General features: G+C 67.0%; 48 protein-coding genes (2 of these 48 only partly in view). 24 read left to right on the top strand and 24 right to left on the bottom strand.

The annotated features are described in order from the left end of the window. From KVT32_RS11185 to KVT32_RS11215, 7 genes are all read right to left on the bottom strand, one after another. On the bottom strand, positions 1-311 hold the start of the coding sequence (locus KVT32_RS11185) for an ABC transporter ATP-binding protein (RefSeq protein ID WP_217618201.1). It extends 1399 nt beyond the left edge of the window; only the first 311 of its 1710 coding nucleotides appear in the window; it begins with the start codon at positions 309-311; its stop codon lies off the left edge, out of view. Positions 312-316: 5 nt separating this feature from the next. Continuing rightward, positions 317-1222: an ABC transporter permease gene (locus KVT32_RS11190; protein WP_056325963.1), complete on the bottom strand. Its 906-nt coding sequence runs from the start codon at positions 1220-1222 to the stop codon at positions 317-319. 10 nt (positions 1223-1232) lie between these two features. Beyond that, positions 1233-2174 carry an ABC transporter permease gene (locus KVT32_RS11195; protein ID WP_056325255.1) on the bottom strand — a complete coding sequence of 314 codons (942 nt, stop codon included), beginning with the start codon at positions 2172-2174 and terminating at the stop codon, positions 1233-1235. Between the two features lie 66 nt (positions 2175-2240). Then, complete coding sequence (locus KVT32_RS11200; protein ID WP_217618202.1) at positions 2241-3806, bottom strand: ABC transporter substrate-binding protein; 1566 nt, start codon at positions 3804-3806, stop codon at positions 2241-2243. A 79-nt stretch (positions 3807-3885) separates the two neighbouring features. Next, positions 3886-5400 carry a M81 family metallopeptidase gene (locus tag KVT32_RS11205; protein ID WP_056325261.1) on the bottom strand — a complete coding sequence of 505 codons (1515 nt, stop codon included), beginning with the start codon at positions 5398-5400 and terminating at the stop codon, positions 3886-3888. A gap of 227 nt (positions 5401-5627) precedes the next feature. Next, positions 5628-7121 carry a CoA-acylating methylmalonate-semialdehyde dehydrogenase gene (locus KVT32_RS11210; protein ID WP_152382606.1) on the bottom strand — a complete coding sequence of 498 codons (1494 nt, stop codon included), beginning with the start codon at positions 7119-7121 and terminating at the stop codon, positions 5628-5630. A 106-nt stretch (positions 7122-7227) separates the two neighbouring features. After that, entirely contained in the window at positions 7228-8553 is a 1326-nt protein-coding gene (locus tag KVT32_RS11215) for an aspartate aminotransferase family protein (RefSeq protein ID WP_217618203.1), read from the bottom strand. 158 nt (positions 8554-8711) lie between these two features. Here KVT32_RS11215 and KVT32_RS11220 point away from each other — a divergent pair, with 158 nt between their 5' ends. After that, positions 8712-10130 (top strand): PLP-dependent aminotransferase family protein, encoded by a 1419-nt coding sequence (locus KVT32_RS11220; RefSeq protein WP_056325966.1) that lies wholly within the window; start codon positions 8712-8714, stop codon positions 10128-10130. 8 nt (positions 10131-10138) lie between these two features. Here the strand turns inward: KVT32_RS11220 and KVT32_RS11225 are convergent, their stop codons facing one another. From KVT32_RS11225 to KVT32_RS11240, 4 genes are all read right to left on the bottom strand, one after another. Beyond that, positions 10139-10624: a dihydrofolate reductase gene (locus KVT32_RS11225; protein WP_062839986.1), complete on the bottom strand. Its 486-nt coding sequence runs from the start codon at positions 10622-10624 to the stop codon at positions 10139-10141. Between the two features lie 71 nt (positions 10625-10695). Then, positions 10696-12759, bottom strand: a complete 2064-nt coding sequence (locus KVT32_RS11230; RefSeq protein WP_056325274.1) for a bifunctional diguanylate cyclase/phosphodiesterase — start codon at positions 12757-12759, stop codon at positions 10696-10698. Positions 12760-13167: 408 nt separating this feature from the next. After that, positions 13168-14139 (bottom strand): thymidylate synthase, encoded by a 972-nt coding sequence (locus KVT32_RS11235; protein ID WP_056325276.1) that lies wholly within the window; start codon positions 14137-14139, stop codon positions 13168-13170. Between the two features lie 115 nt (positions 14140-14254). Next, entirely contained in the window at positions 14255-14698 is a 444-nt protein-coding gene (locus KVT32_RS11240; protein ID WP_152382604.1) for an OsmC family protein, read from the bottom strand. Positions 14699-14820: 122 nt separating this feature from the next. On the opposite strand from KVT32_RS11240, the gene coq7 reads away from it, so the two are divergent. The 10 genes from coq7 to KVT32_RS11290 all read left to right on the top strand — a co-directional run bounded on the left by coq7 (position 14821) and on the right by KVT32_RS11290 (position 27648). Beyond that, on the top strand, positions 14821-15498 hold the full coding sequence (gene coq7 / locus KVT32_RS11245) for a 2-polyprenyl-3-methyl-6-methoxy-1,4-benzoquinone monooxygenase (RefSeq protein ID WP_062839989.1): 678 nt from the start codon (positions 14821-14823) through the stop codon (positions 15496-15498). A 767-nt stretch (positions 15499-16265) separates the two neighbouring features. Further along, the gene (locus KVT32_RS11250) at positions 16266-17372 is read left to right on the top strand and encodes a glycosyltransferase (RefSeq protein WP_056325286.1); all 1107 of its coding nucleotides are present in this window, start codon (positions 16266-16268) and stop codon (positions 17370-17372) included. A gap of 93 nt (positions 17373-17465) precedes the next feature. After that, positions 17466-18743, top strand: coding sequence for a Vi polysaccharide biosynthesis UDP-N-acetylglucosamine C-6 dehydrogenase TviB (gene tviB, locus KVT32_RS11255; RefSeq protein WP_128828976.1), 1278 nt, complete (start codon positions 17466-17468; stop codon positions 18741-18743). Between the two features lie 11 nt (positions 18744-18754). Continuing rightward, positions 18755-19780: an SDR family oxidoreductase gene (locus tag KVT32_RS11260; RefSeq protein WP_062839990.1), complete on the top strand. Its 1026-nt coding sequence runs from the start codon at positions 18755-18757 to the stop codon at positions 19778-19780. After that, the gene (gene murJ, locus KVT32_RS11265; protein WP_217618204.1) at positions 19777-21126 is read left to right on the top strand and encodes a murein biosynthesis integral membrane protein MurJ; all 1350 of its coding nucleotides are present in this window, start codon (positions 19777-19779) and stop codon (positions 21124-21126) included. The genes KVT32_RS11260 and murJ overlap by 4 nt, the downstream gene beginning before the upstream one ends. After that, positions 21127-22269, top strand: a complete 1143-nt coding sequence (locus KVT32_RS11270) for a glycosyltransferase family 4 protein (RefSeq protein ID WP_175156093.1) — start codon at positions 21127-21129, stop codon at positions 22267-22269. Positions 22270-22313: 44 nt separating this feature from the next. Next, entirely contained in the window at positions 22314-24245 is a 1932-nt protein-coding gene (gene asnB, locus KVT32_RS11275; RefSeq protein ID WP_217618205.1) for an asparagine synthase (glutamine-hydrolyzing), read from the top strand. Between the two features lie 3 nt (positions 24246-24248). Further along, the gene (locus tag KVT32_RS11280; RefSeq protein ID WP_217618206.1) at positions 24249-25364 is read left to right on the top strand and encodes a glycosyltransferase family 4 protein; all 1116 of its coding nucleotides are present in this window, start codon (positions 24249-24251) and stop codon (positions 25362-25364) included. Then, positions 25361-26518, top strand: a complete 1158-nt coding sequence (locus KVT32_RS11285; protein ID WP_217618207.1) for a glycosyltransferase — start codon at positions 25361-25363, stop codon at positions 26516-26518. Before KVT32_RS11280 ends, KVT32_RS11285 begins: the two co-directional genes overlap by 4 nt. Next, positions 26515-27648 carry a glycosyltransferase family 4 protein gene (locus KVT32_RS11290; protein WP_217618208.1) on the top strand — a complete coding sequence of 378 codons (1134 nt, stop codon included), beginning with the start codon at positions 26515-26517 and terminating at the stop codon, positions 27646-27648. The genes KVT32_RS11285 and KVT32_RS11290 overlap by 4 nt, the downstream gene beginning before the upstream one ends. Here the strand turns inward: KVT32_RS11290 and pgi are convergent. Both pgi and KVT32_RS11300 read right to left on the bottom strand, forming a co-directional pair. Next, a complete protein-coding gene (gene pgi / locus KVT32_RS11295; protein WP_217618209.1) occupies positions 27638-29185 on the bottom strand; it encodes a glucose-6-phosphate isomerase in 1548 nt (515 codons plus the stop codon). The genes KVT32_RS11290 and pgi overlap by 11 nt on opposite strands. A gap of 6 nt (positions 29186-29191) precedes the next feature. After that, entirely contained in the window at positions 29192-30583 is a 1392-nt protein-coding gene (locus KVT32_RS11300) for a phosphomannomutase/phosphoglucomutase (RefSeq protein ID WP_217618210.1), read from the bottom strand. Positions 30584-30898: 315 nt separating this feature from the next. Between KVT32_RS11300 and KVT32_RS11305 the strand changes: the two genes are divergently transcribed. From KVT32_RS11305 to KVT32_RS11325, 5 genes are all read left to right on the top strand, one after another. Further along, positions 30899-31531: a BPTD_3102 family carboxylase-like protein gene (locus KVT32_RS11305; protein ID WP_217618211.1), complete on the top strand. Its 633-nt coding sequence runs from the start codon at positions 30899-30901 to the stop codon at positions 31529-31531. A gap of 112 nt (positions 31532-31643) precedes the next feature. Beyond that, positions 31644-33059, top strand: a complete 1416-nt coding sequence (locus KVT32_RS11310; RefSeq protein WP_217618212.1) for an FAD-binding oxidoreductase — start codon at positions 31644-31646, stop codon at positions 33057-33059. 20 nt (positions 33060-33079) lie between these two features. Beyond that, entirely contained in the window at positions 33080-33793 is a 714-nt protein-coding gene (locus KVT32_RS11315) for a response regulator transcription factor (protein ID WP_142053178.1), read from the top strand. Beyond that, a complete protein-coding gene (locus KVT32_RS11320) occupies positions 33790-35130 on the top strand; it encodes a HAMP domain-containing sensor histidine kinase (RefSeq protein ID WP_217618213.1) in 1341 nt (446 codons plus the stop codon). The genes KVT32_RS11315 and KVT32_RS11320 overlap by 4 nt, the downstream gene beginning before the upstream one ends. Positions 35131-35192: 62 nt before the next feature. After that, the gene (locus KVT32_RS11325) at positions 35193-35939 is read left to right on the top strand and encodes a phosphatase PAP2 family protein (RefSeq protein WP_175156087.1); all 747 of its coding nucleotides are present in this window, start codon (positions 35193-35195) and stop codon (positions 35937-35939) included. Here KVT32_RS11325 and KVT32_RS11330 read toward each other — a convergent pair. The 5 genes from KVT32_RS11330 to KVT32_RS11350 form a co-directional block, all read right to left on the bottom strand. Beyond that, positions 35932-37215 (bottom strand): TRAP transporter large permease, encoded by a 1284-nt coding sequence (locus tag KVT32_RS11330; RefSeq protein WP_056325325.1) that lies wholly within the window; start codon positions 37213-37215, stop codon positions 35932-35934. The genes KVT32_RS11325 and KVT32_RS11330 overlap by 8 nt on opposite strands. Then, positions 37206-37769 (bottom strand): TRAP transporter small permease, encoded by a 564-nt coding sequence (locus tag KVT32_RS11335; protein ID WP_217618214.1) that lies wholly within the window; start codon positions 37767-37769, stop codon positions 37206-37208. The genes KVT32_RS11330 and KVT32_RS11335 overlap by 10 nt, the downstream gene beginning before the upstream one ends. A 7-nt stretch (positions 37770-37776) precedes the next feature. Then, the gene (locus KVT32_RS11340; protein ID WP_056325330.1) at positions 37777-38754 is read right to left on the bottom strand and encodes a TRAP transporter substrate-binding protein; all 978 of its coding nucleotides are present in this window, start codon (positions 38752-38754) and stop codon (positions 37777-37779) included. Positions 38755-38866: 112 nt separating this feature from the next. After that, entirely contained in the window at positions 38867-39745 is an 879-nt protein-coding gene (locus KVT32_RS11345) for an SMP-30/gluconolactonase/LRE family protein (RefSeq protein ID WP_217618215.1), read from the bottom strand. 8 nt (positions 39746-39753) lie between these two features. Further along, positions 39754-40572 (bottom strand): NAD-dependent epimerase/dehydratase family protein, encoded by an 819-nt coding sequence (locus KVT32_RS11350; RefSeq protein ID WP_371825580.1) that lies wholly within the window; start codon positions 40570-40572, stop codon positions 39754-39756. A 150-nt stretch (positions 40573-40722) separates the two neighbouring features. Here KVT32_RS11350 and KVT32_RS11355 point away from each other — a divergent pair, with 150 nt between their 5' ends. The 3 genes from KVT32_RS11355 (at position 40723) to KVT32_RS11365 (ending at position 44657) form a co-directional block, all read left to right on the top strand. After that, on the top strand, positions 40723-41451 hold the full coding sequence (locus KVT32_RS11355; RefSeq protein WP_056325338.1) for a FadR/GntR family transcriptional regulator: 729 nt from the start codon (positions 40723-40725) through the stop codon (positions 41449-41451). A 200-nt stretch (positions 41452-41651) separates the two neighbouring features. Beyond that, positions 41652-43547: an LTA synthase family protein gene (locus KVT32_RS11360; protein WP_217618217.1), complete on the top strand. Its 1896-nt coding sequence runs from the start codon at positions 41652-41654 to the stop codon at positions 43545-43547. 150 nt (positions 43548-43697) lie between these two features. Then, a complete protein-coding gene (locus tag KVT32_RS11365) occupies positions 43698-44657 on the top strand; it encodes an acyltransferase (RefSeq protein WP_371825582.1) in 960 nt (319 codons plus the stop codon). A gap of 22 nt (positions 44658-44679) precedes the next feature. Here KVT32_RS11365 and fahA read toward each other — a convergent pair whose 3' ends face one another. Together fahA and hmgA are read right to left on the bottom strand one after the other, a co-directional pair. Beyond that, positions 44680-45996: a fumarylacetoacetase gene (fahA, locus tag KVT32_RS11370; protein WP_217618219.1), complete on the bottom strand. Its 1317-nt coding sequence runs from the start codon at positions 45994-45996 to the stop codon at positions 44680-44682. A gap of 136 nt (positions 45997-46132) precedes the next feature. Then, positions 46133-47431 (bottom strand): homogentisate 1,2-dioxygenase, encoded by a 1299-nt coding sequence (gene hmgA / locus KVT32_RS11375; RefSeq protein ID WP_056325347.1) that lies wholly within the window; start codon positions 47429-47431, stop codon positions 46133-46135. A 166-nt stretch (positions 47432-47597) separates the two neighbouring features. On the opposite strand from hmgA, the gene KVT32_RS11380 reads away from it, so the two are divergent. Then, on the top strand, positions 47598-48506 hold the full coding sequence (locus KVT32_RS11380) for a LysR family transcriptional regulator (RefSeq protein WP_217618220.1): 909 nt from the start codon (positions 47598-47600) through the stop codon (positions 48504-48506). A 41-nt stretch (positions 48507-48547) separates the two neighbouring features. On the opposite strand, the gene KVT32_RS11385 is transcribed toward KVT32_RS11380, so the two are convergent. The 4 genes from KVT32_RS11385 to mutM all read right to left on the bottom strand — a co-directional run bounded on the left by KVT32_RS11385 (position 48548) and on the right by mutM (position 52467). Beyond that, a complete protein-coding gene (locus KVT32_RS11385) occupies positions 48548-48748 on the bottom strand; it encodes a DUF2783 domain-containing protein (protein WP_056325352.1) in 201 nt (66 codons plus the stop codon). Between the two features lie 17 nt (positions 48749-48765). Next, positions 48766-50445: an FAD-dependent oxidoreductase gene (locus KVT32_RS11390; RefSeq protein ID WP_217618221.1), complete on the bottom strand. Its 1680-nt coding sequence runs from the start codon at positions 50443-50445 to the stop codon at positions 48766-48768. Between the two features lie 100 nt (positions 50446-50545). Next, positions 50546-51499 carry an MBL fold metallo-hydrolase gene (locus KVT32_RS11395; RefSeq protein ID WP_217618222.1) on the bottom strand — a complete coding sequence of 318 codons (954 nt, stop codon included), beginning with the start codon at positions 51497-51499 and terminating at the stop codon, positions 50546-50548. Positions 51500-51639: 140 nt separating this feature from the next. Next, a complete protein-coding gene (gene mutM / locus KVT32_RS11400; RefSeq protein ID WP_062840008.1) occupies positions 51640-52467 on the bottom strand; it encodes a bifunctional DNA-formamidopyrimidine glycosylase/DNA-(apurinic or apyrimidinic site) lyase in 828 nt (275 codons plus the stop codon). Between mutM and KVT32_RS11405 the strand changes: the two genes are divergently transcribed. The 4 genes from KVT32_RS11405 to ispE form a co-directional block, all read left to right on the top strand. Further along, complete coding sequence (locus tag KVT32_RS11405) at positions 52466-54352, top strand: lipopolysaccharide assembly protein LapB (protein ID WP_062840009.1); 1887 nt, start codon at positions 52466-52468, stop codon at positions 54350-54352. The two genes, mutM and KVT32_RS11405, sit on opposite strands and share 2 nt — an antisense overlap. Next, complete coding sequence (gene lolB / locus KVT32_RS11410; RefSeq protein WP_152382587.1) at positions 54349-54951, top strand: lipoprotein insertase outer membrane protein LolB; 603 nt, start codon at positions 54349-54351, stop codon at positions 54949-54951. The genes KVT32_RS11405 and lolB overlap by 4 nt, the downstream gene beginning before the upstream one ends. Before the next feature lie 233 nt (positions 54952-55184). Beyond that, positions 55185-56783: a methyl-accepting chemotaxis protein gene (locus KVT32_RS11415; protein ID WP_062840011.1), complete on the top strand. Its 1599-nt coding sequence runs from the start codon at positions 55185-55187 to the stop codon at positions 56781-56783. 129 nt (positions 56784-56912) lie between these two features. Then, positions 56913-57671, top strand: partial view of a 4-(cytidine 5'-diphospho)-2-C-methyl-D-erythritol kinase gene (gene ispE / locus KVT32_RS11420; protein WP_217618223.1) — the 5' portion only. Its footprint extends 183 nt past the window's final position; the window shows 759 of its 942 coding nt (coding positions 1-759); the start codon lies at positions 56913-56915; its stop codon lies beyond the right edge, outside the window.

Consider the following 57671-nt stretch of genomic DNA (forward strand, 5'->3'; position numbering starts at 1 on the left):
GCCATGCGCGTGGCGCGCAGCTCGCGCAGCCGGCGCTGCGTGGCCGTGGCGACGTCCTCGCCTTCGACGCGGATCGAGCCCGCGCTGATGCCCAGGATGCCTTGCGGCAAGAGGCCCATGACGGCCAGCGACGTGACGGACTTGCCCGAACCGGACTCGCCGACCACGCACACCGTTTCGCCGGCGTGAACGTCCAGGCTCAGGTTGCGCACGACGCGGTTGCCCGCGCCGGCGACTTCGACCGACAGATTGCGGATGGCCAGGATGGCGGACGAGGTATCGCCCGCGGGGGGATTGGGGGAATAGTTCATCGGCATCAGATCCTGCGCACCATTTTCGGGTCCAGCGCGTCGCGCAAGGCGTCGCCCAGGATGTTCACGCTGAGCACGGTCAGCGACAGGAACAGTCCGGGGAACAGGATCAGGCCGGGCAGCATGCGGAAGTACATGCGGCCTTCGGACATGATGTTGCCCCAGGACGCGATCTCGGGCGGGATGCCCGCGCCCAGGAAGCTCAGGATGGCCTCGGTCAGCATGGCGGACGCAAAGACGTAGGTGCCCTGCACGGTCAGCGGCGCGATCGTGCTGGGCACCATGTGCCGCCACAAGAGTAGCGGCAGCGGCGTGCCCAGCGCCAGCGCGGCCTCGACGTAGGGCTCGCCGCGCACGCTGAGGATCTGGCCGCGCACCAGGCGCACCACCCGCGGGATTTCCGGGATGGTGATGGCCACGAGCACGGTCGTGATGCTGGCGCCCGTGACCGACACCAGCGCGATCGCCAGCAGAATGCCGGGGATCGCCATGATGGCGTCCATGGTGCGCATGATCGGACCGTCCAGCGACCGGAACCAGCCGGCGATGACGCCGATGACCAGTCCGATGACCACGCTGACCACGGCGGCGCCCAGGCCCGCGATCAGCGAGATGCGCGCGCCGTAGGCGACGCGCGACCACACGTCGCGGCCGAACGCGTCCGTGCCCAGCAGATAGTCGGTGAAGGGCTGCTTCAGGCGAGCGCCCGGATTGAGGAGGGTGGGATCGACCGTGCCCAGGAGCGGCGCGAACACGGCGACGAAGACGATCGCCGCCAGCACCACCAGCGCGAGCATGACGGGCCAGCTCTTGAGCCCCTGGCGGATCTGCCGCCAGGCGGTGATGTGCGGGGTGCCGCCTCCGGGGAGGTCGGCGGCCGCCTGCGCGGCGGCATCGGTTGGCGTTTGCATGCTCATGGTGTCAGTACCTGATCCGCGGGTCGAACACCGTATAGGCGCAATCGACAACAAGATTGATGAACACGTAGACGAACGCGAAGAAAAGCGTCAGGCCCTGGATGACGGGGTAGTCGCGCGCCAGCACGGCTTCGACCACCAGCCGGCCAAGGCCCGGGATGTTGAACACCGACTCGGTGACGACGACACCGCTGATCAGAAGCGCGATCCCCACGCCCACGACGGTGGCGATGGGCACGGCCGCGTTACGCAGCGCATGGCCAAGCAGCACCCCGGTTTCGCCCAGGCCCTTGGAGCGGGCGGTGCGGATGAAGTCCTCGCCCATGACCTCGATGACGCTGGTGCGCGTGATGCGCGCGATCAGCGCCACGTAGACCGTGGAGAGCGCCAGCGAAGGCAGGATGAGCCGGTGCAGGAACGGCCAGAATCCTTTTTCCAGCGGCACATAGCCCTGCACGTTGAACCAGCCCAGCTTGATGGCGAAGGCCCAGATCAGCAGGTAGCCGGTCACGAAAACCGGCACGGAAAATCCCAGCACCGAGAAGCCCATGACGGCGCGGTCCAGCAGCTTGCCCTGGCGCCATGCCGCCAGCACGCCAAGCGGAATGGCGACGAGCAGCGTGAACACCAGCGTGAGCACGGCCAGGCTGAGCGACGGTTCAAGGCGCTGCGCGATGAGCTTGGTGACCGGCACGCCGGACATCAGCGAGGTGCCCAGGTCGCCCTGCAGGAGCTTGCCGCCCCAGATGAAGAACTGCTTGACCACCGGCTGGTCCAGGCCCATCGTCTGCCGTATCTGGACGATACGTTCGGGCGTGGCGCCGTCGCCCGCCATGATGATGGCCGGATCTCCGGGGCTGAAACGCAATATCGCAAAGACCACCACCGCGACCATCACCAGGACTGGGATGGTCGCGAGGAGCCGGCGTGAGACAAATGCCAGCATGTATTTCCCCCTGTACCAATTAGGCCTGCGCGGAATGCTTGCTGCGGCGCGCAGGCCCCGAGCCCATCAAGGGGCCTTTTTGACGTTCCAGAACGCGAAGACCGGCGCGTGCACCAGGCCCGACAGCTTGGTCGAGTAGACGGTGGGCACGGACATCTGGCCCAGCGGCACGTACAGGCCTTCGTCGATGCCGATGCGCTGCACTTCCTCGGAGATCTTCTTTTGTTCCGCCGGGTCCGAGGTCAGCGCCATCTTCGTGCGCAGTTCTTCGATCTGCGGGAAGTCGGGCCAGCCGAACCACGCGTTGTCGCCGTTGGCGGCCGCGGGGGCGGAGCGCACCGGGTCCATCACGTCGGTGGCGTACCAATTGGTGTTGTGGATGTTCCAGCCGCCTTCGGCCGGTGCGGCCTTCGAGGCGCGGCGCGTGGCCACGCTTTGCCAGTCCATCGCCGCCAGGTTGACGTTAAAGCCCGCCTTGCGCAGCGCCGCGGCCATCACGACCGGTTGCGCCGACAGCGTGCCCACGTCGGTGGCGTGCATGACCAGGATGGGCGTGTTGTCGTAACCCGCTTCCTTGAGCAGCGCCTTGGCCTTTTCGATGTTGGACGGGACGATCATGTCCTTGCCGATATCGCTTTCCAGCGGCGTGCCGCAGCCCCACAGCGAGGCGCAGGTCTTCCAGTACTTGGGATTGCCGACCAGCGCCTTCATCACGTCTTCCTGGCCGATCGCGTACATGGCGGCCTGGCGGATCTTCTTGTTGTTGAAGGGCGGGTACTTGAAGTTGAAGCGGTACATCGTGAAGTAGCCGACCGGGCTGAGCGACTCTTCCTTCAGGTCCGGATTGCCTTCGATCATCGGCAAGAGGTCATACGGGAACTGCTCGACGAAATCGATCTCGCCGCCCAGCAGCGCGTTGGCGGTGGTCAGGGCGTCGGGCATGACGTCCCACTCGACCTTGTCCACGTGCACGATCTTGCCGCCAGCCAGGCCGCTGACGGGCTCCTTGCGCGGCACGTAGTCGGTGTTCTTGACGTAGACGGTCTTCACGCCCGGCTTGAACTCGGCGACCTTGAACGGGCCGGAGCCCGTCATGTCGGTGATGGGCTTGCCGATGGCTTGTTCGGCGATGCGCTTGGGCATCATGAACGGCGCGGTGCCGGTGGGCTTGGACAGGGCGCGCAGCGCCAGGTCCGTGGGTTCCTTCATGACGATGCGAAAGCTCTTGTCGTCGATGACTTCGATCTTGTCGGTGAACTTGAGCAGCGTGCGGCCCATGCCGTCGCCGGCGGCCCAGCGCTTGATCGACGCCACGCAGTCCTCGGCGGTCACCGGCTGGCCGTCATGCCATTTCTGGCCGGGGCGCAGCGTCATGGTGTAGGTCTTGCCGTCGGGCGAGACTTCCCACTTCTCAAGCATCTGCGGCTGCACCTTGTTGTCGGCGTCGGTGGCCAGCAAGGTGTCGTAGATCATGTAGCCGTGCCACGTCGTGATGTAGGCGGTGGTGGCGTGCGGATCGGTCAGGCGCAGTGGCGAGTGCATCACCGTCTTGATGACGGTCTCGGCGTAGGCGCCGTGAGCCATCGCGAGAGTGACACCGGCCAGCGCGGCCGCTCGGACAAACTTGAGCATGTATTTCCCCTTGAAGCGTTGTGAGCGGCGCATGGGCCGCTACGTCGTTGACGCGTCGCGATGAAGCGGCGCGCGAGGGTCAGGCTGTCGCTGCAGACCGGCCGTCGAACACCGGCCCGCAAGGCGCCATTCTGATGCCGGGACGCAACCGTGTCCATGGTTGTTTTGCCGCATCCATCAGCATGGAACCGGGCGCCGCGCACACCAGGATCGTGTGTGCGATCGGGGTGAAATCGGCGCGAAAGTGCGCTGAACTCTTGACCACCAGGATCGCGGCGCGCGTGGGTTCCACGCCGGCAAAGCGGAACATCTCCTGGTCGGCCATCTGCACTTTGTTGGAGGCCAGGATGATGCGCACGCCGCCGATGCGCAGGCACGCGCTGGGGCCCAGATCCATGTGAAAGCCGCGATAGAACGCACCATGCGTATCGAAGCGTCCATCGGAAGTTTTCTCGACGATGAACTCGGTGTCCAGGGGTTCGTCGTGGGGAATACCCGAATGTCCACCCAGTGCAATCCGAATGGTATTTCCAGCGCCGGCGCGGTGCGCGGCCAGCGCGGCGGCCGGGTCCACAATCAGACCAATCGCCGTATCGCGCGCATCGTGGCGGATGAGCGCGCGCAGCACGCCGGTGGTGTCGGAACTGCCGCCCGCGCCCGGGTTGTCCTGCGCATCGGCAATGACCACGGGCTTGGACGCATCGCGCGCCAGGCGCAGCGCTTCCTGCACGGCTTCGTCCGGCGTGTAGAGCTTGCCGCCGAAGTCCTGTTCCGCATTCTCGACCGCGCGCGCCATCTCGTCGGCGGCGGCATCGGCTTCGGCTTGCGTCATGCCGTAGGCCCAGACCGTGGGGGCGCATTCGGGAAAGTCCGCGGCCGGAAATCCGGTCGCAAAGGAGATGCTGCTGGCCGCGCCGCGCGCCTCCAGATCGCCCAGCAGCTGGTACAGGCTGCGGGCCGGCTCGATGTCGGTGGACTGCCAGCACAGCGGAATCAGGAAGGGCAGGCTGCGCAGCGCCACGTAATGACGCGGCATGCCGCCCAGCCGCTGCGCCAGCAGGTTTGCGGCGCGCTGGCCGGTCTCGGCCATGTCGATATGGGGATAGGTGCGATAGCAGACCAGCGCATCGGCATGGCGCACCATCGCGCGAGTCACGTTGGCGTGCAGGTCCAGGCTGGCGACGATGGGCACATTGGGGCCGACCAGTTCACGCACGCGCTTGAGCAGTTCGCCTTCGCCGTCGTCCAGATGCTCGGTGACCATCGCGCCGTGCAGGTCCAGATACACGCCGTCCAGCGGCATCGCCTGCGACAGCCCTTGCAGAATCATCGCGCTGATGCGCTCGAACGCATCCCGGGTCACATGCCCGGAGGGACTGGCCGCCGCCCACGTCGTGGGTATCAACGCATGCTCGCCCATCGCCTCGATAAATCCCGCCACCGGAATATTGGCCCCCGCCACCGCCTCGAACATTGCAGGGCCACTGACCAGCTTCGGCCACCCCCCACCCTTGTCCGCAAAATCCTCCCACGCCGCGCGCGACGGCGCGAACGTATTGGTCTCATGCTGAAAGCCGCCGATCCCGATGCGCATCAGGTTTCCCCCTGTCGTACAGATATTCGGAAGGCGCGGCGAGACGCCGCGCAGTTCAGTGCATCGAGGCGCTAATCCATCGGCCGCATCTCAATTTGAGATATCGCGTACGAGGCACAGCGCCACGACCTGGCAATGCGGTCCCAAGCGGGGTCGCGCGGATCCGGGCTCCGCCGGTCCGCTGCGACGCCCCCTGGGGGGAGGCGCTACGCGCCTCGGGGGGGGCGTTATTTGGCGACGGGCATCGTGAATTCGGCGCCCTTGGCGATGCTGTCGGGCCAGCGCTGCATCACGCTCTTGTAGCGCGAGTAAAAGCGGATGCCTTCCTCGCCATACGCATGATGGTCGCCGAACAGCGAACGCTTCCAGCCGCCAAACGAATGCCACGCCATGGGCACGGGGATCGGCACGTTGATGCCCACCATCCCGACCTTGATCTGCCGCGCGAACGCGCGCGCCACGCCGCCGTCGGACGTGAAGCAGGCCACGCCGTTGCCGAACTCGTGCGCATTGATGAGGTCCACCGCGCTGGCGAAGTCCGGCACGCGCACGATGCACAGCACCGGCCCGAAAATCTCTTCGCGGTAGATGTTCATGGCCGGCTTGACGTTGTCGAACAGCGTGCCGCCCAGGAAGAAGCCCTTTTCGTTGCCCGGCACCGTGAGGTCGCGGCCGTCCACCACCAGGTCGGCGCCGCAGGCGATGCCGTCCTCGATGTAGCCCATCACCTTCTTGCGATGCTGTGCGGTGACCAGCGGACCCATCTCGGCGTCCGATTGCATCCCGTCCTTGACCACCAGCGCCTTGACGCGCGGCGTCAGGCGTTCGACCACCTTGTCGGCCACGTCGCCCACCGCCACGGCCACCGAAATGGCCATGCAGCGCTCGCCCGCGGAACCATAGGCCGCGCCCATCAGCGCGTCGGTCACCTGGTCCAGGTCCGCGTCGGGCATGACCACCAGGTGGTTCTTGGCGCCGCCCAGGGCCTGCACGCGCTTGCCGCGCTTGGTGCCTTCGGCGTAGATGTATTCGGCGATCGGCGTGGAGCCGACAAAGGACAGGGCTTCCACATCGGGGTGCGCGATCAGCGCGTCGACCGCCTGCTTGTCGCCATGGACCACGTTGAAGACGCCGGGCGGCAGGCCCGCTTCGGTAAGCAGTTCGGCCAGGCGCACGGACGCGGACGGATCGCGCTCGGACGGCTTGAGCACGAAGGTGTTGCCGCAGGCGATGGCCACCGGGAACATCCAGCACGGCACCATCATCGGGAAGTTGAACGGCGTGACGCCGGCCACCACGCCCAGCGCCTGGCGCATGCTCCAGTTGTCGATGCCGCCGCCGATCTGGTCGGAGTACTGGCCCTTGAGCAGTTGCGGAATGCCGCAGGCGAACTCGACGATCTCGATGCCGCGCATCACTTCGCCCTTGGCGTCCGAGAACACCTTGCCGTGTTCGCGGGTGATGAGTTCGGCCAGTTCATCCTGGTGCTGGTCCAGCAGCGCCTTGAAGTTGAAGAGGATGCGGGCGCGCTTGAGCGCCGGGGTTTCCGACCAGGCGGGAAAGGCGGCCTTGGCGGCGGCCACGGCCATCGCCACGTCGTCGTTCGATGCCAGCGGGATGGACGAGGCGATCTCGCCGGTGGCCGGGTTGAAGCCGTCGGCGTAGCGGCTGCTGCCGCCATCGTAGGGCTGGCCGTTGATGAAATGCGGAATCTTCTTCATGGGTGCAAGGCTCGATGCGGGAATACGTCAGAAAATGCAGTGGGGCGGCCGGCGGCCGCCCGTGTGCGGATGGCGCGCCGCCACGGGCGCGCGACAGGATGGCAACTCAGGCAACCTCTTTCAGGATCTTGCCGATCTGTTCGAAGATCTGGCCGATCTGGGCCTCGTCGATGATCAGCGGGGGCGAGACGGCGATGATGTCGCCGGTGTAGCGCACCATCAGGCCGCTGTCGAAGCAGCGCTGGAAGACTTCGGCGGCGCGTGCGCCCGGGGCGCCTGCGCGCGGCGCCAGTTCGATGCCGGACACCAGGCCCAGGTTGCGCACGTCGATGACGTTGGGCGCGCCCTTCAGGTTGTGCGCGGCTTCCTGGAATGCGCCCGACAGCTTGCGGGCGCGGCCGAACAGGTCTTCGCGGCGGTAGATGTCCAGCGTGGCCAGGATGGCGGCGGCCGCCAGCGGGTGCGCCGAATAGGTGTAGCCGTGGAAGAACTCGATGCCGCCCGCCGGGCCGTTGACGATGGCGTCGTGCACCTCGCGTTTGACGGCGACAGCGCCGGCCGGCACGGCCGCGTTGCTGACGCCCTTGGCCATGGCGATGATGTCGGGCGTCACGCCGAAAAATTCGGATGCCGTGGCGGCGCCCAGGCGGCCGTAGGCGGTGATGACCTCATCGAAAATCAGCAGGATGCCGTGCTTGGCGGTAATTTCGCGCAGCTTTTCCAGATAGCCCTTGGGCGGAATCAGCACGCCCGTGGAGCCGGCCATCGGCTCGACGATCACGGCGGCGATGGTCGAGGCGTCGTGCAGGGCGATGATGCGCTCAAGTTCTTCGGCCAGGTGCGCGCCCCACGCGGGTTGGCCCTTCGAGTAGGCGTTCTGCTCAAGATTATGGGTGTGGGGCAGGTGGTCCACGGCGGGCAGCAGCGCACCGGAGAACGTCTTGCGGTTGGCCGAGATGCCGCCCACCGAGATGCCGCCAAAGCCCACGCCGTGATAGCCGCGTTCACGGCCGATGAGGCGCGTGCGCTGGCCTTCGCCGCGCGCGCGGTGATAGGCCAGGGCGATCTTGAGCGTGGTGTCGACGGATTCGGAGCCGGAATTGGTGAAGAAGACGCGGTCCAGGCCCTGCGGCATCAGGCCCGCCACCGCGGTGGCGGCCTCGAAGGCGAGCGGGTGGCCCAGCTGGAAGCCCGGCGCGTAGTCCATGACGCCGGCCTGGCGGGCGATGGCCTCGACGATTTCCTCGCGGCCGTGCCCGGCATTGACGCACCACAGTCCGGCCGTGCCGTCCAGGATCTGCCGGCCGTCGGTGGACGTGTAATACATGCCTTTGGCCTTTGCCAGCATGCGCGGCTGGGCCTTGAACTGCTTGTTGGCAGTGAAGGGCATCCAGAGATGGGACAGGTCGGGCGACTGGGCGGGGGCGTTCATGGTGACTCCAGAAGAGGGACAACCGTGGCCGCCGCAACACGCGCGCGGCCAGCGGGATTCGGACGATTCTGGAACGTCCCGCCGGGAATGAAAATATACGATCCGCGCATTTGCCGCTAACTGTATAGTTGTCAGCACCACAACTGTACAGTTTGCTCGTGATCGACTTTCAACCCGTCCGCGGCCGCGGGGCCGCGCCCACCCTCGTCGAACAGCTGGTCGCGGCGATCCTGCGCGCCGTCGAGGCGCAGACCCTGCGTCCGGGTATGTCCCTACCCTCGGTCCGGGAGTTCGCGCGCCAGTACGGCGTCAGCACCTTCACCGTGGCCAGCGCCTACAGCCGGCTGGTGTCGCAGGGCTGGCTGGCTGCGCGGCCCGGCGCGGGCTACCGGGTGGCATCGCCCGACGCGCCCACGCGCCGCGCCGAACCGCTGTCCTGGGAGCCGCCGCGCCTGAATGCGGGGTGGCTGCTGTCGGACATCTTTGCCGACCACTCCATCCCCATCAAATCGGGATGCGGCTGGCTCCCCGGCGAATGGCTGAACGAAGAAGGCCTGCACGTGGCGCTGCGCCACATGGGGCGGGTGCCCGCGATGCGGATCGCCAATTACGGGCATCCCTATGGCTACGCGCCGCTGCGCGAGACCATCGCGGCCAGCCTGAGCGCGCAGGGCATGGAAGTCGAGGCGTCGCAGGTGCTGCTGACGCAGGGCGTGACCCATGGGCTGGACACGGTGATCCGCACGCTGCTGCGGCCGGGCGACACGGTGATCGTCGAGCAGCCGGCCTACGCCAATCTCTTGCAGATGCTGCGCCTGGCCGGCCTGCGCGTCATCGCGGTGCCCAGGACGGCCGACGGCCTGGACTGCGACGCCCTTGAGCAGGTGGCGGCGCAGCACCGGCCGCGCGCGCTCTTCATCAACACCGCGCTGCAGAATCCGTCGGGCGCCAGCATCACCATGGCCAATGCGTTCCGCATCCTGCAAGCGGCCGAGCGGCACGGGCTGTGGGTGGTGGAAGACGACATCTCGCGCGAGCTGGCGCCGGGTGTCACGCCCATGCTGGCGGCGCTGGATGGCGCGCGCAGGGTCGTCTACCTGGGCGGCTACTCAAAGGTCATCAGTCCGTCCGTGCGCGTGGGCTATGTGGTGGCGCACCGCGATCTGGTGCGCGACATCGCCCGCACCAAGATGGCGGTGGGCCTGACCACGCCCGAGATCATGGAGCGCATCGTGCACCAGGTCATCCGGGAGGGCCGCTACCGCGCGCATATCGCGCGTACCCGCGAGCGGCTGGCCGAGGCGCATACGGAAGTGGCCGAGCAGATGCGTCAGCACGGCTTTGAAATCCATGGCAGGCCGCAGGGCGGCCTGTTCCTGTGGGCAAAGGTGGCGGGGCAGTGGCGCGAGCGCGGCGCAAACGGCCTGGCGGAACTGGCGCTCAAGGACGGCATCTGGCTGGCGCCCGGCTCCTATTTCGAAGCAGACGAGGCCGACACGGCGTGGGTGCGCTTTAACGTGGCGTACTCGGCGGCGCCCGCGCTGTGGCGCTTCATGCGCAATGCGGGCGCGGCCTAGGGGGGGCGTCAGGCGCGTTCGTACGTGACGAAGTCGTAGTCGTAGCCGTTTTCGGCGGGCTGCGGTTCGCGCGCCGTTTCCTTCCATTGGAACGAGGGCAGCAGCGGGAAGAACGCATCGCCCTCGACGTCGGCATGGACTTCCGTGGCCAGAACGCGCCTGGCCAGCGGCAGGGCCTGCGCGTAGATCTGCGCGCCGCCGATCACGAAGGCTTCGTCGATGTCGCCGCACGCGGCCACCGCCGCCTCAAGGGTGGGCGCAAGGATGGCGCCGGCGGCACTGAAATCGGGATTGCGGCTGATGACGATGTTGCTGCGGCCGGGCAGGGGACGGCCCAGCGAATCCCACGTCTTGCGGCCCATGATGATCGGATGGCCCAGCGTGCTGCGCTTGAAATGCGCCAGGTCGCCCGGCAGTTTCCAGGGCAGGGCGTTGTCGCGGCCGATGGCGCGGTTGGTGGAATAGGCGACGATCAGGGTAAGGCTGGCGGGCATGCGTGCTTTGAACGGATAAGGATTTGGCCGGAAGAATGCCGTAAGCGTAGCAAATTGCGGCGCCGGCCCCGTCAGTTTTCCGCGTGTTCCAGGAACTCGGTGGCCGGCATGGGCTTGCCCAGCAGGAAGCCCTGCAGCGAGTCGCAGCCCAGCCCGGTCAGGAATTTCTGCTGCGCGGCGGTCTCGACGCCTTCGGCCACGATGCGCAGGTTCAGCTGCTGCGCCAGCGCGATGATGGCCGACACGACGGCCGCATCTTCGTTGTCGTTGTCCAGCTGGTTCACGAAGCCCCGATCGATCTTCAGCTCGGTCGCCGGCAGCCGCTTCAGGTAGAGCAGGCTGGAGTAACCCGTGCCGAAGTCGTCGATGGAGATCGTGACGCCCAGTTCGGACAGGCGCTTGAGCACCGTCAGGCTCGTCTCGGCGTCGCGCATGGCGGTCGATTCGGTCACTTCGATGGTCAGGCAGGCAGGCGGCACGCCATGGCGCGCCAGCGCCGACCGCACCGTTTCCACCAGGCTCGAATGCGAGAACTGCAGCGCCGAGATGTTCACGGCGATGGTCCAGTGCCCCTGGCCGACATCGATCCACTCGCGCATCTGGCGGCAGGCCTCGTTGATGACCCATTCGCCGATGGAGAGGATGAGGCCGGTCTTTTCCGCCGTCGGAATGAACTGGTCCGGGCCCACCAGGCCGCGCGTGGGATGGTTCCAGCGCAGCAGCGCCTCGGCGCCCATGATCGGGCCGGCCGGCGCCTCGTACTTGGGCTGGTAGTGCAGGACGAACTGGCCGCGCTCCTGCGCCAGGCGCAGGTCGTGCAGCAGCTCGATCTGCTCGTGCGCGTCCGCGTTCATGGACGGCTCGAAGAAGCTGTAGCCGGTGCCGCCCAGCCGCTTGGCGTGGTACATCGCCGCGTCGGCATTGGTCAGCAAGGAGTGGGTGTCCTCGCCATCGTTCGGGAAGACCGCGATGCCCACGCTGGAGGTCACCAGCACGTCGTGGCCGTACACCGTGACCGGACGGCCGATGGCCTCGATCAGCCGGTCCGCCACGTTGGCCGCGTCGGTCGGTTCAATGACTTCGCTCAGCACGATGAACTCGTCGCCGCCCAGCCGGGCGACGGTGTCCTGCGTGCGCAGCGCCTGGCGGATGCGCTGCGCCAGATCGATCAGCAGCGCGTCGCCGGTATGGTGGCCGTAGGCGTCGTTGACGGCCTTGAACCCGTCCAGGTCGAAGAACAGCACCGCGAAATGACCGCGGCGGCGGGTCGCGCTTTCGATGGCCTGTTCCATGCGGTCTTCGAGCAGGATGCGGTTGGGCAGTTTGGTCAGGGTGTCGTGCAGCGCCAGTTGCACCAGTTCTTCATTCGCTTCGGCCAACGACGAGGCCAGGGCGGACGTGCGCGCCTCGAGCCGGTTGTCCAGCACCGCCACGACCAGGGCGATGGCCAGCACGCTTAGCGTGACCGCGGTCACGGCGATGGCAAGCCAGCCGGCCGAGATGCCGGCGTCGGCCGCCATGCAGATGCTGCCGGCCGGGAACCCCGCAGCTTCCATGCCCGTGTAGTGCATGCCGACGATCGCCAGCCCCATGACACCCGCGGCCGCCGGGCGCGACAGCGCCACGCGCGGCCCGTCCTGCCGCAGCCGGTACGTGATCCACAAGGCCGCGCCCGACGCGGCGACGGCAATCACCACGGACAGCGCGAACCATGTCGGGTCGTAATCGATGCCGGGCGACATGCGCATGGCCGCCATGCCGACGTAGTGCATCGCCGCGATGCCCGATCCCATCAGCAGCGCGCCGGCCGCCAGCCTGCGCCACGGCAGCTCGTCCTTGCAGACCATCCACAGCGCGAAGGCCGAGCAGGCGATCGCGATGGCGAGTGACAGCACGGTCAGCGGCAGGTCGTATCCCATCGGGATGGGCAGGCTGAAGGCCAGCATGCCCACAAAGTGCATGGACCAGATCCCGATGCCCATCGCGAACGCGCCACCCGCCAGCCAGAACTTCGCGGCAGGCAGGCCGCTCGATGCCTTCACGCGGTTGGCCATGCCCAGCGCCGTATACGACGCCAGGATGGCGACCCCTAAGGATACGAGGACGAGCGAAGGGTTATAAGTTCCAACGAGCATTTGTGGGGTCCTGTCCTAAGCGCATGCGGCGGCGGCGCGGGGCACGATTTTCAATTCAATTGGTAGTCAACAGTTGCATTACGGTCGCAAGGAGGATCCTGCTCTCGTCGCTGGCGATTCTCACACTCTCTTTATAGGGATGGGGGATTGGGCGGGGCAACGCCAGCGGTCGGCGCGGTTCGGGCGTTCGGCATGGCGCGCCGCGAGGGCCGGTCGATAGCGACGGGGCGCGCGGCATGCTGGACGCGCGTCCGAGGCTAAGGGATGGGTTATACCGAAATCACGCTTCCAGAAGCTCACCAATCTTCACCTGCTGCGGGACGTGCAAGGAATGGGGCGCCGGACGGTCGTCCGGCGGGTTGCGGATCAGCCCTGAAAGGCGGGCGCCGGGCCAGGCCGGCGCCGGGGTCAGACGGCCATTGCGGCCGTAAGGGGCGCGTGGTGCGTGTAGCCCGACAATGAGAAATCGCCAGGTTCGACCTTCTCGAGCCACTCGGGCTCGTAGCGGCCGGTCACGGCGAAGTCGGGAATGCGGTCCGACAGCACGAGGCGGGGCGACTCATATGGCGTTCGCGTCAGTTGCTCGCGCAGCATCGGCAGGTGGTTCTCGTAGATGTGCGCATCGCCGATGAAATAGGTGAACCAGCGCGGGGTATAGCCAGTCAGGCGGCCGACCAGGTGCAGCAGCGCCGCGCCTTCGGTCAGATTGAACGGCGTGCCCAGGCCCACATCGTTGGAGCGGATGTACAGGCACAGCGAGATCTCGCGGGTCGTCGCGTTGGGCAGGAACTGATAGAGCAGGTGACAGGGGGGCAGCGCCATTTCCTCGATCTGCGCCCAGTTCCAGCCATGGAACAGGATCCGCCGGTCGCCCGGGCGTTCGTGGATGGTGTCCAGGCATTGCCGCAATTGGTCGACCGCCTTGTACAGCAGCACCTTCGGCTCGCCGTCCTGAACCAGGTCGGCCACCTTGGCGTAGCCGCGCGACAACGCGTCCTCGATCTGCGCGGGACGGTTGGCATCCAGCATCTTGTAGGCCGGCCACTGGCGCCACTGCACGCCGTACACGGGCCCCAGGTCGTCCGGGCCTTCGCGATAGGGGTTCGCCAGCCACTGGGCGTTCTCGTTGGCATTCTGGTCCCAGACCTTGCAGCCCAAATCGCGGAATTCCGCCGCGCTGCGCGAGGCGCGCAGAAAACCCACCATTTCGCCAATGGCCGACTTGAACGCCAACTTTTTGGTGGTGACGGCGGGAAAGCCCTGCTGCAGGTCAAAGCGCAGCGAGGCGCCCGGCATGCTGAGGGTGCGGATGCCGGTCCGGTTTTCCTGCCACGAGCCGGTATCGAGGATGGATTGAACGAGGTCCAGGTATTGTTTCATGGCGATCCTTGTGCCTGCTGTCCCGGTCCGGGAAGCAAGCGCGCCGCCACGAACGCGTCGCGGCGGCGCCTATATATAGTGAATGCCGAATTACACCACGGCCGCGCGAGGCGGGTCAGGCGGTGGCGGCGGCGTCCTGCGTGTCGACGATGTCGACGGAAAATGTCATGGCGGCCGTCTTTTCCAGCATGGCCGAGGCCGAGCAGTACTTTTCGTGGGAAAGCTGCACGGCGCGCTCGACGGCCGCGCGCGGCAGATTGCGGCCGGTAACGGTGAAGGCGAAGTGAATGCGGGTAAAGACCTTGGGGTCGGTGTCGGCGCGCTCGGCCTGCAGCTTGACGCTGCAACCGGTGACCGCGTGGCGGCCGCGTTTGAGGATCAGCACCACATCGTAGGCGGTGCAGCCGCCCGTGCCCGCCAGCAGCATTTCCATGGGACGGGGCGCCAGGTTGTGGCCGCCGCCGTCCACGGCGCCGTCCATCACGGCCACGTGGCCGCTACCCGTGCTGGCGGTAAAGAGCATGCCGCTTGGGCCGCCCCAGTCGATCGTGCATTCCATGTTGGTGAGTCCTTGAGCTTGAGCGCAGTCAATGGCTGATGATACCCGTTGCGTACAATCCCGGGCATGAGAACCCCGCCTCGCATCAGGGGTGCGGGGTGACCGATTTGCCAGGAGATGCCATGTCCACCACGTTGTCCCAATCCGGTCCCGTTTCCCTGCGTCGCCGCCACGGCCCCCTGGATGCCCTGCTGGCCGAGACCGACCGGGCGTTGCGTGTGCTGTCCGGCAACGCCAGCGCCGGCCGGGCCTATCCCGCCACCGCGGAGGAATCGCCGCAAACCCTCTCGGCACAGGAAAAACGCCACGCCGCCGGGCTCATGCGGGTCAACCATGTCGGCGAGGTCTGCGCGCAGGCGCTCTACCGCGGCCAGGCGTCGGTCTGCAAAGAGCCCGCGCCGCGCGCGCTGCTGCTGAACGCCGCCGCCGAGGAAGTCGACCATCTGGTCTGGTGCAACGAGCGCCTGAACGAACTGGGCAGCCGGCCCAGCTTGCTCAATCCCGTCTGGTACGCAGGCTCGTTTGCCTTGGGCGTGATGGCCAGCGTGGCGGGTGTGCCCCGCAATCTGGGCTTTATGGCCGAAACCGAAAAGCAGGTCGAGGCCCATCTGGACGAACACCTGCGCACCTTGCCGGTGCAGGATGAGCGCTCGCGCCAGATCGTCCAGAAGATGAAGGACGACGAGGCCCAGCACCGCGCCAGCGCCGAGCAGGCAGGGGGCGTTCCGCTGCCCGCGCCCGTGAAAATGGCCATGCGCGCCATGTCCAAGGTCATGACGACCACCGCCTACTGGATCTGAAACCGCGCCTGCAAAAAATGTTGCAATGCGCAAATTCCGCCGCCTCATGGTGCCTGAGGCACCATTTTGGTGCGGCGGCCAGGGTGGGATTACCCGCGATGATTCAGGGTTATTCCGCAAGGGGTAAACCCGTTTCGCAAAAACCCGGTTTTGCACAAGGCCGTTGATTGGCGCGGCTTTGCGAGAGGGCTGCGAAAAATTTGCAGCAAAAAAGCAACGCGTCCCGGGCCGTCAAAAATAGATCAAAAAAAATCTTGCAACGCACAAAAAACGTAGGTACTATTCACACATCGGATGTTGAAACGCAGACGGCGCGGTGAAAACCCCGGAAGCGTAGCGAGCAGAAAGCCAGCTCCCAACATGCCACGGTTGTCTCCTCCACCCTCCTCCTTTGGTGGATTTAGCCCGAGATCTCACGATCTCGGGCTTTTTTTTGTCCCGAATCGTTGCGTCCCTATTTGTAAGCGATCGCGGCATTTTCCGTGGGTCGCGAGGTTGCGCGCGGGCCGTCAGGCCCCCGCGTTTTCCCTCGGATAATTCGCGTGCCCAGAGGCGGAACGCTCTACAATCTCCCACATGAAACCAGTACTGCCGGGCGCTCGCGCGCCAGCGCGTTCCAGTCACATGCGCGGCGGACGGATTGCCCGCCTGCGCGCGTTACGTTCTGTGCCGCGGAATTGCACTTCTTTATCCCTCCCATATATGGGCGTTACACCTGCCTCCGATAATGGCGGGCCTGTCTCGATAGACCAACCAGAGGTGATCCAGTGACCTGGCTGTACATATGCGTGGTCGCGTTCATGGTGGGGGGACTCATCGTGGCGTCCGAGCGCTGGCATGGCGCGTTTACCGGCGATAGCGACCTCAACAAGCCCCAAGCCAATCATTCCCGCGCGACGCCCCGCGTCGGCGGTCTGGCGGTGCTTGCCGGTACGCTGGCTGGCCTGCTGGTCCTCGGACCCAGCAACATGACCCTTACCTGGCTGTGGCCCGCGCTGTTCGTCGCGGCGTTGCCCGTTTTCGTGGCCGGCCTGCTTGAAGACATCACCAAGGACATCGGCGCCAGCAAGCGTTTGCTGGCCGCTTTTCTATCCGCGGCCATCGCGTGGTGGCTGCTGGGCGGCGTCAGCCGTGTCGGCATGGCCCCTGTGGATTACGTGCTTTCGTTCTGGCCTGTTTCGCTGCTGTTCACCATGTTCGCGGTGGGCGGCTGTACCCATGCCTTGAATATCGTGGACGGCATGAACGGCCTGGCCGGCATGGTCGCCACGCTGATGGCGGTGTCGATCAGCCTGGTTGCCCTGCAGGTCGGCGATGTGCCGATCTTCCTGGTCGCCGCGGCGCTGGCGTCGGCCACCCTGGGCTTTCTCGTGTGGAACTTCCCGTTTGGCCGGGTCTTCCTGGGCGATGGCGGCGCGTACTTCCTGGGCTTCATGCTGGCCGAACTGGCGGTGCTGCTGGTTGTGCGCAACCCGTCCGTGTCGCCGTTCTACGCGCTGGCGGTCCTGTTCTACCCCGTCTTCGAAACCGGTTTCTCGATCTGGCGCCGCCGCTTCAAGCGCGGCGTGCCGGTGGATCAGCCCGATGCGCTGCACTTGCACCAGCTCGTGTTCCGCCGGCTGGTCCGGGTCACCTTCAGCCGCGGCCGGCGCCACGCCGTCCCCGCGCTTTGCAATGCGCTGGCGTCCCCGTACATGTGGGTCCTGGCGCTGATCGGGCTGGTGCCAGCCACGATCTGGTGGGACAACGCCTGGGCCCTGAGCGCCAGCCTGGTTGTCTTTGCCAGCGTCTATATCTGGCTGTACGCGCGCCTGGTCTCCTGGCGCCGCCCGGGGTGGCTCTTGCTGCCGTCCGTGCTGCGAACCACCGATTAGTTTGAGTGCCCCGGCGATAGCCGCCGGGGGCTCGGTATCCATCACCAGACCATCTTTAAAATGCCGTAAACGTTCTACGGTGAAGGGAGAGTTATGTTGCGAATCCAGGATGTGAAACTCGCTGTCGTCGGCCTTGGCTACGTCGGTCTGCCCCTGGCCGTGGAATTCGGCAAGAAGCGCCCGGTCATTGGCTTTGACATCAACACGCGCCGCATCGACGCGCTGAAGGCGGGCCACGACCACACGCTGGAAGTCAGCGACGCCGAGCTGGCCGAGGCCAAGCAGCTGAGCTACACCGCCGATCGCGCCGAACTGGGCGAGGCCAACGTGTTCATCGTGACCGTGCCCACCCCCATCGACGAATACAAGCAGCCGGACCTGACCCCGCTGGTCAAGGCCAGCGAAACCATCGGCGCGGTGCTCAAGCGCGGCGACATCGTCATCTATGAATCCACCGTCTATCCCGGTGCCACCGAGGAAGACTGCGTGCCGGTGCTGGAGCGCGTGTCGGGCCTGAAGTTCAACGAGGACTTCTTCGCCGGCTACAGCCCCGAGCGCATCAACCCGGGCGACAAGGAACACCGCGTCAGCACGATCAAGAAGGTCACCTCGGGCTCGACCCCGGAAGTCGCCGACCTGGTCGACAAGCTCTACAAGGAAATCATCACCGCCGGCACGCACAAGGCGTCCAGCATCCGCGTGGCCGAAGCCGCCAAGGTGATCGAGAACACCCAGCGCGACGTGAACATCGCGCTCATCAACGAACTGGCCCTGATCTTCAACAAGATGGGCATCGACACCGAAGCCGTGCTGCAGGCCGCCGGCACCAAGTGGAACTTCCTGCCGTTCCGTCCGGGCCTGGTGGGCGGCCACTGCATTGGCGTGGACCCGTACTACCTGACGCACAAGGCACAGTCCATCGGCTACCACCCCGAGATCATCCTGGCGGGCCGCCGCCTGAACGACTCCATGGGCAGCTACGTGGTGTCGCAGCTGGTCAAGTGCATGACTAAGCGCCGCATTCACGTGCAGGGCGCCCGCGTGCTGGTGATGGGCCTGGCCTTCAAGGAAAACTGCCCCGACCTGCGCAACACGCGCATCGTGGACATCGTCCGTGAACTGGGCGACTACAACGTCGACGTGGACATCTACGATCCGTGGGTGGACGCCGACGAAGCCATGCACGAATACGGCCTGACCCCGGTGGCCAAGCCCGAGGAAGGCAAGTACGACGCCGTGATCCTCGCCGTGGCGCACAACCAGTTCAAGGACATGGGCGCCGAAGGCATCCGCAAGCTTGGCAAGCCGCAACACATCCTGTACGACCTGAAGTACGTGCTGTCGCCCGCTGAATCCGACCTGCGTCTGTAAAGGATTTCGCCATGACCACACGATTCGAGACTGTCACCCAGGAACTGTCCGCCGCGCCGCGCAAGTGGCTGGTGACCGGCTGCGCCGGCTTCATCGGCTCGAACCTGCTGGAAACCTTGCTCAAGCTTGACCAGACCGTGACCGGCCTGGACAACTTCGCGACCGGCCACCAACGCAACCTGGACGAAGTCCAGGCTTCGGTTTCGCCGCAGCAGTGGGCGCGCTTCACCTTCATCGAAGGCGACATCCGTGACCTGGACGCTTGCCGCCGCGCGGCCGAAGGCGTGGACTATGTGCTGCACCAGGCCGCGCTGGGCTCGGTGCCGCGCTCGCTCAATGACCCCATCACGACCAACGAAGTCAACATCGGCGGTTTCCTGAACATGCTGGTCGCGGCGCGCGACGCCAAGGTGAAGTCGTTCGTCTATGCGGCGTCCAGCTCCACTTACGGCGACCATCCGGCGCTGCCCAAGGTCGAGGAAAACATCGGCAAGCCGCTGTCGCCGTACGCCGTGACCAAGTACGTCAACGAGCTCTACGCCGACGTCTTTGCGCGCTCCTACGGCTTCGAGACGGTGGGTCTGCGTTACTTCAACGTGTTCGGCAAGCGGCAGGATCCGGACGGCGCCTACGCCGCCGTGATCCCGAAGTGGACCGCCGCGATGATCCAGGGCAAGGACGTCACCATCAATGGCGACGGCGAGACCAGCCGCGACTTCTGCTTTGTGGAAAACGCGGTGCAGGCCAATATCCTGGGCGCGCTGGCCGCGCCCGAGGCCCGCAACCAGGTCTACAACGTGGCCGTCAGCGGCCGCAGCACCTTGAACCAGCTGTTCAGCTTCCTGGTGCAGGCCCTGGGCAATCAGGGCGTGAACTACACCAAGCAGCCGGTCTACGCTGACTTCCGCGCGGGCGATGTGCGCCACTCGCAGGCCGACATCGGCAAGGCCGGCCGCCTGCTGGGCTATGCGCCCACGCATACGGTGCTGCAAGGCCTGGAAGTCGCCATGCCCTGGTACACGCAGTTCCTGCGTTGAAAGCACTCGTCCGAAAACTCGGCAACATCCACCCGGATCATCAGCGCATCTTCAAAGGCGCGTTCCGGGTGGCGGTGTTTCTGCTGCTGGGCAAGGCTGCCGGCGCCATCAAGGAGATGGCGGTGGCGTACCGCTACGGCGTCAGCGACGCCGTAGACGCCTACCAGTTCACGATGACCATGGGCACCTGGCTGCCCGTCACGATCGTGGGCGTGCTGTCGGTGGTGCTGATCCCGGTGCTGGTGCGCCTGGCGCGCACCGGCGGGGCCGAGAAAGAACGCTTCATTCGCGAACTTCAGGGCTGGGTCGCCGCCGCCGGCGTCGCACTGGCCCTCTTGACGTGGTTCGCCTGGCCGTATGTGGTGGATTGGCTGGGGCAGGGCCTGTCGGCGCAAGTGCGCGCCATGACGGGCGACCTGCTGATCGCCTTTGCCCCCGTGGCGGCGTTGCTGCTGATCGCCGGCATCAGCGCCGCGCGGCTGCGTGCGCAGGAACGTCACGTCAACACGCTGCTGGACAGCGTGCCTGCCGTGGCAACGCTGGCCTGGGTCATGCTGGCCGCCAGCGCCGAGGGCGTGGGACCGCTGCTGTGGGGCACGCTGGTCGGATACGCCATCCAGACCGTCTGGCTGGCCTGGCTGGCCGCGCGCGCCGACGGCGGCTTCTGGGGCGCGCCGTCACTGACACTGAAGTCGCCGCATTGGCCTGAACTGATGGGCGCGGCCGGCGTGATGCTGATCGGCCAGGTCGCCATGAGCTTTGTGGGTCCGCTGGACCAGTACGCGGCCGCCAACCTGGGCGCCAATGCCAACGCCACGCTCGGCTATGCCAGCCGGCTGCTGTCCCTGTTGCTGGGCATCGGGGCCGTGTCCGTGGGCCGCGCCGCGCTCCCAGTGCTGGCCGACGTGCAGGCGCGCGGCGACACGGCGCGCGCGCGCAGCATGGCGCTCAAATGGTCGTTGCTGATGGTGGGCGCCGGCGCCGGCGCCGTGGCGCTGGGCTGGGTTTTGGCGCCCTGGGGCGTGTCGGTGCTGTTCCAGCGCGGCGCCTTTACCGCCGACAACACCGAAGCCGTCGCGCACGTGCTGCGCTGGGGCTTGCTGCAGCTGCCGTTCTACTTCGGCGTGCTGATCCTGGTGCAACTCCTGGCCAGCCAGAACCGCTACCGCATCATGGCCGCCATCGCGGTCGCCAATTTTGCGCTGAAGGCCGTGCTGAACACCGTGCTGGCGCCCCGCATGGGCGCGGCCGGCATCATGCTGGCCACCAGCCTCATGTATGTGCTGTCCTTTGCCTGCTACCTGGCCGTGGCGATGCGCAAGGCCGAACCCAAGGAGGCCGATTGAATGTCCGTAGCCAACCCCGCCCGTCCGGCGCGCGTGTTGCTGTTCATCCATTCCCTGCACGGCGGGGGCGCTGAACGCGTCGCCGCCGACCTGAGCGCCCACTGGGCGTCCGAGGGCAGCGAGGTCATGGTGGTCACGCAGGCCAGCGCCGACGGCGATGTCTATGCGCTGCATCCCAAGGTGCGCCGCGAGGTCCTGCACACGGCGGGCGAGGGCGGCGGCCTGCGCGGCATTCTCAGCAACCTGCAGCGGGTGCGCGCGCTGCGCCGCGTGATCAAGTCGTTCCGGCCCGACATCGTGCTGGGCATGATGACCACGGCGTCGGTGCTGTCCGTGCTGGCTTCTGCGGGGCTGAACTGTCAGGTCATTGCAACCGAACACACCCATCCGCCGTCCCAGACGTTGTCGGGCTTCTGGCAGCGGCTGCGCCGGCTGACCTATCCGCGCGCCGCGCGCGTGGTCGCGCTGACCCGCGGCACCGCGCAGTGGCTGGAACAGCATGTGCCGGGCTCGCGGCTGGCAGTCATTCCCAACCCGGTACACTTCCCGCTGCCGCGCGCCGAACCGCTCTTGCACCCGGCTCCCCGGGATGGCCGCAAGCGGCTCCTGGCGGTCGGGCGGCTGCACGGCGACAAGGGTTTCGACCTGCTGATCCAGGCGTTCGCGCAACTGGCGCCGTCGCATCCCGGCTGGGATCTGGTTATTCTGGGCGAGGGCAGCGAACGCCAGGCGTTGGAAGCGCAGGTGCGCGAGGCCGGGCTCGAATCGCGCATCTCGATGCCGGGACGTGCCGGCAATGTCGGCGACTGGTACGACAGCGCCGATCTTTACGTGCTGACCTCGCGCTTCGAAGGGCTGTCCAACACGTTGCTCGAGTCCATGGCAAGCGGTCTGGCGGCGGTCTCGTTCGATTGCGACACGGGTCCGCGCGAGATCATCCGCCACGGCATCGATGGCGTGCTGGTGCGGCCCAACGGCGACGTGCCCGCGCTGTGCGAGGCGCTTGGCGTGGTCATGGGCGATGACAATGGCCGCGCGCGCCTGGCGCAGGCGGCCACCGACGTGCGCGACCGATTCTCGGCCGTGCGCGTGCTGCGGAAATGGCAGGAACTTTTTGACGGCGTGCGGGCGAAGGGCCGCTAGGGCCCCGCGCGCGCCGTTGCTACGGTGACCACGAGAATCTCATCATGTGTGGAATAGTCGGAATTTGGGGCCCCCTGGGGAACAAGGATCAGGTGCTGGCGGACAGCTGCCGGCGCATCCGCCACCGTGGGCCCGACAGCAATGGGTTCTGGGAAGATACTGACGCCGGCGTCGCGCTGGCGCACGTGCGCCTGGCGATCCTGGACCTGACCGAAGCCGGCCATCAGCCGATGACGTCCGCGTGCGGGCGCTACGTGATGGTGTTCAACGGCGAGGTCTACAACCATCTGGACATCCGCAAGCAGCTCGAGGACTCGGCGCGGGCGCCCGACTGGCGCGGCCATTCGGACACCGAGACCCTGCTCGCGGGCTTTTCCGCGCTGGGCATCGAAGCCACGTTGCAGGCCGCGGTCGGCATGTTCGCCATCGCGCTGTGGGACAAGGCCGCGCGCAAGCTCGTGCTGGCGCGCGATCGCATGGGCGAAAAGCCGCTCTACTACGGCTACTCCAATGCCGAACTGGTGTTCGCCTCGGAGCTCAAGGGCCTGATGCCGATTCCGGGGTTCGGGCGCAACCTGAACCGCAACGCGCTCGCCTCGTTCATGCGGCACAACTACATCCCCGCGCCGCAGTCGATCTACGAAGGCATCGCCAAGCTGCCGCCCGGCACGTGGGTCGAGTTCTCGGCGGACGACACCCGCAGCCGCCGCATGCCGGAGCCGCGCGTGTACTGGTCGGCGCGCGAGGCCGCGGACACGGCTGCGCAGCACCGCCTGTCGTTCGATTCGGACGCGCAAGCCACCGATGCGCTGGAACGCGTGCTGTCCAAGGCCGTGGGCGGACAGATGCTGTCCGACGTGAGCCTGGGCGCCTTCCTGTCCGGCGGCATCGATTCGTCCACCATCGTGGCGTTGATGCAGGCGCAGAGCTCGCAGCCGGTGCGCACCTTTGCCATCGGTTTTCACGAGAAGGGCTACGACGAGGCGCAGCACGCGAAGGCCGTGGCCACGCACCTGGGCACCGATCACACCGAACTCTACGTCACCGCGGACGACGCGTTGGCGGTCGTGCCCACGCTGGCCGACATGTATGACGAACCCTTTGCCGACTCGTCGCAGATCCCGACGTCGCTCGTCACGCGCATGGCGCGCCAGCACGTCACGGTGGCGTTGTCCGGCGACGGCGGCGACGAACTCTTCGGCGGCTATTCGCGTTATTTCCGGGTGGACAACTGGTGGCGCCAGTTCGAACGCGTGCCCAGCCTGCTGCGTAAGCCGGCCGGCGCGATGCTCAGCGCCTCCACCCATCTGCCCGGCCGCGGCGCCTGGCGCGGCAAGGTCGGCAAGCTGGGCGAACTGCTGCGCGCGGACACGCAAGGCGAGTTCTACCGCCTGTTCGTGTCGTATTGGTCAGACCCCGCCCGTGTGGTCAAGAGCGGCGTGGAACCCGAGTCGGTGTTCGAACGCGCCATGCAGGGGTCGTTCTTCGAATCGATGATGAAGCTGGACACGGTGACCTACCTGCCCGACGACATCCTGGTCAAGGTGGACCGCGCGGCGATGGCCGTCAGCCTGGAAACCCGCGTGCCCCTCATCGACCACCGCGTCTATGAATTCGCCTGGAGCCTGCCGCACCAATACAAGGTGCGCGGCAATACGGGCAAGTGGCTGTTGCGGCAGGTCCTGCACCGCCACGTGCCGCAGGCGCTGGTCGACCGCCCCAAGCGCGGCTTTGCCGTGCCGCTGGCCGCGTGGTTGCGCGGTCCCTTGCGGGAATGGGCCGACGCGCTGCTGAATCCGTCGCGCCTGCGCCAGGAAGGGTGGTTCGAACCCGAGCCCATCCTGCGCAAATGGCGCGAGCACGCGTCGGGGCATCGCAATTGGGACAGCCATCTGTGGGGCGTGCTGATGATGCAGGCCTGGCTGGACCGCTACCGGGCGGGGATGGATCAAGGGGGACCGATTGAGGACCGTTGAGGAATGAAAATACTGATGCTGGTCAGCTCCATGCACGCCGGCGGCGCGGAACGCGTCGCGGCGACCCTGGTCAACGCATGGTCCGAGCGCGGAGACACCGTCATCCTGACGCCCACCTACTCATCCAAGGGCACCTGCTTTTATCCCCTGTCGGACAAGGTCCAGCTCGCGTGGCTGGCGGATCTGGCCGGCACCCGGGCGACGGGCGCGATGGCGGCGTTCAAGCGATTGCTGGTCCTGCGCAAGCATATCCGCGATTCCCGGCCCGACGTGGTCGTGTCCTTTCTCACCAACGTCAACGTGGCCGCCATCCTGGCCACGCGCGGCCTGAATGTGCCGCTCATCGTCTGCGAGCGCACCAATCCGGTTGCCGAGACCACCACGGGCGCTGTCTGGCGCAAGCTGCGCCGCGTGCTGTATCCGCGCGCCGACATGGTGACCGTGCAGGCGGAAGACACCGCGGGTCCTTTCGCGCGTCAGGTGCCCGGCATCCGGCGTCTGGCCGTCATTCCCAATCCGCTGCCCGCGCCACTGCTGGATGCGCCGCTGGTGCAGCAGCGCCAAGATGCTGGCCCGCGCGAGCTGATCGCGATGGGACGGCTGGTGCCCGACAAGCAATTCAATCTGCTGATCGACATCTTCGCGCAGCTTGCGCCGGAGTTTCCGGACTGGAACCTGCGCATCTGGGGCGAAGGCCCCGAGCGCGGCGCGCTTGAACAACAGGTGGCGCGCCTGCGCCTGCAGTCGCGCGTCAGCCTGCCCGGCCGCACGGAAGCGCCATGGGAAGAACTGGCGCGCGGTCAGGCCTTCGTGCTCAGTTCGCTCGTCGAGGGCTTTCCCAATGTGTTGCTGGAAGCCATGTCGCTGGGGCTGCCGTGCGCGGCGTTCGATTGTCCCAGCGGTCCGCGCGAGATGACGCGCGACGGCCAGGATGCGCTGCTGGTGCCTGCGGGCGACCGGGTCGCAATGACCGATGCCTTGCATCGCCTGATGAGCGATGCGTCCCTGCGCGAGCAACTGGGCGCGCGCGCCGCCGCGGCCGTGCGCCAGCGCTACGCGCTTGCCAGCGTGCTGACCGAATGGGATGAACTGTTCGAAGCGGTGCGGGAGGGGCGATGAGCACCCGGCCGCTGCGCATTCTGCATGTCATCACCGGGCTGGGGCAGGGGGGCGCGGAATCCGTGCTGTTCCGCCTCGCGACCTGGCCGCAGGCGGACGTCGAGCACACGGTCGTCTCGCTGACGGATGAAGGCCTGTATGGCGAACGCCTGCGCGCGGCGGGCGTCGCGGTGCACACGCTGGGCATGAAACGCGGGCGTGTCAGCCTGGGCGGTTTTCTGGCGCTTCGCCGTCTGATCGCCTCGACCCGTCCGGACGCCGTGCAGACCTGGATGTACCACGCCGACCTGATCGGCGGCCTGGCCGCCCGCCTGGCGGGCGTGCGCGCCATCGCCTGGGGCATCCGCAATTCCGGGGCACACCTTGAACGCAGCAGCCGCTCGGCGCGGCTGGTGCTGCGCGCATGCGCCATGCTGTCGGGCAGCGTGCCGCGCGCCATCGTGTGCGCCGCGCAAAATGCCGCGCAGCGCCACGCTGAAAAAGGCTACCGCCGCGACCGCATGGTCGTGATCGCCAACGGCTACGACCTGTCGCGCTACGCGCCGGATCCGCAGGCGCGCTCGCGCGTACGCGCCGCATGGGGACTGTCCGAGGACGTGCCCGTGATCGGCTGCGTGGCGCGCTGGGATCCGCTCAAGGACCACGCCAACCTGCTGCGCGCCGTGGCCGCGCTGGTGCGCGATGGCCGCGACGCGGGGCTGCGCTGCGTGCTGATCGGGCGCGACATGACCGACGGCAACGCGCAGCTTGGCGCCTTGCTCGACAAACTGGATCTGCGCGACCGCGTGGTGCTCAATGGCCCCAGCGACGACGTGCCGGCCGTCATGAACGGACTGGACCTGCACGTGCTGTCCAGCTGCGCCGAAGGCTTTCCCAACGTGGTGGCCGAGGCCATGGCGTGCGGCGTGTATTGCGTGGTGACGGACGTGGGCGACGCCGCCTACATCGTCGGCGATACCGGCGTGGTGGTGCCGCCCGAGCAGGCCGAGGCCCTGGCCCGCGGCATCGAGTCCGCGCTGTGCGACGTGGCCGCGCGAGGCCGCGAGCGCGCGGGCGAGGCGGGACGCGCGCGCGTCCTGGAACATTTCGATCTTGCACGCATGGTGCAAAGCTATATCGCCGTCTGGCGCCGTATTTCTGGAGTCCAAGCATGAGCGCCGGACGCTGCCTGCTGTTTGTCGTCAACAACCCGGCGTTCTTCATGTCGCACCGCGTGCCGGTCGCGTTGGCCGCGCAGAAGGCGGGCTACGACGTCCACGTCGCGACGATGGACGGCCCCGCCGTGGCCGACATCCAGGCGCTGGGCATGACCCATCACGCCATTCCCATGACGCGCAGCGGCAAGCGCCCGCTGCAGGAACTGGGCACGTTGCTGGCGCTGGTCCGCCTGTTCCGCCGGCTGCGGCCCGACGTGGTGCACCTGGTCACCATCAAGCCCGTGCTGTACGGCGGCATCGCCGCGCGGTTGGCGCGTGTGCCGGGCATGGTGGCGGCGATTTCCGGATTGGGATTCGTGTTCCTGTCCAATTCGCTGAAGATGCGGCTGGTGCGCGCGGTGGTGGCGCGCCTGTATCGCATCGCGCTGGGCCATCCGAACAGCCGGGTGATCTTCCAGAACGCCAACGACCGCGACCTGCTCAAGTCGCTGGGCGCGGTACGCGATGAGCAGGTAGTCATCATCCGCGGCGCGGGGGTGGACCTTGACGCCTTCCGTCCTACGCCCGAGCCGCCTGCGCCGCCCGTGGTCGTCACGATGGTGGCGCGCCTGCTGCGCGACAAGGGCGTGCAGGAATTCGTTCAGGCGGCAAGGCTGCTGCGCGAACGTGGCGTACCGGTGACGATGCAACTGGTGGGCGGCCTGGACGCCGGCAACCCGGCTTCCGCCACGCAGGCCGATGTCGACGCGTGGCAGCAGGACGGCTGCGTGCAGGCGCTGGGCGAGCGATCGGATGTGGCGGCGCTGTATGCAGCCGCGCACATCGCGGTGCTGCCGTCCTACCGCGAAGGCCTGCCGAAATCCTTGATCGAAGCCGCCGCCTGCGGGCGCGCGGTCGTCACGACCGACGTGCCGGGCTGCCGGGACGCGATCGAGCCCAACGTGACCGGCCTCCTGGTGCCGGTGCGCGACGCCGCCGCCCTGGCCGACGCCATTGCCCGCCTGGCCGAGGACGCGTCATTGCGCCAGGCGATGGGCGCGGCGGGCAGGGCGCTCGCCGAGCGCGAGTTCGACATCAACCAGGTCGCGCGCATTCACGTCGCGCTGTACGACGCGCTTAGCGCCTGATCGCGTCGATCCAGAAGCGCGTGGACGGGTCCTGCTGGCTGGGCTGGGGCGCGTCCAGCTCGCGCATGATGTTCTTGGCCAACACCTTGCCAAACTCCACGCCCCACTGATCGAAGGGGTTGATGCCCCAGATCACGCCTTGCGTGAACACCTTGTGCTCGTACAGGGCCAGCAGCGCGCCCAGCGTATAGGCTTCCAGGCGCGGCAGCACGATCAGCGACGACGGCCGCCCGCCCGGGTGCACGCGGTGTTGCGCCAGCAGGCGCGCGCGTGCCGGATCGCGTTCCGTGGCGGAGGTTTCCGCCAGGGCTTCTTCAAAGGTCTTGCCGCGCAAGAGCGCCGAACGCTGCGCCAGGCAGTTGGCGACCAGCAGTTCGTGGTGCCGGGCGTACGCATGGTCCGGCTGTTCGCACAGGATGAAATCCACCGGCGCGCCGGCCGCATCCTGATGCAGCCACTGGAAGAACGTGTGCTGGCAATCGGTGCCCGGCATCCCCCACACCGCGGGACCGGTTGGCACACCGGCGGGACTGCCGTCGGCCGTCGCGACCTTGCCCAGCGATTCCATTTCAAGCTGCTGGGCCCACGGCACGATGTGATGCAACCGCGAATCGTAGGGCGCGATCACCAGCGAGTCATAGCCCAGCACGCTGCGGTTGGCCACGCCGGCCAGCGCCAGCTGCACGGGCGCGTTCTCGTCCGGCGGCGCACTGCGGAAATGGTCGTCCATGGCCGCCGCGCCCGCCAGCAGCCGGTCGAAGGTGTCGTTGCCGAACGCCAGCGCGACCGGCAGGCCGATCGCGGACCACAGCGAATAGCGCCCGCCGACCCAGTCCCAGATCTGGAAGATGTGGTCGGGCAGGATGCCCAGGTTGAGCGCCGCCTCGACGTTGCAGGTGATCGCCACGACCTGTTTGATCGGATCGGCGACGCCGGCTTCGCGCAGCCAGTTCATCGCGACCTCGGCGTTGGCCAGCGGCTCGGTGGTGGTGAACGACTTGGAGGCAACGATGACCAGCGTATTGTGCGGATCCAGGTGACTCATCGCTTCGGCAACCGAATGCGAGTCCACGTTGGACGCAAAGCGCACGTCGCGGCGCGCGCCCTCGTGGCGCAGCGCGCGGGTGACCAGGCGCGGTCCCCAATCGCTGCCGCCAATGCCCAGATGCAGCACGCCGCTGTAGCGGCCGGCCGCGTCGGCCGCGCGCACGAATTCGCGCAGGCGTTCGCGCTCGGCAAGCACCGCCTTGGCCACCATTGCAGGCGGCTCGGCCGCGCGCAAGGCGGTGTGCCAGGCGGCGCGTCCTTCCGTCCAATTGGCCTGACCGCCATCGAACAGGCGCGCGCGCCAGGTATCGAAGTCCTGCTGCGCCAGCAGCGCCCGCGAGGCGGCCAGCAGTTCGGGCGATTGCGCCTGTGCGCTCAGGTCCAGGCGCAGCCCGGGCGCATTGATGACGCGCAGCTTCTGGCCATCCCGGGATGCCGTGCGTGTTGCGGCGGTGAACTGCTGCCACGCGGGGCTGTTGGCTAACGACATGGGCGATCAGAAAGGCAGTGTGGCGTTCGGGGCGAGCTTGCCCAGTTCGCGGCGGAAGTCGGCCTGGATGCGCGCGAGGGCCGCTTCGCTTTGCGCCTCGAATCGCAGCACGACGACCGGTGTGGTGTTGGACGGCCGCGCCAGACCGAAGCCGTCGGCGTACTCGGCACGCACGCCGTCGATCGTGATCACGCGCTTGGCGTCGGGAAATTGGCCCTGCTCCTGCAAGGACTTGACCAGCGTGAACGGCTGGCCTTCTTCCATTTCCAGCTTGAGCTCCGGCGTGGACACGTCTTGCGGCAGGGCGTCCAGCGGGGCGCAGGCGTCGGCTGCGCGCGACACGATTTCCAGCAGGCGGGCGCCGGTGTACAGACCGTCGTCAAACCCGTACCAGCGTTCCTTGAAGAAGATGTGGCCGCTCATTTCGCCGGCCAGCGGCGCGCCGGTTTCGGCCAGCTTGGCCTTGACCAGCGAATGGCCCGTCTTCCACATCAGCGCGGCGCCGCCGGCGGCCTCGACCGACAGGCCCACGTGGCGGCTGCACTTGACGTCATAGATGATGGTCGCGCCGGGATTGCGCTCGAGCACGTCGCGGGCAAAGAGGACGAGCTGGCGGTCGGGCCAGATGATCTGGCCGGATTTGGTGACCACGCCCAGGCGGTCGCCGTCGCCGTCGAAGGCCAGGCCAAGTTCGCAATCGGTCTCGGCGACGTGCTTGATCAGGTCCTGCAGGTTCTTGGGTTCGGCCGGATCGGGGTGATGGTTGGGAAAGTTGCCGTCCACGTCGCAGAACAGTTCGTCGACCTCGCAGCCCAGCGCGCGAAAGAGCTGCGGCGCCACTGCGCCGGCCACGCCGTTGCCGCAATCGATGGCGATCTTCATGGGACGCGCCAGTTTGATGCCCGAGGCCACGCGCGCGATGTAGGTCTGCGCCAGATCGAGCTGGCGGCGCGTGCCGGGTTCGGGGGCGGGGGCCAGGGCTTGCCCGTTCATGGTCTGCGCCAGCTGCTGGACGTCGTCGCCAAACAGCGCGCGGCCGCCCATCATCATCTTGAATCCGTTGTACTTGGGGGGATTGTGGCTGCCGGTAATGGCCACGCCCGAGCCGGTCTGCATGATGTTCGCGGCAAAGTAGACGAGCGGCGTGGGCACCATGCCAATGTCCAGCGTGTCGACGCCGCCTTCCAGCATGCCTTCCTGCAGGGCCAGCGACAGCATGTCGCTGCTGAGGCGGCCGTCGCGCCCGACCACCAGCGTCTGCACGCCCTGCTCGCGGGCGCGGGCGGCAAGCGCCACGCCGAGCGAACGGGCAAAGGTTGCGTCGATCAGGTCCGGCACGGTGCCGCGAATGTCATATGCCTTGAAAACAGAGGCCGGAAATTGTGTATTGTTGCCCACGACGGTTCCTTGTTGAGGGGGACAGCGCGGCGGCTGCCGGGTAATGGTAAACCCGTACATCCAAGCCGCTATGGCAGGGGTCAAAGTTGGATTATCCCCCATCGGCGCGGGGGGCTTCATCCTTCGGGCGGAGTAGGGCATTTACCCGGTGCAGCCTGCCCCGCCGTGGTGCGGCGCCCGGCGCGCCGCCGCCTGTTTGCGGTGCACGGCGGCGGGCGCAAAGGCCCGCTCCCGGGCTGCCGCGCATGGCACAAAAGTTGCTCGTCATCCGAAGGTGATACGCTTGCCGGGCAAGCAGAAAGACCAGGAGGGGCCATGGGCGCCAAAGTATCCACAGTCATGTCATCGGGCGGCGCCACAAGCAGGCGGGGACCGCCCACGGACTTTGCCGGCCCGGCCGCGGGCCGCGAGCGCCGGCTTGATATCCACGTGTCTGCCGCCGCGACAGGCGAATTGGCCACCGGCCGTGCCTGGGAAGGCAGCGTCTGGCGCGACGCGCGCGTCCTCATTGCGGAGTGCCCCGCGCCGCATCTGGCGGCCTCGATCGAAAGCGCGTTGCGCACGGTGGCCGCCAGCGTGGCGCGCGACCGCGGCTGGCAGGCCGCCGGCACCGTGTCGTTTTCGCTGGACGACCGCAGTGACGTCTTCCGTGTCATCGACGCCCAGACGCAGGCCCGCGGGCACGACATGCCGCTTGCCGAACACGATCCCATTGCGCCGCACGTGCTGGAAGTGCGCATCGACGGTTGCGGCGACCGCCGCCTGCCGTGCACCCATTTGATGGTCTGCGGCGCTACCCGCGGCGAGGTCCTGCGCCGCGCCTATCGCGCCTTGTCCGAACTGCCCGGCCCCGCCGGCGTGGACCGCGCCTTCCTGATGGAGCGCATTGCCTCCCGCGCCTTCTGCTCGGGCATGACGGGCACGCGGCTGGATCAGGCGGTCGGCTGACCGCCCGGCTAAGCGGGGCTTCGGCGGGCGCCGTCCAGCCCCTACAATAGTCCGCACATCCGATGAACTGCGCCCGGCCCCAGCGGCCGGGCCGACTTCAAGTGCGGTATCCATGACATTGCTGAGCGATCTACAGGCCCTCCTGGGCGACTCCCACGTGCTGACGGGCGCGGACGCGGATTCCTATGTGCTGGATTGGCGCCGCCGCTATCGCGGCGCGGCGCTGGCGGTGATCCGCCCCGGCTCTACCGCCGACGTGGCGGCCGCCATCAAGGTGTGCGCCCAGCATGGCGTGCCGGTGGTGCCGCAAGGCGGCAACACGGGCCTGTGCGGCGGCGCCACGCCGGACGATTCCGGCACTGCGATCGTCCTGTCCACCGCCCGGCTCACCGCCGTGCGCGCGCTGGACACCGACAACGACACCATCACCGTGGAGGCCGGGTGCATCCTGCAGGCCGTGCAAGAGGCCGCGGCGGCCGCGAACCGCCTGTTCCCGCTGAGCCTGGCGGCCGAAGGCAGCTGCACCATCGGCGGCAACCTGGCCACCAACGCCGGCGGCACGCAGGTGCTGCGCTATGGCAACACGCGCGATCTCACGCTGGGCCTGGAGGTCGTGACCGCCGAAGGCGAGATCTGGGACGGCCTGCGCGGCCTGCGCAAGGACAACACCGGCTACGACCTTCGCGACCTGTACATCGGCAGCGAAGGCACGCTGGGCATCATCACCGCTGCCACCCTCAAGCTGTACCCGCGCCCGGTGGCGTCGTGCACGGCGCTGTTGACGCTGGACAGCATCGATAACGCCGTGGAAGTCCTGTCGCGCGCCCGCGCGGGGTTCGGCGCCTCGCTGACCGGTTTCGAACTCATGAGCGGCGCCTGCCTGCAAGGCGTGGTGCGCCTCTTTCCGCAGCAGCGCCTGCCCTTCGAAGGCGAATCGGCGGACTCGCCGTGGTTCGCGCTGCTGGAGCTGTCCGACAGCGAGAGCGAAACCCACGCCCGCGAGCGTTTCGAGGCCGTGCTGGGCGAGGCCATCGAGGCGGGCCTGGTGAACGACGCCGCCATCGCCGCGAACGTCTCGCAGAGCAAGGCGCTGTGGCACCTGCGCGAAAGCATCCCGCTGGCCGAAGCGGAGCTGGGCAAGTCGGTCAAGCATGACGTCTCCATTCCCATTTCGTCCATCGCCGGATTCGTGCACAAGACCAACGCCTTGCTGCAGGCGCGCTTTCCGGGCGTGCGCCATGTGATCTTCGGCCATCTGGGCGACGGCAACCTGCACTACAACGTGGCGCACGCGCCGGGGCAGAGCGAAGCCGAGCTGCTGGCGTTGCAGGGCGAGATCTACGGCGTGGTGCATGACAGCGTGCACGCGCACAAGGGTTCCATCAGCGCCGAACACGGCGTGGGCCAGCTCAAGCGCGACGAGCTGCCGCGCTACAAGAATCCCGTGGAACTTGCGCTGATGCGCCGGATCAAGCGCGCGCTGGATCCGCAGGGGCTCATGAACCCCGGCAAGGTGCTTTCCACGTAACGCGGCCAGGATCGCAGAACATGGCAACCCCTCCCGCAGCGGGCGCGAATCACCGGGTGCTGATCGTCGAAGACGACCACATCATCGCCGGCAACCTGTACAGCTTCCTGGAGGCGCGCGGCTTTCTTCCCGACGTGGCCTACAGCGGACCCGCCGCCTTGCAGCAGTTGCAGGCGCAACGCTTTGACGCCGTGCTGCTGGACATCGGCCTGCCCGGCATGGACGGCAACGCCGTGCTGCATGCCATGCGCACGGAACGGCGGCTGGCCGTGCCGGTGCTGATGCTGACCGCGCGCGACAGTCTCGAAGACAAGCTGGCGGGCTTTTCGCACGGCGCCGACGACTACCTGACCAAGCCGTTCGCGCTGCTCGAGGTCGAGGCCCGGCTGCTGGCGCTGATCCAGCGCGCCAAAGGGTCGACGGTGGACGCCGAGCGCACGTTCGGCCCGCTTCAGTTCGACGCGCGCAGCCGTGTCGTGTCGGTCAGCGGCGTGCCGGTCCACCTGACCCGCAAGGCAAGTCTCATCATCGAAGTGCTGCTGCGCGATCCGGGCCGCGTGGTCACGCGCGAGGAACTCGAATCCGTGTTGTGGGGCAACGAGCCTCCCTCGTCCGATGCGCTGCGCAGCCAGGTGCACCTCTTGCGCCGCGCGCTGGCCGACGCGGGCTTTGACGGCATCGAGACCGTGCACGGCACGGGTTGGCGCCTGGCTTTGCCCGGCGCCGCATCATGAGCCGCGCCGCCTCCGGCACCTTGACCCAGCGCGTCGTCTGGGCGCTGACGGGCGCGGTGGCGCTGTTTGTCACGGCGCTTGCCCTGCTGGCCTACCTGACGTTCGACCAGATGGAAGACGATCTGGTCAACGACATCCTCAACACCGAAATGGATCGCCTGGTCCAGCATGCGCGCAGCAGCGACGAGTTCCTGCCGCGTCGCGGCCCGCGTGAACTGGGCGGGTCCATGCGCGCGTGGCTCAGCGTGGACGACCAGCCGCCCGTCGGCATGCCGCCCGAGCTGCTGTCGCTGGAGAACGGACTGCACCTCATCGAACCGGGCGCGTACACGTGGCACGTGATGGTGGCCGAGACCGACCGCGGCAAGGTGTATCTGCTGTACGACGCCACCGACAACGAAGAGCGGGTGCACGACTTCGGCCTGATCGTGCTGGGCGTGGGCGCGCTGTGCGTGGTGTTGGCCTACGCGCTGTCGCGCCGCGTGGCGGCAGTGGCGGTCGGGCCGCTGCTGGATCTGACGGACCGGCTGTCGACATGGGCGCCCGGGTCGCCCGACATGGCAGTCACGCGCGACGACGAGGCCGGGCGGCTCATCGAGGCCTTCAACCGCGTGCAGGGCCAGGTCGACCGGTCGATCGCCCGCGAACGGGAGTTCGCCGGCAATCTCAGCCACGAAGTGCGTACGCCGCTGGCGGCGATCCGGTCCGATAGCGAGCTCATGCTGCTGACGCAGGCGCTGACGCCGGACCAGCAGCAGCGCCTGACGCGCGTGGTCGACAACGTGGACCACGTGATCGTCAGCCTGGAAAGCGCGCGCGCGATGGCGCGCGACCAGTTGCGCGAGCCGGAGCCCGTCGACATTGCCGCCTGCATGGAAGACGCCTGGCGCGGCTACGCCGCCCAAGCCGCGCTGGCAGACCTGCGCTTCGACAACCAGATTCCGGCCAGCCAGGTGCTGTCGCTGGACCGCTACGCCCTGCTGACCGTCCTGCGCAACCTCGTGCGCAACGCCATCGAGCACGCCGCGCCGGCCACGCTGACCGCGTCGCTGGATGCGCAGGGCGGGCTGGAACTGCGCGACGACGGCAAGGGCATCGCCGCCAGCGACCTGCCATTCCTGTTCCGCCGGTATTTCAGCGGCCGCATGCGCGATTCGGGCGCGGCGGGCAGCCACGAGGCGGCGCGCGGGTTGGGACTGGCGATCGCCAAGCGCGTATGCGACATGCAGGGCTGGTCGCTCACGGTCGAGTCCTCGCAAGAGGGGCCTGCGCGCGGCACCCGCTTTCTGTTGCGATTCCGGCAGGCCGAGATGGCAGCGCCTACCACGCGAATTTGACGAATTTTCGACTGTCGGCCGCGTAAAGTGCGCAGGCCCGAACCGTCCGGAAAATCCCGATCATGCCGTCCCCATTACTGCCGGCGCCGCACGCGCCGACGAGAGCCTTTTACCTGCTCACCCATGTCGGGGCCGTGACGCTGCTGCTTGCCTGCCTGGCGTGGTGGGCCAAGGAGTCGGGGCTGGACATGTACATCGCGCGTGCGCTCTTTGATCCGGTGATCGACGATTTTCCGCTGCACGGCAGCCGGTGGCTGGAGTTGCTGGGGCACCGCATCGTGCTCGCCCTGCCGATCGGCGTGGGCCTGGCCGCGGCCGGCATCGCCGCCGCCAGCTACCGCATCCCGGCATGGCGCCGCTGGCGCGGCGCGGCGATCGCCGTGGCGGCATCATGCCTGACCGGGCAAGTGCTCATCAACCAGCTCAAGCATCACACGACGCTGCCGCGTCCCTACGATCTGGAGACGCTGGGCGGCTACACGCCGTATCCGGTGCACTGGTGGACCTGGGCGCGTGCGCGCGCCGGCGGCGCCTTGCCCAGCGGCCATGCGGGCGCAGGCTACGCGCTGCTCAGCCTGTACTTCGCGGGATGGGCGCTGGGCCGGCCTGCGTGGCGCTGGAGCGGGCTGGCGATCGGGGTGGCGGCGGGCGTGGGCTTTTCCGTCGTGCGCATCCTGCAGGGCGCGCACTTTCTCAGCCAGACACTGTGGTCCGCCACCCTGATGTGGCTGCTGGCCGCCATCTTCTTCTATCCGGTGATCGTGGGACGGACCGCGCACGGCCCGTCCCGCGCGCCGCGCGTCAGTTGAGCAGCACGCCCGGCAGCCACAGCGAGAACGCCGGCACGTAGGTCACCAGCGCCAGCGCGGCCAGCAACGCGCCGTAGAACGGCCAGATGGTGCGCATCACCGTTCCCACCGACACCCCGCCGATGGCGCATCCCACGAACTGCGTGGTGCCCACCGGCGGCGTGTTCAGCCCCAGCGCGCAATTCAGCAGCAGCACCATCCCGAACTGCACGGGCCCCATGCCGTACTGCATGCAGATCGGCAGGAAGATCGGCGTGCAGATCAGGATGGTGGCGGCCATGTCCAGGAACGTGCCCAGCACGAACAGGATGATGTTGACCATCAGGAAGATGGCCCACGGCTCCGTCGAAATCGACGCCATCAGCTGCCCGGTCTTTTCGGCCACGCCATAGAAGCTGATCAGGTAGCCGAACGTGGCGGAGATGCCGATCAGCAGCAGCACCACGCCCGTGGTCTTCACCGCCTTGCTGGCCGCGCGGACGAACTGATCCCACGTCAGCGAGCGGTAGACGAAGATCGTCAGCGCCAGCGCATACAGCACCGCCACCGCCGCGGATTCCGTCGCGGTGAAGACGCCGCTCAGGATGCCCGCGATGATCAGCACCACCACGAACAGCCCCGGCGCCGCGGCCACCAGCGAGCGGAACACGATGTGCCAGCCCGGGAAGGTGCCTGCCGGATAGCCCCGGCTGCGCGCCACGAAGTAGGCGGCCGCAAGGTTGCACGCGGTCAGGATCAGGGCGGGCACGACGCCTGCCGCGATCAGCGCCGCGATGGATACCTTGCCGCCCGCGGCCAGCGTGTAGATGATGATGTTGTGGCTGGTCGGCATCAGCGCGCCCACCAGCGCCGCGTGGGTGGTGACGTTTACCGCGTAGTCGGCGTGATAACCCTCGCGCTTCATCATCGGGATCATCACCGACCCCATCGCCGACACGTCCGCCACGGGCGATCCCGACACCCCGCCGAACAGCGTGCAGGCCACCACGTTGGACATGCCCAGGCCGCCGCGCACATGGCCTACCAGCGACTTGGCGAACGCCACGATGCGGTCGGCAATGCCGCCGTACAGCATCAGTTCGCCGGTGAAGATGAAGAAGGGGATGGCCAGGAACGAAAACGCGTTCATGCCCGAGGTCATCTGCTGGAAGGCCACTGCCAGCGGCAGGTCTTCGTACATGATGGCCGTGATGGACGACAGGCCGATGGCGAAGGCCACCGGCACGCCGATCACGAGGAACCCCATGAAGGTGAAGGACAGCAGTGTCAGCGCCATGCCGGTACCACCTTCTGGTTGCGCAGGATCGCGATGATGTGCTCGACGGAAAAGAGCGCGATCAAGGTGCCCGACAGGGTTGCAGGAACGTACTTCCACGCGTTGGAGATGCCCAGGTTGGGAATCTTGTAGGCCGCGACGGATTCGGCCAGCACGCCGCAGTTCCAGGCCATCAGCACGCCGAACAGCAGGACGAGCAGATGGATGAAAATGCGCAGCCGCCGTTGCCCGGCGGGGGGCAGGGCATCGAGCAGGGACTCGAAGCCGATATGCCCGGCGTCGCGCACGCCAACCGCCGCGCCCAGCATGGTGACGTACAGCACCAGCAGGAGCGCCAGGCTTTCCGCCCAGGTCGGCGTGCTGTTCAGCACGTGGCGGCCGAAGATCTGCAGCGAGACGGCGGCGATCAGGCAGATCAGCCCGAATACGCTCGTCCACATGCAGATCCGCGCCAATCGGGCGCAGGCGCGGGAGTAGGCATCCAGCGGGGCAGCCAGGGCTTCTTCCCGGCCCCCCGCGGCGACATCTGGTTCATTCGTGGGTGTGGCCAACATGATGTCCTCACTGCACGGCCTGGATCTTGGCGACCAGGTCCTTCATTTCAGGCGTGGTGACGAAGCGTTCGTACACCGGCTTCATCGCGCCCTGGAACGAGGGCTTGTCGACCTGCGAGATCTGCGAGCCCGCCTTCTCGACCACCGCGCGCGACTTCTGCTCGCGCTCGTCCCACAGCTTGCGCATGTAAGGCACCGATTCGCGCGCCGCTTCGCGCAGGATCTTCTGGTCGTCGGGCGGCAGCTTGTCCCACTGGCGCTTGGAGAAGATCAGGATCTCGGGCGTCATCGTGTGCTCGGTCAGCGAATAGAACTTGGCGACCTCGTAGTGATGCGCGCTTTCGTAGCTGGGGAAGTTGTTCTCGGCCGCATCGACCAGCCCGGTCTTGAGCGACGTGTACACCTCGCCCATCGGCATCGGCGTGGCGTTGCCGCCCATCGCCTCGACCATCGCCACGGACAGGTCCGACTGCTGCACGCGGATCTTCAGGCCTTTGGCGTCGGCCAGCGTCTTGATCGGCTTCTTGGTCGTGTACATCGAGCGCGAACCGCTGTCGTACCAGGCCAGGCCCACAAAGCCGGCTCCCTCGCACGAGCGCAGGATCTGATCGCCGATCTCGCTGTCCAGCACCTTGTGCAGATGCTCCTTGGAACGGAACAGGAACGGCAGCGACGGCACGCGGGTGGTCTGGCAGATGTTGTGCATCGCCGCGCTCGACACGCGGGCCATGGCCAGCGCGCCCAGTTTCACCTGTTCGATCGAATCGTCTTCGTTGCCAAGCGCGCCGCCAGAGAACACCTTCACGGTGATGCGGCCGTTGGTCCGTTGCTTGACCAGATCGCCGAAGTGGCGCACGGCCTGCACAGTGGGGTAGTCGTCGGGATGGATGTCCGCGGAGCGCAGCTCGGCGGCGTGAGTGGCGGGAATCAGCGTCAGCAAGGCGGCCGCGGCCAGAACGGCGCGGCTCAGGTGAGGGTGCAGCATGTCTACCTCCGGATGGGGTACGGCGTTTCGTTGAGGGCCGGGACGGCCCCGAAGCTCTTTGATATGCACTGACCTGCTCGGGGTGGGCGCAAAGGGGCGCGCCCGTCGGGTGCTAACCGGCGCTGGCGGTTTCCTCCAGACCCTGCACGCCGGGGTGCAGGGCGAACACGGCGCCGTCCAGCGCGCCGGGCGCGGCATTGCCCGGGCGGATCGACGTCACGAAAAGCGTGTCCATGCGGGAGCCGCCGAAGGCGCACATGGCGACCTTGGCGGCGGGCACGTCCAGGGTGCGGTCCAGCCGGCCGTCGGGGGTGTAGCGATACACCTTGCCGGCGTCGTTGCCGCAAATCCAGTAGCAGCCCGCCGCGTCCACCGCGGCGCCGTCGGGACGGCCGGCGGGCAGGGCGTCAATGAAGACGCGGCGGTTGGACGGCACACCCGTCTCGGTGTCGTAGTCGAACGCCCACACGGTGGCGCGCGACGGGTGCGAGTCGGACAGGTACATCGTCCGGCCCTGCGGGCTGAACGCCAGTCCATTGGGCACGATCAGGCCGTCGAGCAGGACGGTCACGCCGCGCGCGTCATGCCGGTACAGCGCGCCGGCGGGCGAGGCCAGGGCCATGTCCATGACCATGGTGCCCGCCAGAAACCGGCCTTGCCGGTCGCAGCGGCCGTCGTTGAACCGCATGCCGGGCGCGGCATGGGCAACGGGTGCGAGCGGGCGCGCAGCGCAGGCCTGGCCTTCACGCAGTGCGTCGCAAGCATAAAAGCCATCTTCCATCGCCAGCAGCCAGCCGTCTCCCCGCATGGCGATGCTGCCCGCCATCTGCGGCAGCGCCCACTGCGCGAATGCGCCGGTCTCCGGCGTCCAGCGCCAAAGGGTCTTGCCGGGAATGTCGGTCCAGTAGAACGCCTGGTCGGCCCGGCGCCAGATTGGGCTTTCTCCGACGCCGCACAACACAGTTCCCAGACGTTCGGCGGTGGTGGACATGGGAGGCTTCAGGCGTTCGGGAAAGGGAAGGGGCCGGCCTTGACGAAGGCGCCGCCTTGATACCGCGCAGCGGGGTCGTCCGCGGCCAGCGCGGGCTGCGCTTCGACCTTTGCGCGGAAGGGTTCCGATGAATCCTTGGGCGCAAAGCCCAGCACCGCCGCGCCGCTGTTGTCCCACCAGCTGTCGCGGTTGGCCGATGCGCCATACACAATGAGGTGGCCGACGTCCGGCGTGAACAGGGCGCGGACGACGAGGTCGGTCAGGTCGTCATGGCTGAGCCAGGTGACCAGCATGCGCCGGTCCTTGGGTTCGGGAAACGACGAACCGATGCGCAGGCACACGGTCTGGATGCCGTAGCGGTCGAAATAGAAGCGGGAGAGGTTTTCGCCGTAGGCCTTGCTCAGGCCGTAATAGCCGTCGGGCCGCAGGGGCACGTTTGCGTCCAGCACCTGGCCCTGCTCGTAGAAGCCGATGACGTGGTTGGAACTGGCGAACACCACGCGCTGCACGCCATGCAGGCGGGCGGCCTCGTAGACGTTGTAGACGCCCTGGATGTTGGCGGGAAGGATTTCCTCGAACGGGCGTTCCACCGAGACGCCGCCCAGATGCACGATGGCATCCACTCCGCGCACCAGTTCCGACACGGCGGCGGCGTCGGCCAGGTTGCAGGGGATGACTTCCTCGCCCGGCTGCGCGGGCGCCATGGCGGCCACGTCCGACACGCGCAGGATGTCCGCATGGGCTTTCAATCGGGGACGCAGTACAAGGCCCAGGTTGCCGGCGGCGCCGGTCAATAACAAACGATGACACCGGGAAGATGCAGGCATGTTGCTGACAGCTCGGCTCATGACGCAACGCTCTGTGAATGGCGCGGTGGAGTGGACTTGTCTGGTACGTTATCGTACAACTGTCGCGAAGTATAATGATCGCCATTTTCCAGCGTCAAGCGCTGCGCAACCGTCTTCGGATAATCCCTGATGAACGCTCCTGTCGATACCCCTGTCCTGCCGCAGCGTCGTCCCCGCAACCTGGCGCAAGGCCTGGTCGAGAACATTTCCGAACGCATCCGCAGCGGCGAAATCCGTCCCGGCGACAAGCTTCCCACCGAATCGGCCATCATGCGTCAGTTCGGCGTCAGCCGCACGGTCGTGCGCGAGGCGCTGTCGCGGTTGCAGGCCTCGGGCCTTGTTGAAACGCATCACGGTGTGGGCACGTATGCGCTGGAACCGAGCGGGGGCGGCGATTTCCGCGTGGACCCGGCTGACATCGCCACCGTGCGCGACGTGCTGGTCCTGCTGGAACTGCGTATCTGCCTGGAAAGTGAGGCCGCGGGCCTGGCGGCCATCCGCCGCAGCGAAGACCAGTTGCAGGCGATGCGGCGGGCGCTCGATGCCTTCAAGCTGGCGCTGGACAGCGGCGGCGACACCATCACGCCGGATTTCCAGTTCCATCTGCTGGTGGCCCAGTCCACCGACAATCGCTACTTCGCGGACCTCATGGCGCATCTGGGGTCCGCCATCATTCCCCGCACCCGCATCAACTCGGCCAAGTTTGCCCACGAAGACCGCGCGGCCTATCTGGCGCGCGTGAACCTCGAGCACGAAGACATCTACAGCGCGATCACGCGGCAGGACCCCGAGGCCGCCCGCGCGGCCATGCGCACACACCTGAGCAACAGCCGCGAGCGCCTGCGCCGGGCGCAGTAGCGCTCGTGGCCTTGGTTTCTGCAAGTGTGATGTCGTACAACGTTTGAACGGTACGGGCCGCCGTCGATAAATCCAAAACCGCGTTACTCTTGGCGCGGTTATTTTTTTGATCATCGAAACGGCATGGTTTTGCGCGGCACACACGGCAGTACGCATTCTTCATGGGGGCAGGCACTGCCCCACGCGCGCGAGGGGCTGGCATGCGTCGCCTGACTCTTCGATTCATCATCGCCATCCTGGCGCTCCTGACGCTGTCGCGCTTGGGGCTGGCCTTCTGGATGTGGGACCGCGTCGAAGCGGCCGGAGGCCTCGGCCCGCTTCTCTTTGGCGGACTGCGCATCGACGTGTGTCTCTTGTCGATGGTGATCGCGCTGCCGGCGGTGTTTTCGCCGTGGTTCGGTCACCGCCCGCTTGCCGTGCGCATCACCGCCTGGTGGTTCCGCGTCTGGTGGATGCTATATGTGCTGCTGGAGGTATCGACCCCGCAGTTCATCGCCGAATACGACACGCGGCCCAACCGCCTCTACTTCATCTACCTGCTCAATCCGAAGGAAGTGGGCTCGATGCTGTGGCAGGGCTACAAGGGCGTGCTGCTTGCCGCGTTCGTGGTGCTGGTCCTTGCGGCGTGGCTGGCGGTCAAGTTCTTCCCGACGCGCTCGCGCGATTCCTTCATGGCGTGGTGGAAGCGGCCCATCGCGTCCTTCGTGATTCTGGCGCTGGTGTTCCTGGGCGCGCGCGGCACGCTGGAACACCGCCCCATCAATCCGGCCAAGGTGGCGTTCAGCTCGGACGCCATGGTGAACGCGCTGGCGCTCAATTCGTTGTACAGCGTGTTCGATGCGGCGTACCGCATGCGGGACGAGCGCTCGTCGGCCGCGATGTATCCCAAGATGGCCGTGGACGAGATGAACGCCATCGTGCGCGAGAAGGCCGGCATGACCGGCGCGCCCATGGACCCCAAGCTGCCCAGCCTGCATGAACAGAAGGCGACCGTGCGGCGGGACAAGCCGCTGAACGTGGTGATCATCCTGCAGGAAAGCCTGGGCGCGCAGTACGTGGGCAGCCTGGGCGGGCGCGACCTCACCCCGAACATCGACCGGTTGGGCAAGGAAGGCTGGATGTTCCACCGCGCCTACGCCACCGGCACGCGCTCGGTGCGCGGCATCGAAGCCGTGACGGCGGGCTTCTTGCCCAGCGTGGCCGACGCCGTGGTCAAGCTGCCGCGTTCGCAGACAGGCTTTTTCACGCTGGCGCAGTTGCTGGGCAAGCATGGCTATCACTCGCGCTTCGTGTACGGCGGCGAGTCCCACTTCGACAACATGCGCGCCTTCTTCCTGGGCAACGGCTTTGACGAGATCGTGGACCGGCCCAAGTTCGTCGACCCCGTGTTCGAAGGATCGTGGGGCGCCTCGGACGAAGACATGTTCAATCAGGTCGACCGCCTGCTGCGCGCCGATGGCGACAAGCCGGTGTTCACGCTGGCGTTCTCGGTGACCAACCATTCGCCCTGGGAATATCCGTCCGGGCGCATCCAGCCCGTGGGCGATCCGGCCACGGTGGACAACACGGTGCGCTATGCAGACTGGGCGCTGGGCCAGTTCTTTGAGAAGGCGCGCAAGGCGCCGTATTGGGACAACACGGTTTTCCTCGTCATTGCCGACCACGATTCGCGCGTGTACGGGTCCATTCCCGTGCCGGTGCGGCATTTTCAGATCCCCGCGCTGATCCTGGGCGCGGGCATCGCGCCGCGGCAGGACGATCGCCTGGTCAGCCAGATCGACATGGCCCCGACGCTGCTGTCGTTGATCGGCCTGGACAATGTGAATCCCATGCTGGGCGTGGACCTGACGCAGCGCGATCCCGACCGCGCGATGATGCAGTACGCGGACAACTTCGGTTATCTGGAGGGCGATCAGCTGCTGGTGCTGGAGCCCGCCAAGGCGCCCCGGCAGTTCAGCTACAAGGCGGCGCCGGTGGGGCAGGATGAAACGTACGCGCCGGTCGAGCCTGCGGACCCGGCCTTGACCGAGGAGGCGCTGGCGCACGCGCTGTGGGCAAGCTGGGCATACCGCGAAGAGAAGTACCGCCTGCCTTGATCCTACTCAAGCCTCATTCCGCGGGCCGATAGCACACTGGCGGCCATGACAACGCCGAACCCCTCCACGGGAGCCTCCCGCGCCGCATCCCCGGCGCTTTCGCACGCCCAACCCGCGGCGCCGCAACCGCGGCGCCGCCTGGCCATCCCCGTGCCGCGCGGCCGGCTGGCGTGGATAACCGGCGTGCTCAGCACCCTCTGGCTGGCCGTCAACACACTGTTCTGGTGCCTGCTGCTGTTCCCGGTCTCGCTGCTGAAGCTGGCGTTGCCGTTTGCCGCGGTCAGGCGGCGCATCGATCCCATTCTCAACGGCATCGCCACGGCGTGGGTATCGTGCAATACGGGCTGGTTCATGCGCATTCAGCCCCAAGCCTGGGATATCCAGGGCAATCAGGGCCTGCGCTATGCGGACTGGTATCTGGTCAATTGCAACCATCAGTCGTGGGTCGACATCTTTGTGCTGCAGTACGCGCTTAACCGGCGCATCCCGCTGCTCAAGTTCTTCCTCAAGCAGCAGCTCATCTACGTTCCCGTCATCGGACTGGCGTGGTGGGCGCTGGACTTTCCCTTCATGAAACGGCACGGCAAGACGGCCCTGCGCAAGAACCCGGATCTGGGGCGCCAGGACCAGGAAGCCGCGCGCCGCGCCTGCGCCAAGTTTTCGCTGGTGCCCACCAGCGTGATGGTATTTGCCGAAGGCACGCGTTTCAGCCCAGCCAAGAGCGCGGCGCAGGGTTCCCCGTACCGCCATCTGCTCAAGCCCAAGGCGGGCGGGCTGGCGGTGTCGTTGAATGCGATGGGCGCGCGGTTCCGTTCGATGATCGACGCGACCATCGCCTATCCGGACGGCGTGCCCAGCTTCTGGGATTTTGCCTGCGGACGCGCAGGGCAGGTGGTGGTGCGGATGCGGCAATTGCCGGTGCCGCCGGCCTTCTGCGAAGCCGATTACTCGCGCGACAAGGCGTTTCGCACCACGTTCCACCAATGGCTCGGCCAGCAGTGGCAGGCCAAGGACGACGAGATCGAGGCGCTGGTCGCGCGGCCAGGATCGTCGGCCGCCGGACGGCCGGCCCCCGGATCGCCGGCCGCCGCAAACCCTTCCTCTAGCTAGCGGGTTTGCGGCGGGCGCAGCCTTAGACGCGCGCGGGCAGCACGATGCCCGAGCATTCCCCGAAGCCGATGCGCGGATAACCCGCCTTCACGCATTCGGCGCGGATGATGATCTGGTCACCGTCCTGCAGGAACGTGCGCTTCTCGCCCCACGGCAGTTCGATTGGCGCCTTGCCGCCATTGCTCAATTCCAGCAGCGAACCTGCTTCCGCCGGGCGCGGGCCGGACAGCGTGCCGGTGCCCAGCATGTCGCCCGGTTGCAGATTGCAGCCATTGACCGTGTGATGCGTGATGAGCTGCGCCACGTTCCAGTACGCATCGCGGAAGTTGCTGCTGGACAGCTGCACCGGCGGCGTGCTTGCGGCGCGGGATTGCTCGGTGGTCATCAGCACTTGCATCTGCACGTCATAGGCGCCCTTGGCGCGGTTGGCGTCCGACGACAGGTACGGCATCGGCTGGGGTTCGCCCGCGCCGCGGTTCCATTGCGTGCGGAACGGCTCCAGCGCTTCCATCGTGACGATCCACGGCGAGATCGTGGACGCGAAGTTCTTGGACAGGAAGGGGCCGAGCGGCTGGTATTCCCAAGCCTGGATGTCGCGCGCCGACCAGTCGTTCAGGATGCACAGGCCGAACACGTGCGAATCGGCATCGGCCAGTTCGATGCGTTCACCCTGGGCGTTGCCCGTGCCCACGAAAATCCCCAGCTCCAGTTCATAGTCCAGGCGCGCGCAGGGGCCGAACTGCGGCGTTTCGCCTTCGTTGGCGGGGCGGGTCTGGCCGACGGGACGCGGGAATTTCTGATTCACGCCGATGCTGGAGGCGCGGCCGTGATAGCCGATGGGCACCCACTTGTAGTTCGGCAGCAGGGGATTGTCGGGGCGGAACTGCTTGCCCACGGCGGTGGCGTGATGCACCGAGATATAGAAGTCGGTGTAGTCGCCGATGCGGGCGGGCGTGGTGTATTCGGCGTCGGCCTGCGCGACCAGCAGCGGTTCCACGGTGGCGCGCAGGGCGGCGCCTTCGCGCAGCGCGCGCGACAGGGCCAGGCGCAGCGCGCTCCAGTGCGATTGGCCCAGGGCCATCAACGCATTCAGGCTGTCGGTGGCGCAGGCGGCCAGGGCTTCAGCGGCCAGGCCTTCGAACGGCTGCTTGCCGGCCAGCGCGGCCAGGTCCAGTATCTGGTCGCCGATGGCCACGCCGGGCCGGAAGGATTCTTGCGTGCCCTTGCGGCGGAAAGCGCCGTAGGGCAGGTTCTGCACGGAGAAATCCGACGTGTCCGAATTGGCGCTGGCGACCCAGCTCTTCAAGGACGGGTCGTGGGTTTCGTTGATGGTGGTCATGGCTGCGTGTCTCGGTCAGTGTGGTTATGGGAGCCGGCCGGGCGCACGGGCCTGCCGCGCGCCGGATGCATGAAACGCCAAACGGCGATGCGCTCTTCGCGCATCGCCGCCGGCAATGAAGGCTGACGCGGTCGCGTCACGCCTTCTTGGGATCGAAGTGCTTTGCGATGCCCTGCCAGCACCGGTAGTAATCGCCCTGCAATTCTACCGACGCCAGCGCCTGCTCCGTCGGGCGGATCACGCGGCGGGTCTCGAACATGAACGCCATCGTGTCGCGGATGTAATGCGCTTTGCTGGTGTCCGCATGCGAGGCCTTCTCGAACGTCTCGGCATCGGGGCCGTGGCCGCTCATGCAGTTGTGCAGGCTGGCGCCGCCCGGCGCGAAGCCATCGGCCTTGGCGTCGTACACGCCCTGGATCAGGCCCATGAATTCGCTGGCGATGTTGCGGTGGAACCAGGGCGGACGGAACGTGTTCTCCATGGCCAGGATGCGCGGCGGGAAGATCGCGAAGTCCATGTTGGCCGTGCCCGGGGTGTCCGACGGCGCCGTCAGCACCGTGAAGATCGACGGATCCGGATGGTCGAAGCTGATCGAGCCGACGGTGTTGAAGTTGCGCAGGTCGTATTTGTAGGGGGCGTGCGTGCCATGCCAGGCCACCACGTTCAGCGGCGAGTGGTCGATCGAGGCGCGCCAGAAGCCGCCGGTGAACTTGGCGATCAGTTCAAAGTCGCCGTCCACGTCTTCGTACCAGGCCACGGGTGTCTTAAAGTCGCGCGCGTTGGCCAGACAGTTCGAGCCGATCGGCCCCAGTTCCGGCAGACGCAGCGCCGCGCCAAAGTTCTCGAGCATGTAGCCGCGCGCCGTGCCGTCCAGCAGCTCCACGCGGAACCGCACGCCGCGCGGAATGACGGCAATCTCCAGCGGTTCCAGGTCGATCAGCCCCAGTTCGGTGGCCAGGCGCAGACGGCCCTGTTGCGGCACCAGCAGCAGCTCGCCGTCGGCGTTGTAGAAATAACGGCCCTGCATCGAGCGGTTGGCCGCGTACAGATGGATGCCCACGCCGCCCTGTTCGTCGGGGCCGCCATTGCCGCCCCACGTCTTTACGCCTTCCAGGAAATCCGTGGGCGCGTCAGGAATCGGCATCGGGCTCCAGCGCAGCTGGTTCGGCGTGACGGGGCCGTGGCCGAACGTGCTCAACCAACCGGTGGCGCCGTCGAAGGCTTCAAAGGGCTTGTGCTGCGCGCCCGGACGGATCCGGTACAGCCATGAGCGGCGGTTCTCGGCGCGGGGCGCGGTGAAGGCCGTGCCGGAAAGCTGCTCGGCGTACAGGCCGTAGGGACATTGCTGCGGCGAATTGCGGCCGATGGGCAGGGCGCCGGGCAAGGCCTCGGTGGCGCAATCGTTGCCGAAGCCGGTCTGGTATTGCAGTTCCATGGAATCCTCCTGGGGCGGCGGGCGCGGTGCTTGGCCGCGCGGCTTGGTGTGGTGGCCGGCGCGGGCGTTGCCCGAGCCGATGTGCCATTGTCGGAAAAAATCCCTGTTGCGGCTACGGGAATGCAAAAATAGCGACTATAAATTTTGTGAATAGTAGGGAGGCCAAATGGCCGAGTTGCGCGACGTCGACCTGAACCTGTTGCTGCTGTTTCAACACCTGCTCGAAGACCGCAACCTGTCGGCGGTGGCGCGGCGCATGGATCTGTCGCAGCCGGCGGTCAGCAATGCCTTGCGGCGCCTGCGCACGGCGTTCGGCGACGAACTCTTTGTGCGCACGGCGCAGGGCATGCTGCCCACGCCGCGGGCCCAGCGGCTGGCCGGACCCGTCAGCGAAGCGCTGGGCCTGCTGTCGCAGGCGTTGCAGGACCAGGACGTGTTCGATGCGGCCACCAGCAACCGGCGCTTTCGCGTGGCCATGACGGACGTCGGCGAAATCCACTTCATGCCGCGCCTCATGGAAGTCTGTGTCCAGAAGGCGCCGCAGGTCCGGATTGACTCCGTGCGCGTGCTGGGCCCCGACCTGCCGCGCGAGATGGAGTCGGGCCGGGTGGACTTGGCGATCGGGGCGTTCGATGAAATGGGGGCGGGCTCGCTGCAGCGGATGCTGTTTCGCCAGGGCTACGCCACGCTCTTTCGCCAGGCGCATCCCACCGCGCATGCGGGCATGGGGATCAAGGCGTTTCGCGCGGAACGTCACCTCATCGTGTCGCGCGCGGCGCCCTATGGACAGGTCAACCAGTCGATGGAACGGGCGGGGGTGGACTTGGCCGAGCATTTCAGCGTGCCGCATTTTTCCGCGGTGCCCTACATCGTCAGCGCCACCGACCTCTTGGCGACCGTGCCGGAAAAGCTGGCAGCCAGCGCCGCCGCGCCGTTCGGCTTGCGTTTCATGACGCCGCCGCTCAAGGTGCCGGCGCTGCAGACCAACCTGTACTGGCAGCGCCGGGTGGACCGCGACGGCGGCAATCAGTGGCTGCGCGCCCTGATCGTCAACACCTTCGCGGTCGGTTCCTAGCGGCCCGCGTGGCGCCGCGCCGTGATGGCGGGGCCGGCCTCTCAGGCCGTCTGCGTCACGGAAGCGCGGGCGTGATGCAAGGCTTCCTTCAGCAGCGCCAGATCGCCCAGGTGATTGGCCAAGAGCAGGATCAGCGCCGCATTCAGCTCCTGGCTCTGCTCGTTGGACAGGTCGCGGTGGGCGTCGATCAGCGCTTCGTAGAAGTCGTCCGGCGCGGCGAGGTTGGTGTCGGTGATAAGCATGGGGATAACCTCAGAAATCACGCGCGGCCCGTCGCGCGATGAACGGCGGCGGCGACGGCGTCGGGTTCGAAGGCGCGCCAGCGCGCGGCGATGTGCTGATCGGGGCGGATCAGGTAGGCGGTGCCCGCCTGCGCGTCGTAGCGCTTGGCCAGGCAGCCTTCGCTGTCCCGCACCACCGCCACCTCGGCGGGTAGCGCGGTCACGTCGCACTGCGCATCGGCCACCAGCACGGCCTTGACGGGCACCGGCGCCATGCGCAGCGCCTGCAACGCCGCCAGCGTCTCGCGGGCGGGCAGCGTGGCGCCGCAGAACACCGCCAGCACAAACTCGCCATCCAGCTGCGACAGCCACCAGCCCGGTTCACCCTGCAATTGCATCGGCGCATCCAGCGCCACCGCGCCCGGCACCATGCGGCCGGTGAAGGCATCGGCGTCCGGCGTGTTCAGCGGCGATCCGGCATAGGTGGCCGGCAGCGACAGGCGGCCGCTATTCACCAGCGACCGCGCGAACGGATGGTCCTTGGCCAGATTGAGCACCGCATTGCGGAAGCTGCGGCTGATCTCGCTCTTGGGCGTGATGAAGTCGGTGGCGCGCGACGAGTTCAGGATATTTTCGTCGGCGGCGAACTCGCGTTCGGCGCTGTAGGTGTCGATCAGCGTGTCGGGCGCAAGCCCCGCCAGCACCAGCTTGAGCTTCCAGGCCAGGTTCTCGGCGTCCTGCACGCCGCTGTTGGCGCCGCGCGCGCCGAACGGCGACACGCGATGCGCGGCGTCGCCCGCGAAGACGATGCGGCCGTGGCGGAACTTGTCCATGCGTTCGCACGCAAAGGTGTAGACGCTGACCCATTCCAGGTCGAACTGCGCGTCCGGCCCGAGCAGCGCCCGGATGCGGGGCAGCACGTTCTCCGGCTTGACGGCTTCGACGGGGTCCGCATTCCAGCCCAGCTGGAAGTCGATGCGCCAGACATTGTCGGGCTGCCGGTGCAGCAGCACGGATTGGTTGGGGTGAAAGGGCGGGTCGAACCAGAACCAGCGCTCGGACGGGAAATCCGCCGTCATCTTGACGTCGGCAATCAGGAACCGGTCGCGGAAGATGCGGCCGTGGCTTTCCTGGCCGATGAGCTTGCGCACGGGCGAGCGCGCGCCGTCGCAGGCGATCAGCCAATCGGCATGCAGCGAGTACGGGCCTTCCGGCGTTTCCACGGTCAGCGTCACGCCATCGTCGCCTTGCATGACGCCGGCGACCTTGTTCTTCCAGCGCAGCTCGATGTTGGGCTGCTGGCGGGCCGCTTCGTACAGATAGCCTTCGGCGTAGTACTGCTGCAGGTTGATGAACGCCGGACGCCGGTGGCCGGGCTCGGGCAGCAGGTCAAAACGCCACACTTCCTGCTCGCGGAAAAACACCTTACCCACGTTCCACGACACGCCCTTGTCGATCATGCGCTGGCCCACGCCCAGGCGGTCCCAGATTTCCAGCGTGCGCTTGGAAAAGCAGATGGCGCGCGATCCGGTGGACAGCCGGTAGTCGTCGTCCAGCACCACCACGTGCACGCCTTGACGCGCCAGGTCCAGCGCCGTGGTCAGGCCGACGGGGCCGGCGCCCACCACCACGACCTGATGGCGCGCCAGGCTGGCCGCCGTCTGGTCCGCGTGCTTTTCATAGGCGAACTCCATCGCCTGAAAGTCGATGTCTCCCACGGTTGTCTCCTGTGTGGGTCATTTTCTAGTTATGCGGACACGCTGCGCCGCAAGGGGTCGCGCGTGTCCGGTTCTTGCTTGTCGAGGCAGGGTGGGGGGATCAGCCTTCCAGCTGCGCCCACATTTCCAGGTCGCGCTTGTCGGTCCAGATGCGCGGGTGCGTGTGGCCCGTGGCTTCGTCGTAGGCGCGCGACACGTCGAACGGCATGCAGTGGTCGAAGATCACCCAGTCGCTGTAGCGCGGCTTCATGAAGTCGTAGACCTCGCGGTAGATCGTCTTCAGGTCCTTGCCTTCGGCCACGCCGCGGTTCACGGCGCCGTACAGGTCCGTCAGGAAGGCGCGCGTGCCGGCCAGGCCCTGGCGCACTTCGGTGGCGTTCTTGAGGGCGGGGCCGCGGCCCGGGACCATCTTTTCGGCTTCAAAGCCCGCCAGCGCGTCCAGCGTGGTGGGCCAATCGCGGAAGTAGGCGTCGCCGCAGTAGGGCGTGGACTGGTATTCGACCAGGTCGCCGGCGAACAGGATCTTCTGTTCGGGCAGCCAGGCAATGGTGTCGCCCTTGGTGTGGCCGCGGCCGACCTGCAGCAGCTTGACTTCCAGGTTGCCCAGGTTGACCGTCATCTCGCCCTTGAACGTCATGGTCGGCCAGACCAGGCCCGGCGGAATCGACTCGGCGTTGCGGAACAGGCGCGGAAAACGACCGATCTCGCTGGCCTTGTCCTGCTCGCCGCGTTCGGCGATCAGGTCGTAGGTATCGCGGCTGGCCAGGATTTCCTGGGCGTTGTAGGCCGAGGCGCCGAACACGCGCACGGCGTGATAGTGCGACAGCAGGATGTACTTGATGGGCTTGTCCGTCACCTCGCGGATGCGGCGGATCACGTCTTCGGCCATCACCGGCGTGGCTTGGGTGTCGATCACCATGACGGCCTCGTCGCCGATGATCACGCCCGTGTTAGGGTCGCCTTCGGCCGTGTAGGCATAGGCGTTGTCGGACAGCTTTTCGAACGAGACGACCTTGTCGTCCAGGTCCGCGTGCGAGGCGAATTGCTTGCTCATGGAGGCTCCTTCCACTTTTCTAGGAATAGGGTGTGTGGAAGGAAATATAGTCCCGCGTTAGTTTTCGTGCAATACGTTTGCTATAAACGAATTCCCGAGTTGTAACGGCGATTTCGCCATGCGCGTCGTCACGTCGCCCATCAGTTCCGTTGGCATTTTGGGCAGTAGTAAGTCGCGCGCTGGCCCTGGACAAAGCGGCGGATCGGCGTGCCGCAGACCCGGCAGGGCAGCCCTTCGCGCTCGTACACGGCCGCGTGAATCTCGAAGTAGGCGCCCGGTTCGCCGCTGGCGCCCACGTAGTCGCGCAGGGTGCTGCCGCCGGAGGTGAGGGCGTCGGCCAGCGTGGCCCGCACCATGTCGGCCAGGCGCTCGCAACGGGCCAGCGACAGCTTGTTGGCCGGCGTCTTCGGGTTGATGCGCGCGCGAAAGAGGCTTTCCGACGCATAGATGTTGCCCACCCCCACGACCGCCATGCCGGCCAGCAGCACCTGCTTGACGGCGGCGCCGTGGTTCTTGAAGTGCCGGTGCAGCCAGGCGCCGTCAAAGCGCGGGTCGAAGGGTTCGATGCCCAGCTTGGCCAGCAGCGGGTGGGCTTCGAGGGGGCCGTCGGCGTCGTCGTGCCACAGCACGGCGCCGAATCGGCGCGGATCGTGCAGGCGCAGGACCGCGCCATCGAAGATCCATTCGACATGGTCGTGCTTGCGCAGGAATTCACCGGGCGCCACGCTGCGCAGGGAGCCCGACATGCCCAGATGCACGATCTGGGTGCCATGTTCGAAGCGCAGGAGCAGGTACTTGCCGCGCCGCGCGCATTCCAGCACGGTGCGTCCGCCGATCAGGGACGGCAGCTCCGGCGGGATGGGCCAACGCATGCGGGGTTCGTGAACGACCAGTCGCGATAGCGTCTGGCCGGTGATGATGGCGTCGATTCCTCGGCGCGTGGTTTCGACTTCAGGCAGTTCCGGCATGAGCCAGTGTAAGATCATCAATTGCGTGTACGAAGATTGTGCCATCAACCGGACGGGCCGCGTGAAGTCGTCTTTTAAACAAATGAATATCGGGATCGCCGCGTTGGGGCTTGCGCTGGCAGCAATCATGGCCCCGCCGGCCCAGGCCGCCGACGGCCGGACGCGTGACGCGACGGGTCCACGGATGGCTCCCCAGAACCGCCAGCCTGAAACCGAAGTCATCCGCCTGCGCCCAGGTCAATTGCCTTACGTGTCGCTGACCGGCGATATCTTCTACCGCGTACTGGCTTCCGAGATCGCCGCCCAACGGGGCATGTACGGCACCGCCGCCACCACCATGGTCGGTCTGGCCCGCGACACCGGCGATCCCCGCCTTGCCCGCCGCGGCCTCGAGTTCCAGCTTGCCGGGGGCAATCTGCCCGGAGCGCTGGATGCCGCCCGCGTCTGGGCCCGTCTGGCTCCCAACGACATCGAAGCCAGCTCCACCGAACTGGCGCTGGCCGCCGCCAATGGCCAGACCAAGGGCCTGGCCCAAGCGCTGCGCAAACGCATCGATTCCTCGCGCGACAAGCCGGCCGCCATCGGCCAGGCGCTTGCCGTGCTCAGCCGCCTGAACGACCGCCGCCTTGCACTGCGCATCCTGGACGAATCCCTGAGCGACAGCGTGCGCAAGCTGCCCGCCGCGCACCTTGCGCTGGCCGACGTGGCTTCCGCCGCCGGCGACTACGAGCGCGCCGCCCAGGAATCTCGCGCCGCGCTGGCCGCCGACCCCAAATCCGAAGGCGCCGCCCAGCGCGTGCTGGAGTACGGCTCCAAGGTCGATCCCAAGCGCGCTCAGACCGAGGCCCGCGCCTTCATCAACCGCAATCCCGGCGCGCGCAAGGTCCGCCTGATGCTGGCCGGCCAGCTGGCCGACAGCGGCGACTACGACGCCGCCCTGGCCGAGCTTCAGGCCATGTCGCGTCGTTCGCCCGAGGATTTCGACCTGCTCTTCATGCAGGCCCAACTGGCCTACAAGTCCGGACAACTCGCGCAGGCCAAGACCCTGCTGCAGCAGTATCTGGACGTCCAGAACCAGCGCCAGCGAGCCACGGTGCCCGGCGCCACCGACGCCGGAGCGGCTGCCGCCGATGCGCACGTGCTGCTCGCGCGCATCGCCGAAGACCAGGGCCGCTACGACGAAGCCATCGCCGAACTCGGCCGTATCGACGACCCCACGCTGCGCTATTCCGTGCGCATGCGCCAGGCCGCGCTGCGCGCCAAGAGCGGCCGCGTGGACGACGCGCTGGCCATGATCGACTCGGCCGGCCCGCAGGACGAAGAAGAACGCGCCCTGGGTTCGCTGACCAAGGCGCAGATCCTGCGCGATGCCGACCGCATCGGTCAGGCGGTCACTGCCCTGGAAGCCGCGGACCAGGCGCTGCCGGACACGGTTGAGATCAAATACGAACTGGCGATGCTGTACGAACGCCAGAACCGTCTGGCCGACCTGGAGCGCATGCTGCGCCAGGTCATCGCCCTGGATCCGGACCATGCCCACGCGTACAACGCGCTGGGCTACACGCTGGCCGACCACAACCAGCGCCTGCCCGAAGCCCTCGATCTCATCACGCAGGCGCTGGAGCTCTCGCCCAACGATCCGTTCATCCTCGATAGCATGGGCTGGGTCAAGTTCCGCATGGGTGACACCATTGCGGCGGCGGACTACCTGCGCCGCGCCTACAGTGTGCGTCCCGAAGCCGACATCGCGGCCCATCTGGCCGAGGTGCTTTGGGCGCAGGGCAAGCGCGATCAGGCCACGGACCTGCTGCGCGCCGCCTTGCAGAAGGATCCCAAGAACAAGACGGTCCAGGACGTCGTGAAGCGTCTGGGGGTCAATCTGTGACGGCAGTCTTTGCAGGATTTCGCGGCGCGGCGTCCGGCCTGCGCTGGGTGGCGCTGGCGCTGCTTGCCTTCACGCTTGCCGCCTGCACGTCCTTGCCCAAGCCCATCGAAGGGGCCGGCGACGACGCGTTCTCGCGCATTGGCCGCTTTGCCATCACCGTCAACGAAGAAGGCGGCAAGCAGAATGCCGTGCAGGGCGGCTTCTCGTGGTCCGACGATGGGCGCCGCTATGTGCTGGACCTGACCAACCCGCTGGGGTCGACCGAAGCCCGCGTGGAAGGCCGCCCCGGCGCCGCCAGCCTCACCAAGGCCGACGGCACGCGCCTGGTCGCCGACAACCCCGATGCGCTCGCCGAGGACGCCCTGGGCAGCAGCATGCCCGTGTCGGGCTTGCGCGACTGGCTGCGCGGCAAGCTGGCGGCAGATCCGCAGGCCTCTGACGTCAAGCGCGACGAATTGGGCCGCCCCATCGCCTTCGAGCAGGGCGGCTGGCGCGCCAACCTCTCCCGCTACGACGAAAAAGGGCCCCAGCTTCTCGTGCTGGAGCGTCTGGAGCCGGGCCGCCGGATCCTCGTCCGGCTGGTCGTGAATCAATCCTGATCCCGTGCGGCTTTACGGCCGCACGGTGCATCCGGCGTCATCGAATACGGGTTAACCCTTATCACACTGCTGGATTTCCAATCAAGCGAATAAGCGCCGCAAAACGGGGCGTGTTACCGCTTGAAATATATTGCCTTGACTGAATAATTCTCCCTGCCTTAGCGCGAGGTACTTACGCGCAGCAGCAATCGGGGTCGACGCGAGTCTGCCGCCCACCCTTTTGGAGAATGGCCATGTTCAGGAACACCCGCATCGCGACGGTGCTATTGGGAATCATCGCGATCTTTTTCACCTTCCAGCTGGTGATCGGCGCAATGGGCTTTGCCGCCCTGCGCCAGACCAACCAGGATGTCGCGCAGCTCTATCGCCTGTCGCAGCAGCAGGTCAACGCGGTGAACGCCGCTTCGCTGTCGCTGGTTGCGGCGCGTACCGACCTCAGTCGCTACGCCACCCGCGTCGCGCAAGGCAACACCGACGACAAGACCTCGCTCGTCGCGGCGCGCCAGCGCATCGTGTCGGCCGACCGTGCCTTCCAGGGCTTTTCCAGCGGCCTGACCGCCGAGGAAAAAGCGGAATCGGCCGCCATCATCGACGCCTACACCAAGCTCAGCACCAACCTGCAGAACGTGGGCCGAGTCCTTGAAGCGGGCGACATGGAGGCCTACTTCAAGCAAGGCACGCAGTCGGTGCAAGAGCGCCTGGTGAGTGAGCGAGATGCGTTCATCCAGCGCGCCGAGGCCACCGGCCAGGCGGTCATGGACGAAATCTCCATGTTCAACTCGCTCTTCACCGGGCTGCTCGCCGGTATTCTGGCGCTGGGCCTGCTGGTGGCCGTGGGCGCCCACGTGCTGATCCGCCGCATGATCGTGCGTCCGCTGGTCGAGGCGGGCGAGGTCTTTCGCCGCATCGCCGAAGGCGACCTGACGCGTCGCGTCGCCGACTTCGGCAAGAACGAAATCGGCGCGCTGCTCAGCGCGCTCAAGGGCATGCAGGACAGCCTGGTGCGCACCGTGTCGGCCGTGCGCCGCGGCGTCGACGAAATCAACGTCGGCGCGCGCGAGATCTCCTCGGGCAACACCGATCTTTCCAGCCGCACCGAAGAGCAGGCCGCCTCGCTCGAGGAAACCGCGGCCAGCATGGAAGAGCTGGCCACCACCGTGAAGCAGAACGCCGACACCGCGCGTGAAGCCAACCGCATGGTCGCCGCGTCCGAGGCCGTCGCGCAGCGCGGCGGGCAAGCTGTCTCCAGCGTGGTCGAAACGATGCGCGCCATTTCGGGCAGCTCGTCGCGCATCGCCGACATCGTGGGCGTGATCGATGGCATCGCATTCCAGACCAACATCCTGGCGCTGAACGCGGCGGTGGAAGCCGCACGCGCGGGCGAGCAGGGCAAGGGCTTTGCCGTCGTCGCCAGCGAAGTGCGCACGCTGGCGCAACGCAGCGCCGCGGCCGCCAAGGAAATCAAGCAGCTCATCGAAGACTCCGCGCAGAAGGTCGGGGTGGGTTCGGAGCAGGTTGAAAACGCAGGCGCCACGATGCGCGAGATCGTCGAGTCCGTGCAGCGCGTGACCAGCTTGATGGCCGAGATTTCGGCCGCTTCCGAAGAGCAGGCCACTGGCATCGACCAGGTCAACCGCGCCGTGTCGCAGATGGATAGCGTGACGCAGCAAAACGCCGCGCTCGTCGAAGAGGCGGCCGCTGCGGCCGGTGCGCTGGAAGAGCAGGCGCGCCAACTGGCCGGCGCCGTGTCGGTCTTCAAGCTGCCCGACGGTCAGGTCATCGACGCGCCCGCAGCCAGGCTGGGCGCCAGCATGACGCCGCAACTCGCGTAACGTCACCTCGCAGTTCCGCCATCAGCGCGTGTCCGCACGCGTTGGGCGCACGGGCCGGCCCGCCAGTTTTCCTGGCGCGCCGGCCCGTCTCGCTAGAATGACGGAATCCTTTCGCACCGGTTGTCTTTCGTGACTCTCTACGACGTTCCCGCTCCCGCCAAGCTGAATCTCTTTCTGCACGTCGTGGGCCGCCGCGCCGACGGCTATCACCTGCTGCAGACCGTGTTCCGCTTCATCGATCTGTGCGACACGCTGCACTTCGAGGTGCGCGCCGATGGTGTCATCAGCCGCGCCACCGACCTGCCGGGCGTCCCGGAAGATGAGGACCTCACCGTGCGCGCCGCGCGCGCGCTGCAAAAGGCCACGGGCACGCGGCAGGGCGCGCAGATCAGCCTTGAAAAACGCATCCCGCAAGGCGGCGGCCTGGGCGGCGGGTCCAGCGATGCGGCATCGGTCCTGATCGCATTGAACAGGTTGTGGAACACGGGACTGTCCCGTCAGGAACTCATGGCGCTGGCGTTGCCGCTGGGCGCGGACGTGCCCGTCTTCGTCTTCGGCCAGTCGGCATTCGCGCAGGGTATTGGCGAAGATCTCACGGCCGTGACGCTGCCCGAACGCGCCTATCTGGTGGCGCAGCCGGATGCCAGCGTGCCGACCGTTGGCATTTTTTCCGCACCCGATTTGACAAGGGATTCTTCTTACATCACAATAGCGGACTTTCTTGCTTCGCAAACATTTTTGCCTAGCGAATCCGGCGGTAAGTTTGCCAAAGGATGCGCGCTTTACGGAAGAAATGATTTGGAGCCGGTGGTCTACCGTCTTTATCCTGAAGTACTTGGGGCATCGCGGTGGCTTGCTGAACGGGGTTTCCCTGTTCGCATGTCGGGA

This window comes from Achromobacter sp. GbtcB20, assembly GCF_019091095.1.
GTDB lineage: Bacteria > Pseudomonadota > Gammaproteobacteria > Burkholderiales > Burkholderiaceae_B > Achromobacter > Achromobacter mucicolens.

Coding starts and splice junctions, on each gene's coding strand:
- KVT32_RS11230 (WP_056325274.1), bottom strand. CDS start 12,759: ATGCTCGTTGGAACTTATAACCCTTCGCTCGTCCTCGTATCCTTAGGG.
- KVT32_RS11195 (WP_056325255.1), bottom strand. CDS start 2,174: ATGCTGGCATTTGTCTCACGCCGGCTCCTCGCGACCATCCCAGTCCTG.
- KVT32_RS11235 (WP_056325276.1), bottom strand. CDS start 14,139: ATGAAACAATACCTGGACCTCGTTCAATCCATCCTCGATACCGGCTCG.
- tviB (WP_128828976.1), top strand. CDS start 17,466: ATGTTGCGAATCCAGGATGTGAAACTCGCTGTCGTCGGCCTTGGCTAC.
- KVT32_RS11290 (WP_217618208.1), top strand. CDS start 26,515: ATGAGCGCCGGACGCTGCCTGCTGTTTGTCGTCAACAACCCGGCGTTC.
- KVT32_RS11320 (WP_217618213.1), top strand. CDS start 33,790: ATGAGCCGCGCCGCCTCCGGCACCTTGACCCAGCGCGTCGTCTGGGCG.
- KVT32_RS11360 (WP_217618217.1), top strand. CDS start 41,652: ATGCGTCGCCTGACTCTTCGATTCATCATCGCCATCCTGGCGCTCCTG.
- KVT32_RS11280 (WP_217618206.1), top strand. CDS start 24,249: ATGAAAATACTGATGCTGGTCAGCTCCATGCACGCCGGCGGCGCGGAA.
- KVT32_RS11335 (WP_217618214.1), bottom strand. CDS start 37,769: ATGTTGGCCACACCCACGAATGAACCAGATGTCGCCGCGGGGGGCCGG.
- KVT32_RS11405 (WP_062840009.1), top strand. CDS start 52,466: ATGAGCCAGTGTAAGATCATCAATTGCGTGTACGAAGATTGTGCCATC.
- KVT32_RS11225 (WP_062839986.1), bottom strand. CDS start 10,624: ATGCCCGCCAGCCTTACCCTGATCGTCGCCTATTCCACCAACCGCGCC.
- KVT32_RS11200 (WP_217618202.1), bottom strand. CDS start 3,806: ATGCTCAAGTTTGTCCGAGCGGCCGCGCTGGCCGGTGTCACTCTCGCG.
- KVT32_RS11190 (WP_056325963.1), bottom strand. CDS start 1,222: ATGCAAACGCCAACCGATGCCGCCGCGCAGGCGGCCGCCGACCTCCCC.
- KVT32_RS11350 (WP_371825580.1), bottom strand. CDS start 40,572: ATGCCTGCATCTTCCCGGTGTCATCGTTTGTTATTGACCGGCGCCGCC.
- KVT32_RS11260 (WP_062839990.1), top strand. CDS start 18,755: ATGACCACACGATTCGAGACTGTCACCCAGGAACTGTCCGCCGCGCCG.
- coq7 (WP_062839989.1), top strand. CDS start 14,821: ATGTCCACCACGTTGTCCCAATCCGGTCCCGTTTCCCTGCGTCGCCGC.
- KVT32_RS11285 (WP_217618207.1), top strand. CDS start 25,361: ATGAGCACCCGGCCGCTGCGCATTCTGCATGTCATCACCGGGCTGGGG.
- KVT32_RS11355 (WP_056325338.1), top strand. CDS start 40,723: ATGAACGCTCCTGTCGATACCCCTGTCCTGCCGCAGCGTCGTCCCCGC.
- asnB (WP_217618205.1), top strand. CDS start 22,314: ATGTGTGGAATAGTCGGAATTTGGGGCCCCCTGGGGAACAAGGATCAG.
- KVT32_RS11240 (WP_152382604.1), bottom strand. CDS start 14,698: ATGGAATGCACGATCGACTGGGGCGGCCCAAGCGGCATGCTCTTTACC.
- KVT32_RS11315 (WP_142053178.1), top strand. CDS start 33,080: ATGGCAACCCCTCCCGCAGCGGGCGCGAATCACCGGGTGCTGATCGTC.
- KVT32_RS11205 (WP_056325261.1), bottom strand. CDS start 5,400: ATGCGCATCGGGATCGGCGGCTTTCAGCATGAGACCAATACGTTCGCG.
- fahA (WP_217618219.1), bottom strand. CDS start 45,996: ATGACCACCATCAACGAAACCCACGACCCGTCCTTGAAGAGCTGGGTC.
- mutM (WP_062840008.1), bottom strand. CDS start 52,467: ATGCCGGAACTGCCTGAAGTCGAAACCACGCGCCGAGGAATCGACGCC.
- KVT32_RS11385 (WP_056325352.1), bottom strand. CDS start 48,748: ATGCTTATCACCGACACCAACCTCGCCGCGCCGGACGACTTCTACGAA.
- KVT32_RS11310 (WP_217618212.1), top strand. CDS start 31,644: ATGACATTGCTGAGCGATCTACAGGCCCTCCTGGGCGACTCCCACGTG.
- pgi (WP_217618209.1), bottom strand. CDS start 29,185: ATGTCGTTAGCCAACAGCCCCGCGTGGCAGCAGTTCACCGCCGCAACA.
- KVT32_RS11305 (WP_217618211.1), top strand. CDS start 30,899: ATGGGCGCCAAAGTATCCACAGTCATGTCATCGGGCGGCGCCACAAGC.
- KVT32_RS11415 (WP_062840011.1), top strand. CDS start 55,185: ATGTTCAGGAACACCCGCATCGCGACGGTGCTATTGGGAATCATCGCG.
- hmgA (WP_056325347.1), bottom strand. CDS start 47,431: ATGGAACTGCAATACCAGACCGGCTTCGGCAACGATTGCGCCACCGAG.
- KVT32_RS11395 (WP_217618222.1), bottom strand. CDS start 51,499: ATGAGCAAGCAATTCGCCTCGCACGCGGACCTGGACGACAAGGTCGTC.
- KVT32_RS11330 (WP_056325325.1), bottom strand. CDS start 37,215: ATGGCGCTGACACTGCTGTCCTTCACCTTCATGGGGTTCCTCGTGATC.
- KVT32_RS11270 (WP_175156093.1), top strand. CDS start 21,127: ATGTCCGTAGCCAACCCCGCCCGTCCGGCGCGCGTGTTGCTGTTCATC.
- KVT32_RS11215 (WP_217618203.1), bottom strand. CDS start 8,553: ATGAACGCCCCCGCCCAGTCGCCCGACCTGTCCCATCTCTGGATGCCC.
- KVT32_RS11210 (WP_152382606.1), bottom strand. CDS start 7,121: ATGAAGAAGATTCCGCATTTCATCAACGGCCAGCCCTACGATGGCGGC.
- KVT32_RS11340 (WP_056325330.1), bottom strand. CDS start 38,754: ATGCTGCACCCTCACCTGAGCCGCGCCGTTCTGGCCGCGGCCGCCTTG.
- KVT32_RS11380 (WP_217618220.1), top strand. CDS start 47,598: ATGGCCGAGTTGCGCGACGTCGACCTGAACCTGTTGCTGCTGTTTCAA.
- KVT32_RS11325 (WP_175156087.1), top strand. CDS start 35,193: ATGCCGTCCCCATTACTGCCGGCGCCGCACGCGCCGACGAGAGCCTTT.
- KVT32_RS11345 (WP_217618215.1), bottom strand. CDS start 39,745: ATGTCCACCACCGCCGAACGTCTGGGAACTGTGTTGTGCGGCGTCGGA.